60 protein-coding genes (2 of these 60 only partly in view) are annotated in these 55,587 nt (G+C 70.9%); 34 read left to right on the top strand and 26 right to left on the bottom strand.

Annotated elements, in window-relative coordinates; genetic code table 11:
- The 5 genes from BJY18_RS18235 to BJY18_RS18215 form a co-directional block, all read left to right on the top strand.
- A protein-coding gene (locus BJY18_RS18235) for an NAD(P)H-quinone dehydrogenase (RefSeq protein WP_184781119.1) crosses the window boundary here: on the top strand, nt 1–336 show its 3' end. Its footprint begins 1,068 nt before the window's first position; 336 of the gene's 1,404 nt are visible here — the last part of the coding sequence; the start codon falls outside the window, past its left edge; it ends in the stop codon at nt 334–336.
- A gap of 218 nt (nt 337–554) precedes the next feature.
- Nucleotides 555–908, top strand: coding sequence for a hypothetical protein (locus BJY18_RS18230; protein ID WP_376774686.1), 354 nt, complete (start codon nt 555–557; stop codon nt 906–908).
- A 210-nt stretch (nt 909–1,118) separates the two neighbouring features.
- Nucleotides 1,119–1,766, top strand: a complete 648-nt coding sequence (locus BJY18_RS18225) for a hypothetical protein (RefSeq protein WP_184781117.1) — start codon at nt 1,119–1,121, stop codon at nt 1,764–1,766.
- 106 nt (nt 1,767–1,872) lie between these two features.
- Nucleotides 1,873–2,427 (top strand): class F sortase, encoded by a 555-nt coding sequence (locus tag BJY18_RS18220; RefSeq protein WP_184784691.1) that lies wholly within the window; start codon nt 1,873–1,875, stop codon nt 2,425–2,427.
- An 84-nt stretch (nt 2,428–2,511) separates the two neighbouring features.
- On the top strand, nt 2,512–3,309 hold the full coding sequence (locus BJY18_RS18215; RefSeq protein WP_184781116.1) for a VOC family protein: 798 nt from the start codon (nt 2,512–2,514) through the stop codon (nt 3,307–3,309).
- 179 nt (nt 3,310–3,488) lie between these two features.
- Here the strand turns inward: BJY18_RS18215 and BJY18_RS18210 are convergent, their stop codons facing one another.
- The 3 genes from BJY18_RS18210 to BJY18_RS18200 form a co-directional block, all read right to left on the bottom strand.
- Nucleotides 3,489–4,265, bottom strand: a complete 777-nt coding sequence (locus tag BJY18_RS18210; protein WP_184781115.1) for a polysaccharide lyase family 7 protein — start codon at nt 4,263–4,265, stop codon at nt 3,489–3,491.
- A 616-nt stretch (nt 4,266–4,881) separates the two neighbouring features.
- On the bottom strand, nt 4,882–6,390 hold the full coding sequence (gene glpK / locus BJY18_RS18205) for a glycerol kinase GlpK (RefSeq protein WP_184781114.1): 1,509 nt from the start codon (nt 6,388–6,390) through the stop codon (nt 4,882–4,884).
- Nucleotides 6,391–6,420: 30 nt separating this feature from the next.
- The gene (locus BJY18_RS18200) at nt 6,421–7,170 is read right to left on the bottom strand and encodes an MIP/aquaporin family protein (RefSeq protein WP_184781113.1); all 750 of its coding nucleotides are present in this window, start codon (nt 7,168–7,170) and stop codon (nt 6,421–6,423) included.
- 232 nt (nt 7,171–7,402) lie between these two features.
- Between BJY18_RS18200 and BJY18_RS18195 the strand changes: the two genes are divergently transcribed.
- Nucleotides 7,403–9,157, top strand: a complete 1,755-nt coding sequence (locus tag BJY18_RS18195) for a glycerol-3-phosphate dehydrogenase/oxidase (RefSeq protein ID WP_446680345.1) — start codon at nt 7,403–7,405, stop codon at nt 9,155–9,157.
- Between the two features lie 45 nt (nt 9,158–9,202).
- Here the strand turns inward: BJY18_RS18195 and BJY18_RS18190 are convergent, their stop codons facing one another.
- The 6 genes from BJY18_RS18190 to BJY18_RS18165 form a co-directional block, all read right to left on the bottom strand.
- Nucleotides 9,203–9,733 carry a GNAT family N-acetyltransferase gene (locus BJY18_RS18190; RefSeq protein ID WP_312873881.1) on the bottom strand — a complete coding sequence of 177 codons (531 nt, stop codon included), beginning with the start codon at nt 9,731–9,733 and terminating at the stop codon, nt 9,203–9,205.
- A 226-nt stretch (nt 9,734–9,959) separates the two neighbouring features.
- Nucleotides 9,960–11,153: a sensor histidine kinase gene (locus BJY18_RS18185; protein WP_184781111.1), complete on the bottom strand. Its 1,194-nt coding sequence runs from the start codon at nt 11,151–11,153 to the stop codon at nt 9,960–9,962.
- Nucleotides 11,154–11,163: 10 nt separating this feature from the next.
- Complete coding sequence (locus BJY18_RS18180; RefSeq protein ID WP_221457817.1) at nt 11,164–11,541, bottom strand: DUF1707 SHOCT-like domain-containing protein; 378 nt, start codon at nt 11,539–11,541, stop codon at nt 11,164–11,166.
- A 17-nt stretch (nt 11,542–11,558) separates the two neighbouring features.
- A complete protein-coding gene (locus tag BJY18_RS18175; RefSeq protein WP_184781109.1) occupies nt 11,559–12,134 on the bottom strand; it encodes a DUF1707 SHOCT-like domain-containing protein in 576 nt (191 codons plus the stop codon).
- Between the two features lie 54 nt (nt 12,135–12,188).
- Complete coding sequence (locus BJY18_RS18170; protein WP_184781108.1) at nt 12,189–13,985, bottom strand: acetyl/propionyl/methylcrotonyl-CoA carboxylase subunit alpha; 1,797 nt, start codon at nt 13,983–13,985, stop codon at nt 12,189–12,191.
- A gap of 99 nt (nt 13,986–14,084) precedes the next feature.
- Nucleotides 14,085–14,375 carry an SAV_915 family protein gene (locus tag BJY18_RS18165; RefSeq protein ID WP_184781107.1) on the bottom strand — a complete coding sequence of 97 codons (291 nt, stop codon included), beginning with the start codon at nt 14,373–14,375 and terminating at the stop codon, nt 14,085–14,087.
- A 50-nt stretch (nt 14,376–14,425) separates the two neighbouring features.
- Between BJY18_RS18165 and BJY18_RS18160 the strand changes: the two genes are divergently transcribed.
- Complete coding sequence (locus tag BJY18_RS18160; protein ID WP_184781106.1) at nt 14,426–15,148, top strand: hypothetical protein; 723 nt, start codon at nt 14,426–14,428, stop codon at nt 15,146–15,148.
- Nucleotides 15,149–15,154: 6 nt separating this feature from the next.
- Here BJY18_RS18160 and BJY18_RS18155 read toward each other — a convergent pair whose 3' ends face one another.
- Both BJY18_RS18155 and BJY18_RS18150 read right to left on the bottom strand, forming a co-directional pair.
- Nucleotides 15,155–16,501 (bottom strand): dicarboxylate/amino acid:cation symporter, encoded by a 1,347-nt coding sequence (locus BJY18_RS18155; protein ID WP_184781105.1) that lies wholly within the window; start codon nt 16,499–16,501, stop codon nt 15,155–15,157.
- 85 nt (nt 16,502–16,586) lie between these two features.
- Complete coding sequence (locus tag BJY18_RS18150; RefSeq protein WP_184781104.1) at nt 16,587–17,216, bottom strand: Maf family protein; 630 nt, start codon at nt 17,214–17,216, stop codon at nt 16,587–16,589.
- 162 nt (nt 17,217–17,378) lie between these two features.
- Between BJY18_RS18150 and BJY18_RS18145 the strand changes: the two genes are divergently transcribed.
- The gene (locus BJY18_RS18145) at nt 17,379–17,522 is read left to right on the top strand and encodes a hypothetical protein (RefSeq protein ID WP_184781103.1); all 144 of its coding nucleotides are present in this window, start codon (nt 17,379–17,381) and stop codon (nt 17,520–17,522) included.
- Nucleotides 17,523–17,703: 181 nt separating this feature from the next.
- On the opposite strand, the gene BJY18_RS18140 is transcribed toward BJY18_RS18145, so the two are convergent.
- Entirely contained in the window at nt 17,704–18,519 is an 816-nt protein-coding gene (locus tag BJY18_RS18140) for an SDR family NAD(P)-dependent oxidoreductase (RefSeq protein ID WP_184784689.1), read from the bottom strand.
- Between the two features lie 82 nt (nt 18,520–18,601).
- On the opposite strand from BJY18_RS18140, the gene BJY18_RS18135 reads away from it, so the two are divergent.
- Both BJY18_RS18135 and BJY18_RS18130 read left to right on the top strand, forming a co-directional pair.
- Nucleotides 18,602–19,027 (top strand): MarR family winged helix-turn-helix transcriptional regulator, encoded by a 426-nt coding sequence (locus tag BJY18_RS18135; RefSeq protein ID WP_184781102.1) that lies wholly within the window; start codon nt 18,602–18,604, stop codon nt 19,025–19,027.
- Nucleotides 19,028–19,064: 37 nt separating this feature from the next.
- Entirely contained in the window at nt 19,065–19,256 is a 192-nt protein-coding gene (locus tag BJY18_RS18130) for a GNAT family N-acetyltransferase (RefSeq protein ID WP_184781101.1), read from the top strand.
- A 160-nt stretch (nt 19,257–19,416) separates the two neighbouring features.
- Here the strand turns inward: BJY18_RS18130 and BJY18_RS18125 are convergent, their stop codons facing one another.
- Entirely contained in the window at nt 19,417–20,742 is a 1,326-nt protein-coding gene (locus BJY18_RS18125; RefSeq protein ID WP_312873879.1) for an MFS transporter, read from the bottom strand.
- Nucleotides 20,743–20,839: 97 nt separating this feature from the next.
- Here BJY18_RS18125 and BJY18_RS18120 point away from each other — a divergent pair, with 97 nt between their 5' ends.
- The 5 genes from BJY18_RS18120 to BJY18_RS18100 all read left to right on the top strand — a co-directional run bounded on the left by BJY18_RS18120 (nt 20,840) and on the right by BJY18_RS18100 (nt 23,694).
- Nucleotides 20,840–21,451, top strand: coding sequence for a TetR/AcrR family transcriptional regulator (locus BJY18_RS18120; RefSeq protein WP_184781099.1), 612 nt, complete (start codon nt 20,840–20,842; stop codon nt 21,449–21,451).
- 12 nt (nt 21,452–21,463) lie between these two features.
- Entirely contained in the window at nt 21,464–21,868 is a 405-nt protein-coding gene (locus BJY18_RS18115; RefSeq protein WP_184781098.1) for a hypothetical protein, read from the top strand.
- Nucleotides 21,869–21,962: 94 nt separating this feature from the next.
- Entirely contained in the window at nt 21,963–22,508 is a 546-nt protein-coding gene (locus BJY18_RS18110; protein ID WP_184781097.1) for a YbaB/EbfC family nucleoid-associated protein, read from the top strand.
- An 11-nt stretch (nt 22,509–22,519) separates the two neighbouring features.
- Nucleotides 22,520–22,879, top strand: a complete 360-nt coding sequence (locus BJY18_RS18105) for a type VII secretion target (protein WP_184781096.1) — start codon at nt 22,520–22,522, stop codon at nt 22,877–22,879.
- 2 nt (nt 22,880–22,881) lie between these two features.
- Nucleotides 22,882–23,694 carry a hypothetical protein gene (locus tag BJY18_RS18100; RefSeq protein WP_184781095.1) on the top strand — a complete coding sequence of 271 codons (813 nt, stop codon included), beginning with the start codon at nt 22,882–22,884 and terminating at the stop codon, nt 23,692–23,694.
- 6 nt (nt 23,695–23,700) lie between these two features.
- Here BJY18_RS18100 and BJY18_RS18095 read toward each other — a convergent pair whose 3' ends face one another.
- Nucleotides 23,701–23,913 carry an acyl-CoA carboxylase epsilon subunit gene (locus BJY18_RS18095; RefSeq protein ID WP_184781094.1) on the bottom strand — a complete coding sequence of 71 codons (213 nt, stop codon included), beginning with the start codon at nt 23,911–23,913 and terminating at the stop codon, nt 23,701–23,703.
- A 7-nt stretch (nt 23,914–23,920) separates the two neighbouring features.
- Nucleotides 23,921–25,558, bottom strand: coding sequence for an acyl-CoA carboxylase subunit beta (locus BJY18_RS18090; RefSeq protein ID WP_184781093.1), 1,638 nt, complete (start codon nt 25,556–25,558; stop codon nt 23,921–23,923).
- Between the two features lie 70 nt (nt 25,559–25,628).
- Here BJY18_RS18090 and BJY18_RS18085 point away from each other — a divergent pair, with 70 nt between their 5' ends.
- A complete protein-coding gene (locus BJY18_RS18085) occupies nt 25,629–26,447 on the top strand; it encodes a GNAT family N-acetyltransferase (RefSeq protein ID WP_312873878.1) in 819 nt (272 codons plus the stop codon).
- A 15-nt stretch (nt 26,448–26,462) separates the two neighbouring features.
- Here BJY18_RS18085 and BJY18_RS18080 read toward each other — a convergent pair whose 3' ends face one another.
- Nucleotides 26,463–27,167, bottom strand: coding sequence for an NAD(P)H-dependent oxidoreductase (locus BJY18_RS18080; protein ID WP_184781092.1), 705 nt, complete (start codon nt 27,165–27,167; stop codon nt 26,463–26,465).
- Between the two features lie 70 nt (nt 27,168–27,237).
- On the opposite strand from BJY18_RS18080, the gene BJY18_RS18075 reads away from it, so the two are divergent.
- Nucleotides 27,238–28,218, top strand: coding sequence for a GlxA family transcriptional regulator (locus tag BJY18_RS18075; protein WP_246458909.1), 981 nt, complete (start codon nt 27,238–27,240; stop codon nt 28,216–28,218).
- 166 nt (nt 28,219–28,384) lie between these two features.
- Here the strand turns inward: BJY18_RS18075 and BJY18_RS18070 are convergent, their stop codons facing one another.
- Together BJY18_RS18070 and BJY18_RS18065 are read right to left on the bottom strand one after the other, a co-directional pair.
- A complete protein-coding gene (locus tag BJY18_RS18070) occupies nt 28,385–29,263 on the bottom strand; it encodes an NBR1-Ig-like domain-containing protein (RefSeq protein ID WP_246458908.1) in 879 nt (292 codons plus the stop codon).
- Between the two features lie 82 nt (nt 29,264–29,345).
- Nucleotides 29,346–30,209 carry an alpha/beta fold hydrolase gene (locus tag BJY18_RS18065; protein WP_184781090.1) on the bottom strand — a complete coding sequence of 288 codons (864 nt, stop codon included), beginning with the start codon at nt 30,207–30,209 and terminating at the stop codon, nt 29,346–29,348.
- Nucleotides 30,210–30,287: 78 nt separating this feature from the next.
- Between BJY18_RS18065 and BJY18_RS18060 the strand changes: the two genes are divergently transcribed.
- The gene (locus BJY18_RS18060) at nt 30,288–33,215 is read left to right on the top strand and encodes an ATP-binding protein (protein ID WP_184781089.1); all 2,928 of its coding nucleotides are present in this window, start codon (nt 30,288–30,290) and stop codon (nt 33,213–33,215) included.
- 246 nt (nt 33,216–33,461) lie between these two features.
- Here the strand turns inward: BJY18_RS18060 and BJY18_RS18055 are convergent, their stop codons facing one another.
- Complete coding sequence (locus BJY18_RS18055) at nt 33,462–33,836, bottom strand: VOC family protein (protein WP_184781088.1); 375 nt, start codon at nt 33,834–33,836, stop codon at nt 33,462–33,464.
- A gap of 418 nt (nt 33,837–34,254) precedes the next feature.
- On the opposite strand from BJY18_RS18055, the gene BJY18_RS37485 reads away from it, so the two are divergent.
- A complete protein-coding gene (locus BJY18_RS37485) occupies nt 34,255–34,380 on the top strand; it encodes a hypothetical protein (protein ID WP_281393679.1) in 126 nt (41 codons plus the stop codon).
- A 61-nt stretch (nt 34,381–34,441) separates the two neighbouring features.
- Here the strand turns inward: BJY18_RS37485 and BJY18_RS18050 are convergent, their stop codons facing one another.
- Complete coding sequence (locus BJY18_RS18050) at nt 34,442–35,461, bottom strand: C40 family peptidase (RefSeq protein WP_312873877.1); 1,020 nt, start codon at nt 35,459–35,461, stop codon at nt 34,442–34,444.
- A 176-nt stretch (nt 35,462–35,637) separates the two neighbouring features.
- On the opposite strand from BJY18_RS18050, the gene BJY18_RS18045 reads away from it, so the two are divergent.
- The 5 genes from BJY18_RS18045 to BJY18_RS18025 all read left to right on the top strand — a co-directional run bounded on the left by BJY18_RS18045 (nt 35,638) and on the right by BJY18_RS18025 (nt 39,468).
- Complete coding sequence (locus BJY18_RS18045) at nt 35,638–36,444, top strand: biotin--[acetyl-CoA-carboxylase] ligase (protein WP_184781086.1); 807 nt, start codon at nt 35,638–35,640, stop codon at nt 36,442–36,444.
- Nucleotides 36,445–36,568: 124 nt separating this feature from the next.
- Complete coding sequence (locus BJY18_RS18040) at nt 36,569–37,150, top strand: PH domain-containing protein (RefSeq protein WP_184781085.1); 582 nt, start codon at nt 36,569–36,571, stop codon at nt 37,148–37,150.
- Nucleotides 37,151–37,152: 2 nt separating this feature from the next.
- A complete protein-coding gene (locus BJY18_RS18035; RefSeq protein ID WP_184781084.1) occupies nt 37,153–38,094 on the top strand; it encodes a hydroxymethylglutaryl-CoA lyase in 942 nt (313 codons plus the stop codon).
- Nucleotides 38,095–38,380: 286 nt separating this feature from the next.
- Nucleotides 38,381–39,202 carry a TNT domain-containing protein gene (locus tag BJY18_RS18030; RefSeq protein ID WP_184781083.1) on the top strand — a complete coding sequence of 274 codons (822 nt, stop codon included), beginning with the start codon at nt 38,381–38,383 and terminating at the stop codon, nt 39,200–39,202.
- Nucleotides 39,202–39,468, top strand: a complete 267-nt coding sequence (locus BJY18_RS18025; protein ID WP_184781082.1) for a hypothetical protein — start codon at nt 39,202–39,204, stop codon at nt 39,466–39,468. The genes BJY18_RS18030 and BJY18_RS18025 overlap by 1 nt, the downstream gene beginning before the upstream one ends.
- Here BJY18_RS18025 and hisN read toward each other — a convergent pair.
- A complete protein-coding gene (gene hisN, locus BJY18_RS18020; RefSeq protein WP_184784686.1) occupies nt 39,462–40,253 on the bottom strand; it encodes a histidinol-phosphatase in 792 nt (263 codons plus the stop codon). The two genes, BJY18_RS18025 and hisN, sit on opposite strands and share 7 nt — an antisense overlap.
- Before the next feature lie 42 nt (nt 40,254–40,295).
- Here hisN and BJY18_RS18015 point away from each other — a divergent pair, with 42 nt between their 5' ends.
- Nucleotides 40,296–41,000, top strand: coding sequence for a response regulator transcription factor (locus tag BJY18_RS18015; protein ID WP_184784685.1), 705 nt, complete (start codon nt 40,296–40,298; stop codon nt 40,998–41,000).
- A 12-nt stretch (nt 41,001–41,012) separates the two neighbouring features.
- Nucleotides 41,013–42,296, top strand: coding sequence for a sensor histidine kinase (locus BJY18_RS18010; RefSeq protein ID WP_184784684.1), 1,284 nt, complete (start codon nt 41,013–41,015; stop codon nt 42,294–42,296).
- Nucleotides 42,297–42,300: 4 nt separating this feature from the next.
- Here BJY18_RS18010 and BJY18_RS18005 read toward each other — a convergent pair whose 3' ends face one another.
- Genes BJY18_RS18005 through BJY18_RS17995 form a run of 3 tightly spaced genes read right to left on the bottom strand, consistent with a single transcriptional unit; the run spans nt 42,301 to nt 45,655 of the window.
- Nucleotides 42,301–42,825: a GtrA family protein gene (locus BJY18_RS18005; RefSeq protein WP_184781081.1), complete on the bottom strand. Its 525-nt coding sequence runs from the start codon at nt 42,823–42,825 to the stop codon at nt 42,301–42,303.
- 36 nt (nt 42,826–42,861) lie between these two features.
- Complete coding sequence (locus BJY18_RS18000; protein WP_184781080.1) at nt 42,862–43,365, bottom strand: GtrA family protein; 504 nt, start codon at nt 43,363–43,365, stop codon at nt 42,862–42,864.
- A 10-nt stretch (nt 43,366–43,375) separates the two neighbouring features.
- A complete protein-coding gene (locus tag BJY18_RS17995) occupies nt 43,376–45,655 on the bottom strand; it encodes a sigma-70 family RNA polymerase sigma factor (RefSeq protein ID WP_184781079.1) in 2,280 nt (759 codons plus the stop codon).
- A gap of 253 nt (nt 45,656–45,908) precedes the next feature.
- On the opposite strand from BJY18_RS17995, the gene BJY18_RS17990 reads away from it, so the two are divergent.
- Genes BJY18_RS17990 through BJY18_RS17980 form a run of 3 tightly spaced genes read left to right on the top strand, consistent with a single transcriptional unit; the run spans nt 45,909 to nt 49,304 of the window.
- Nucleotides 45,909–46,748, top strand: a complete 840-nt coding sequence (locus BJY18_RS17990; protein WP_184781078.1) for a hypothetical protein — start codon at nt 45,909–45,911, stop codon at nt 46,746–46,748.
- A 53-nt stretch (nt 46,749–46,801) separates the two neighbouring features.
- Nucleotides 46,802–48,163, top strand: a complete 1,362-nt coding sequence (locus BJY18_RS17985; protein ID WP_184781077.1) for a glycosyltransferase 87 family protein — start codon at nt 46,802–46,804, stop codon at nt 48,161–48,163.
- Nucleotides 48,144–49,304: a glycosyltransferase 87 family protein gene (locus BJY18_RS17980; RefSeq protein WP_184781076.1), complete on the top strand. Its 1,161-nt coding sequence runs from the start codon at nt 48,144–48,146 to the stop codon at nt 49,302–49,304. The genes BJY18_RS17985 and BJY18_RS17980 overlap by 20 nt, the downstream gene beginning before the upstream one ends.
- A 218-nt stretch (nt 49,305–49,522) precedes the next feature.
- Here BJY18_RS17980 and BJY18_RS17975 read toward each other — a convergent pair whose 3' ends face one another.
- A complete protein-coding gene (locus BJY18_RS17975) occupies nt 49,523–49,819 on the bottom strand; it encodes a hypothetical protein (protein WP_184781075.1) in 297 nt (98 codons plus the stop codon).
- Between the two features lie 183 nt (nt 49,820–50,002).
- Here BJY18_RS17975 and BJY18_RS17970 point away from each other — a divergent pair, with 183 nt between their 5' ends.
- Entirely contained in the window at nt 50,003–51,187 is a 1,185-nt protein-coding gene (locus BJY18_RS17970; protein ID WP_184781074.1) for a 5-(carboxyamino)imidazole ribonucleotide synthase, read from the top strand.
- A gap of 11 nt (nt 51,188–51,198) precedes the next feature.
- A complete protein-coding gene (gene purE / locus BJY18_RS17965; RefSeq protein ID WP_184781073.1) occupies nt 51,199–51,696 on the top strand; it encodes a 5-(carboxyamino)imidazole ribonucleotide mutase in 498 nt (165 codons plus the stop codon).
- A gap of 14 nt (nt 51,697–51,710) precedes the next feature.
- Here the strand turns inward: purE and BJY18_RS17960 are convergent, their stop codons facing one another.
- Entirely contained in the window at nt 51,711–53,384 is a 1,674-nt protein-coding gene (locus BJY18_RS17960) for a class I adenylate-forming enzyme family protein (RefSeq protein ID WP_184781072.1), read from the bottom strand.
- Between the two features lie 108 nt (nt 53,385–53,492).
- Here BJY18_RS17960 and BJY18_RS17955 point away from each other — a divergent pair, with 108 nt between their 5' ends.
- The 3 genes from BJY18_RS17955 to BJY18_RS17945 all read left to right on the top strand — a co-directional run.
- A complete protein-coding gene (locus BJY18_RS17955; RefSeq protein ID WP_184781071.1) occupies nt 53,493–54,650 on the top strand; it encodes an acyl-CoA dehydrogenase family protein in 1,158 nt (385 codons plus the stop codon).
- 404 nt (nt 54,651–55,054) lie between these two features.
- Entirely contained in the window at nt 55,055–55,453 is a 399-nt protein-coding gene (locus BJY18_RS17950; protein ID WP_221457804.1) for a hypothetical protein, read from the top strand.
- 39 nt (nt 55,454–55,492) lie between these two features.
- Nucleotides 55,493–55,587: the 5' portion of a DUF3558 domain-containing protein gene (locus tag BJY18_RS17945; RefSeq protein WP_184781070.1), read on the top strand. The gene runs 487 nt beyond the window's last position; the window shows 95 of its 582 coding nt (coding positions 1–95); it begins with the start codon at nt 55,493–55,495; the stop codon falls past the right edge of the window.

Here is a 55,587-nt window from a genome sequence, read left to right as displayed (position 1 = left end):
GAAATCGCCACCGTCGGCATCAGCCAGCAGGCGATCGACTCCGGCGAGGTGCCCGCCCGCACGATCATGCTCCCGCTGGCCACCAACCCGCGGGCGAAGATGGAAGGCCTGCGCCGCGGTTTCGTGAAGTTGTTCTGCCGCCCGGCGACCGGGGTGGTGGTCGGTGGCGTCGTCGTGGCGCCGACGGCGAGCGAGCTGATCCTGCCGATCGCGCTCGCGGTGCAGAACCAGCTGACGGTGGACCACCTGGCGCTCACGTTCTCGGTCTACCCGTCGCTGTCCGGGTCGATCACCGAGGCGGGCCGCCAGTTGATGCGGCACGACGATCTGGACTGATTCACCGCGCGGGCGCAACCTGCTGCCGGCACCCGCGTCTTGCGGGGTGAGCAGTGGTTGCGGGAGAGAGGCCGAGGGTGCGCACGAGGGCGGTTTTCACGGTGACAGCGGCAATGGCCGCGGCGGCGCTGGCGGTGACTGCCGGAGCCGCGACTGCCGACAGCGGGTCGGACACACGGGCCGCGGTTCCGGGCGACACCTCCGGTGGACAGGCACCAGTGACCGTGCAGCTGAACCAGGACACCGCCGCTTTGCACGGCATGGTCGACCACTTCCAGCGAGCCGACGCGAACGTCGCCCTCGCCGACTGCCCCGGAGCCACCCCGGGATCGACCACGTTCAGCTCCCCGGTGCTGAGGTTCTCCGGCTACGACTTCGGCCCGTTCGTCGGGGTCAAGGCCACCGTGAGCGCCGACGCGGAGCTGCTCTCCGGTACTGCCGCCGGCAGTTATCCACTGACCGTCACCTGTGGCGGGAAGCCCTACACCACCACGTTTTCGGTGCCCGCCGCGCAGGTGAGCCAGGTGCCCTCCGGTGCGGCGAAAGCCGGAGACGGCAGCCTCGCCGAATAGCCGCGGCATTGCCGAAGCCGCCGGGAATTCGTTCCCGGCGGCTTTTTCGTGCCTCGAATATCGCGCCGCTCGGCAACCCCGGCCGGGAGCGAGACGTCTACCTGGTGTCGGAAGAAAACGCCCGGACGGCAGGGGAACCGCGTTCCGAGAGTGGACGATCCGCGATTCGGCACTGCGGAAATCCGGGGGGAAGGATTTTCAAGGGGACTGTTGAAGCGTACCGCCATTTTCTCGACCCTGGTCGCGGCCGGAATGCTGACCGCCGCGCCGGCCATCGCTGCGGCCCAGACGGACACCACGACCGCACCCACGGACACGACGACCGCACCCACGGACACCGCGGGTTCGCCGACCTCCGGCACACCAACGTCCACCACCGCGCCGCCGTCGACCACACCCACCGACGACGGGAGCGGAGTGGGCACCCCCAAGGCCTACCTCCGGCTGCTGCCCGCGACCGGACGGGCCGGGGACAACGTGACCGTGCGCGTCGGCTGCGAGGCGAAGTACATCTCGCAGCTGGCCTCGGCAGCGCTCGAGTTCGGGCCGCTGCACCAGGTCGGCCCCCAGAACGACCCGGACAAGGCGCCTGTTTCGGAGGGCGGCGCGACCGTGCGCAGGGACGTGCGACCGGGTACCTACCAGGCTTCGTTCGACTGCGGTGGCGCGCAGATCGCCACGGAATTCACCGTGCTTCCCGCAAAACAGGTCGCGCAGGTGCCCGCCGGTGCGCCGCAGACCGGTGGCACCGACGGTCCGGCCGGCGATTCGCCCGGCCTGCCGGCCGCCGCGGCGATGGGTGCGCTCGCGGTCGGCGGGACCGGGCTGGTCGTCGCGCGCCGGCGCGTGCGTGGCTGAACCGTCTTCCGGGCCTGTTTCGGAAGTGGCAGGCTGCCGGTAGTCGAGCGGAGGGAAAGCCGTGCTCAGAAGAACGCTCGGCGCCGCGGTCAGCGCCGTCGCGGTGATGGCCGCCGGGTGCTCGGCCGGACCGGCGGACCCAGCCCCGCCCGCCGCCGTGGCGGGTTCGAGCGCGCCTGCGCAGGACGCGCCCGCGTTGCCGAAGTCGACGCCGGTGTCGCTCGATGTGCCGAAGATCGCGGCGCATTCGAGCCTGGTGCCGCTGGGACTCAACGCGGACAGGACGGTGCAGGTGCCGCCGGTGACCACCCCGTTGCAGGCCGGGTGGTACCGGTACGGCCCCACCCCCGGCGAACTCGGGCCCGCGGTGCTGCTGGGCCACGTGGACGGCAACAAACAGAAGGGGATCTTCTACCGGCTCAAGGAAATGCGGCGCGGCGACGACGTGGCGGTGGCTCGCGAGGACGGCCGTACCGCGCATTTCGTGGTGACGAAGGTCGACCAGGTACCGAAAGATGTCTTCCCGAGCGACGCGGTCTACGGCGACACCGACGACGCCGAGCTGCGCCTCATCACCTGCGGTGGCGCGTTCGACCGGTCGGAACACAGCTACGTGGACAACATCATCGTCTACGCGAAGCTGGTCGCCGGCGGTCCGTGAGCGCACCGGGTGGGTGAACGGGACCGGCTTTTGTCGGTCCCGGGTGCCAGACTGTGCCGGCCGCATCCACCTGGGAGGTAGAAGATGATCACCAGAACCGAACCGTGGCCCGAGGGCACGCCGTGCTGGGTCGATCTCATGACGTCCGACCGCGAGCGTGCGGTCGCGTTCTACGGGGCGTTGCTGGGCTGGACCGTGCGGGACGGCGGCGCGGACACCGGGTTCTACGGGACGGCGCAGGTGGCCGGCCGCCCGGTGGCCGGGATCGGCGAAGCGCCGCAGGGGCAGCAGGGAATGCCCGCGCAGTGGACCACATACCTTGCGGTGTCCGATGTGGACAGTGCGGTGGCGGCCGTCGGAGCGGCGGGCGGCCGGGTGCTCGCCTCGCCGGTGAACGTGCTGGACGAAGGACGAATGGCGATCGCCGAGGATCCGGCCGGTGCGGTGTTCGGCCTGTGGCAGGCGGGGACGCACCTCGGCAGCGAGGTCACCCTGGCGCCCGGCGCGGTGGCGTGGAACGAGTGCATGGTCGGGGACTTCGCCGCGGCCAAGCAGTTCTACGGGGACGTTCTCGGTTATTCCTTCGGGGACATGTCCGGCGGGGGCTTCACCTACGCGACACTCGACGTGGCAGGCCGTCCGGTCGGTGGTCTCGGCGAGCTGTCCGAGGGCGCTGGCGAAGCGGGCTGGCGCACCTGCTTCTGGGTCGCGGATGCCGAAGCGGCCGCCGCCCGGATCCCGGAGCTGGGCGGTGCGGTGGTGCGGGGTCCGGCGGACACCCCGTTCGGTCGCCTGGTCGAGGCGAAGGACGACCAGGGGGTGTCGTTCACCGTGCTGGCGCCCAGCGAGCAGTCCGGTGCGCCGGAGGGCTGGGGTGTGTGACGGTGCCGCCGCGGGGTCGCCGGTTCGTGGGAGAAGCGGCAACCCCGCGGTTGGGTCGATCGTGCGGTGACGGGTGGTCGGCTGTGCAGTGGCGGTTGGGTCGGCCGTGCGGTGACGGGCGGTCGGCTGTGCGGTGGCGGTTGGGTCGGTCGTGCGGTCACAGGTGGTCGGCTGTGCGGTCAGCTGTGGGACACCGAGAGCGAGTAGAAGTGCACCCGGGCCCCCACTGTCGAGCTGCTGCCGCTGCTCTGGTCGTAGTTGCCGGCTTTGAAGTACATCGGGTAGTCGTCGAACGAGGAATCGAGCGGCCAGGTGGTCTTCTCGCCGTTCAGGTCGAGGTTGATGGTGTCGCCGCCGGTCAGGCTGATCTCGTAGGACCACTTCCGGCCGAGTGGCACGTTCCCGACCGGATGCTGGGTCTGGCCGCCGGACGGGGAGTCCTCGATGCCCATCTTGATGTCACCGTTGGCGTAGTAGTACAGCTCCAGCAACGGTTTCGTCGATCCACTGCCCTCGGCGAGGTGGATCTGGCCGACGCACACGTGGTCGGGCACCTCGGTCACCTTCACCGACGCGGCGAGCCGGTGGGTGCCGGAGACCGGCCAGCTCGCCGCCTCGCCCCCCGGCGTCATCTCTCGCAGCTCGGAACGGGGGTAGTGCGAATTCGGCGTGGTGACGCCGTTTTCCGGGTCCCAGAACGTCATCGAGCCGTCGCCGGAATCGGTGTAGAAGTACTTGTCCTGGAAGCCGTCCCGGAGCTTGGCCGGCGAGATGGTGGTCGGCTTGCCCGGCGAGCCGACCGGCTCCTGCAGCTCCCACACCGACAGATCGAAATTGCTGCCCGGCGGCGCCCCGGGGTCGAGCGCGACCGCGGCGGACGCGGGCTGCCCGGCAAGCGCACCGAGCACCACGACTCCGGAACAGACGAGAAAACGAACCGCACGTAGCGTGAACATGGTTCTCCTGGGGGAGGGGGAATGGCGGGCGGTTTCCGGATCACCGTGCCCGCCAGTGTGTGTGGTCTAAACCAGAATCGTCAAGACTTCGCCACCCATAGTCCACGAAGGAAATGGCCCGCGGTCACGTGCGTGAACGACGATTCGCAGTCCTGAAAGGACTCCCACTGGCCGGGACGAAATGCGCCGGCCCGTTCAGGAATGCGAACGAACGAGACTGAATTGCCGCGGCACGGCCAGCCGCTCGCGAAGTGGTGTGTGTGGGGAGAAGGAGGAGGGGGCGGGCCACCAGGCAGCTCTCCGGGCGCATCGTGTCCAGCCACCGCGTCGGGCGCAATGTGTCCAGTCGACGCGTCCATGGGCTGTGTCCAGTCGTCGCTCAGGCTTACCGCGTCCACCGCCGCATCCACCCGGCGTGCCCAGACAGGTGCTCAGCCACCGCATCCAGCTGCCTTGTCTCCCGCCGCGGCCAGCCGCGTTCCCCTCTGTGTCACCCAGCCGCCCGACTGCTCCATCCCCCACGCAGCGAAACGGGCCGGGCTCCGCACTGTGCGAAGTCCGGCCCGTTCCGCCGGGTCGGCTCCGGTGGCCGGGGCCGCCGGAAAACGGCCGAGGGTCAGTCCTCGACCCAGTCGAAGGTCTTCGTCACGGCCTTCTTCCAGTTGCGGTATTCCTTCTCGCGGCGGGATTCGTCCATGGCGGGGTCCCACTGCTTGTCCTTGGCCCAGTTCGTGCGGATGTCGGCTTCCGACTCCCAGAAGCCCACTGCCAGGCCGGCGGCGTAGGCGGCACCCAGCGCGGTCGTTTCGTTGACCACCGGGCGGATCACCGGCACGCCGAGGATGTCCGCCTGGAACTGCATCAGCAGTTCGTTGACCACCATGCCGCCGTCCACCTTCAGGGACTTCAGCGGCACGCCCGAGTCCGCGTTCATCGCGTCGATCACCTCGCGCGACTGGAACGCGGTCGCCTCCAGCACGGCCCTCGCCAGGTGTCCCTTGTTGACGAACCGGGTCAGGCCCACGATCGCGCCGCGGGCGTCCGAACGCCAGTACGGGGCGAACAGGCCGGAGAAGGCCGGGACGAAGTACGCGCCACCATTGTCCTCGACGGTGCCGGCGTGCTCTTCGATCTCCGCGGCGGTGCCGATCATGCCCAGGTTGTCGCGCAACCACTGCACCAGCGAGCCGGTGACGGCGATCGAGCCCTCCAGCGCGTACACCGTGTCGTTCGAACCGATCTTGTAGCAGACCGTGGTGAGCAGGCCGTTCTCCGACATCACCTTCTCGGTGCCGGTGTTGAGCAGCATGAAGTTGCCGGTTCCGTAGGTGTTCTTCGCCTCGCCGGGGGACAGGCAGGCCTGGCCGAAGGTGGCCGCCTGCTGGTCGCCGAGGATGCCCGCGATCGGCACCCCGGCCAGCGCGCCGCGCTCGCGCACCTTGCCGTACTCCTCCGACGACGACCGGATCTCCGGCAGCATCGACAGCGGAATCCCCATCTCCGCGGCAATGTCGGCGTCCCACTGCAGGGTGTCGAGGTCCATCAGCAGGGTGCGTGACGCGTTGGTCGGATCGGTCACGTGGATGCCGCCGTCGGTGCCGCCGGTCATGTTCCACAGCACCCAGGTGTCCATGTTGCCGAACAACAGGTCACCGGCCTCGGCGCGGGCACGCACGCCCTCAACGTTGTCGAGGATCCACTTCACCTTCGGGCCGGAGAAGTAGGTGGCGAGCGGCAGGCCGGTCTTCGAGCGGTAACGCTCCTGGCCACCACCGAGCGCACCCAGTTCACCGGCGATCTTGTCCGTGCGGGTGTCCTGCCACACGATCGCGTTGTACACCGGCTTCCCGGTGTTGCGGTCCCACACCAGTGCGGTCTCCCGCTGGTTGGTGATGCCGACCGCGGCGATGTCGGAGGTGTGCAGATCGGCCTTGGCCAGCGCGCCGCCGGCGACCGCGCGGGTGTTCTCCCAGATCTCGTCCGCGTTGTGCTCGACCCAGCCGGCCTGCGGGAAGATCTGCTCGTGCTCACGCTGGTCGGCCGCGACGACGCGGCCGGAATGATCGAAGATCATGCAGCGGGTCGACGTGGTGCCCTGGTCGATCGCGGCAACGTAGCTGGTCATCGGTTTCCTCCAGAAAGATCGGGGGCGGCGTCAGGTCAGGTTGTGCACGGCGAGGTAGACCAGCGCGGCGATCGCGCCGCCGGCCAGCGGCCCGGCCACCGGGACCCACGAGTAGCCCCAGTCCGCGTCGCGCTTGCCCTTGATCGGCAGCAGGAACGCGTAGGCGATGCGCGGACCGAGGTCGCGCGCCGGGTTGATGGCGTACCCGGTCGGCCCGCCGAGCGAGATCCCGATGACCAGCACCACGAACGACACCCCGGCGTAGCCCAGCCCGGAGTTGCCGAAGTTCGGCACGCCGTCCTCGCCGCTCTCGAAGACCGGGCTCAGCAGCACCCAGCCGACCAGGACGAAGGTGCCGATGATCTCGGTGACCAGGTTCCACGCCTTGTTCCGGATCTGCGGGGCGGTGGAGAAGATGCCCAGCGTGTCGGCCGGCTCCGGATGGTCGTCGAACTGCAGTTTGTAGGTCGCCCAGCACAGCACCGCGCCGAGGATCGCGCCGGCGAACTCCCCGATGAAGTAGAACGGCACGTCCGCCCACGCCGTCTTGCCCGCGATGGCGAGCCCGAGGGTCACCGCCGGGTTGAGGTGCGCGCCGGTCGGCGCGGCGATGCTGGCCCCGGCGAACACGCCGAACGCCCAGCCGAAAGTGATGAACAACGTGCCCGCGTTGTGGCCGTTGTTCTTGCGGAGTACGTGGTTGGCCACGACGCCGTTACCCAAGAGAATCAGGACTGCGGTCCCCAGCAGCTCCCAGACGATGATTGCTCCGGCACTCACGCTCTACCTCCACACTCCGACACTCTGCGCAGGATCGATCACGCCGTGCCACGGCCTCTTCGCCGACCCAGTCCGCGGCACGTTACCGGGGCGTACAAGATCGTTCCAGGCGCCGCCTGCAGCAATGTGATCACGGGTTCCGAGGGTTACGCCACACGTGTCACCTCGGGGTGAGCGCGTGGTCACCGACCCGTGCGATGCTGGAGGAGGTGAGTACGAGGAGGATCCAGTGGTGACGAGTTCTCAGCACGGTGCCGACCGCCCCGCGGCCGACCAGAACCCGGCCCGGCTGGGCCCGGACAACCGCGAGGAGTCGTGGCGCCGCTTCGGTGCGCAGACCTACGACCTCGTCGTGATCGGCGGCGGGGTGGTCGGCGCGGGCACCGCGCTCGACGCGGCGACGCGTGGTCTGCGGGTGGCCCTGGTCGAGGCGCGCGACCTGGCGTCCGGCACGTCCAGCCGGTCCAGCAAGCTCTTCCACGGCGGCCTGCGTTATCTGGAGCAGCTCGAGTTCGGGCTGGTGCGCGAGGCCCTGCACGAGCGCGAGCTGATGCTCACGAAGATCGCGCCCCATCTGGTGAAACCGGTGAGCTTCCTGTACCCGCTCACCCGCCGCGTCTGGGAACGGCCCTACACCGCGGCCGGGCTGCTGATGTACGACACGATGGGCGGCGCGCGCTCGGTGCCGGGGCAGAAGCACCTCACCCGGGCGGGTGCGTTGCGGATGGTGCCCGCGCTCAAGCGGTCCGCGCTGATCGGCGGGATCCGCTACTACGACGCGCAGTCCGACGACGCCCGGCACACCATGACGGTGGCCCGTACCGCCGCGCACTACGGCGCGGTGGTCCGCACGTCCACCCAGGTCGTCGGGTTCCTCCGGGAGGCGGACCGGATTTCCGGCGTGCGCGTGCGTGACGTCGAGGACGGCCGGGAAACCGAGATCCACGCCGGCGCGGTGATCAACTGCACCGGCGTGTGGACCGACGAACTGCAGCGGCTCTCCGGCGGTCGCGGCCGGTTCCGCGTGCGTGCCAGCAAGGGCGTGCACATCGTGGTGCCGCGCGACCGGATCGTCTCGGAATCGGGCATGATCCTGCGCACCGAGAAGTCGGTGCTGTTCGTGATCCCGTGGCGCAATCACTGGATCGTCGGCACCACCGACACCGACTGGAATCTCGATCTCGCGCATCCCGCGGCCACCAAGCACGACATCGACTACCTCCTCGAGCACGTCAACAAGGTGCTCGCCACCCCGCTCACCCACGACGACATCGAGGGCGTGTACGCGGGCCTGCGCCCGTTGCTGGCGGGGGAAAGCGAAGAGACGTCGAAGCTTTCGCGGGAGCACGCGGTCGCCAGGGTCGCGCCCGGTCTGGTCGCCATCGCGGGCGGGAAGTACACCACGTACCGCGTGATGGCCGCCGACGCCGTGGACGCGGCGGTGGTCGACCTGCCGGGCCGTCCGCCGTCCTCCATCACCGACAAGGTTCCGCTGCTCGGCGCGGACGGCTACCACGCGCTGGTCAACCAGGCCGATCACCTGGCCGCCCAGCACGGGCTGCACCCGTACCGCGTGCGGCACCTGCTCGACCGCTACGGCTCGATGGTGCACGAGGTGCTGGCGCTCGCCGACGGCCGGCCCGAGCTGCTCAAGCCGATCGAGTCCGCGCCGGACTACCTCGGCGTGGAGGTCGTGTACGCGGCGAGCCACGAGGGGGCACTGCATCTGGAGGACGTGCTCGCCCGGCGGACCCGGATCTCCATCGAGTACGCGCACCGCGGCGTCGACTGCGCGGAGCAGGTGGCGCAGCTCGTCGGCGAGGTGCTGGGCTGGTCCGCGGAGGCGGCGCAGCACGAGGTGGCCGTCTACCGGTCCCGGGTGGAGGCCGAACGCGATTCGCAGTCCCAGCCCACCGACGAGTCCGCGGACGCCCTGCGAGCGGCGGCCCCGGAGGCCCGCGCCGGCATCATCGAGCCGGTCAGCTGAGCACTCCTCGTGAGTGGCGAGGCCGGTGAGAACCGGCCTCGCCACTCACGAGGTGCGGACCCAGCGCACCAGGGGTTCGCCGGTGGGTGAAGGGCGATCTTCGAGGCCCACCCTGCTGAACCCGCACCGCTCGGCCACGATGGCCGACGCCGTGTTGCTTTCCAGGTGCCGGTAGGCGATCTCGTTGAGTTCCAGTGCGCCGAAGCCGAACCGGATGGCCGCGGACAGCGCGGTGACGGCGATGCCTCCGCCGCGCTCCGCCGGATGCGTCCACACCGAGGCCTCCGCCGTGCCGAACGTCGTGTCGAGGTCGCGGAGCCCGACCTCGCCGAGCAGCCGCCCGGTCGTCGGTTCGGCGACCGCCCACGAGCAGCGTTCGTCACAGGCCCACTGCGCGGCACGCAGCGTGATGTACTCGGTGGCTTCGTCGGTCGTCCGCAACCGGTAGTTCAGCACGTACCGGCGGTGTTCCGGATCCGCGAATGCCTCCATCAGCGCGGGCCGGTCGTCGAGGTGCCGGTCCGCACGCAACTGGCGCAGGTAGTACGCGCCCGCGTTGATCTCCACGGGTTCCACTCCCCGAGCGTAACCAGGATTCGCGGACTTCACCCGGGCCCGACGGGTGCGCCCGGCGACCGGGTGAACGTCAGTGCAGCGGCAGGCTTTCGAGGGTGAACACCGGGCTGGTCAGCGGAGTGCCGTACAGGTAGGTGTCCATCTGGGAGTTGGTCACCAGCAGTCGATCCCCGCGCACGGCGACGCACGCTGCGCGTCGTAGAACCCGACGCCGACCGGGTGAACGTCACCGGGCGGGCAGCTGCACGTGGACCACGGTGCCGTCCCCGGGCGCGGATTCGATGGTCAGCGTGCCGGCCGTTCGCCGGACGCGCTGCCGCATGGCTTCGAGCCCGAAGCCGGTGCCCTCGCCGCGATCTCCGGCGGTGAATCCCAGTCCATCGTCGCGGATGTCGAGCAGGACCGAACCGTCGGTGTAGGTCAGGGTGACGGCGATCCGGGTCGCCTCGGCGTGTTTTTCCGCGTTGGCCAGGGCTTCCTGGGTGACCCGGTACAGCGTCTCCTCGGCCTCGGGCGGTAACGGCCGCGTGGCACCGTCTGTCCGGGCCGTCACTTCGGTGCCCGTCCTTCCCGCCAGGCGTTCGGCCAGCCCGGCGAGGGCCTCGGGCAGGCGCGAATCGGCCAGCGGCTCCGGACGGAGTGCTTGCACCGCGCGGCGGGCCTCGCTCAGGCTGTCCTTCGCCAGTGCGTGCACGTGCCCGAGATGCCGTTGGCGGTCGTCTTCGCAGGCGGCTTGATCGGCGGCGTGCAGCTGCGTGACGATGCCGGTGAGGCCCTGCGCCACGGTGTCGTGGATTTCCCTCGCCATCCGCTGCCGTTCGTCGCGTACGCCCGATTCCCTGGCCTGGACGAGGAGTCTTTCCTGCAGCGCGGCGTTCTCCGCCAGCGCCGCGGTCAGCTTCTGGTTGGTGCGACGGCGTTCCTCGCTTTCCGCGCCGACGAACCACGCGGCGTACAGCACCGGCCCCACGACCGACACCACGGTCACCCACGGCGGTGTCTCGGCATGCCAGATTCCCTTGGCCAGCAACGGAACCAGCGCGGTCGCGGCCGCCGCGAAAATGCTCCAGCGCGCGGGGAACAACACGAAGGCGATCGGGTAGCCGACGGAGGCGAAGGCGGTGAACGTGTCCATCCGCGTGGCCAGGAACGTCGAGGCGATCAGCAGGACCGCGAAAAAGCCGACCGCACGCCACGGGTTCTCGGTGCGCCGGGGGACCAGCGGGATGAGCACCAGCAGCCACAGTGCGATCGCCGCGGCGAGGATCAGCGTGGTGCGCCACTGCGCCGGGCTGCCGTGGTCCTGCGTGCCCGCGATGATCGTGCACACCGTCAGCGCCGCGATTCCGATGGCGGTGACCGTGGGACCCGCCCGCCGTTCGGTACGTGGGTCGATCGCGCCCGGCCGGATCCCGATCATGATCGCGGCCTCAGCGCCGCCGCCACCCGGTGAGCAGCAGTACGGCGATCGGCAGCGCGAAAACGATGAACAGCCGGCCGCGCGAGAGCACCAGGATCACGATGCTCAGCACGACAGAAATCGGCACCGCGTACCTCGTCACGTACCGCGACAGCGTGCTGCCCCGGGACGCCGGCGGGGGAGCCGCGGTGGCGCGGGGCGCGGACAGCAGGGCACTCGGCCTGGGTGAGGGCAGGTCGTCGAACAACGGAACCAGCTCGCTGACCCGCTTCGCCGCGGCGACTCTCGCCGAACGAGTGCCGTACTCGTCGACGTCCAGCCGCCCGGTCCGCACGTGTTCGGAGAGGACGTCGAGCGCGTCCTGCCGCTCGGCATCGCTCAGCAGCATGTCGGGCACGGCAGGCCTCAGCGTTCCAACCGGCGGCGGCGCCGGTACTCGTCGCGCAGCTCGCGGCGGTGCTCGAGGTGGGCCAGCCGGTGCTCCCGGTGCCGCTCCAGCCGTTCCCGGTGCCGGTCGTGCCGGTCGCGGTGGTCGAAGTGCTTGCCCCACACCGACGCCCCGATACCGCTGAGCACGATCGGAACGAGGATGACGCCCCACGCGCCGGTGGTGGCGGTCAAGGCGATCGCCGCGATCCAGAGGATCGGCAGCAGTCCGGCCACCACCCGCTGCATGACCGGAGTGCTCTGCTCGGGCCTGGCCACTTCCCCGGCCGGCGGCTGGGCCGCGGGGTGCGGGACGGAGGCCGCGGGTGGCGTCGCCGCCGGCACATCGCCGCCGTACGCGGGATGCGGCGCCGGCAGGTCGGCGAACATCTCGGCCAGCTCACCGCGGGTCTTGGCCGCGGTGATCCGGGCCGAACGTTCGCCGTACTCCTCGATGTCGATCCGCCCCGCGCTCATGTGCTCACCGAGCGCGTTCAGCGCGGACTCCCGTTCCTGATCGCTGATCCGCAGTTGCGGAGACGGAACCTCAGTCACATCGACGATGGTATGCCGCCGCGCGCCCGGCCACCCACGAAATCCGGCACAACTTCAGTCCTTGAGCTCCAGCAGCTGGCTGCCCTGGGTCACCGCGGCACCGACCTCGACCGAAAGTCCGGTCACCGTGCCCGCTTTGTGCGCGGTGACCGGGTTTTCCATCTTCATCGCCTCGAGCACCAGGATCAGCTCGCCCGCCTCGACGTGCTGGCCTTCCTCGACCCCGATCTTCACGATGGTGCCCTGCATCGGCGCGGTGACCGCGTCGCCGCTCACCGCGGCCTTCGAACCACCGGCACGCTTGCGCGGCTTCGCCTTCGTCGCGGTCGCCGCGGCGCCGCCACCCTCCAGCGCGAAGCCGCCGGGCAGCGACACCTCCAGCCGGCGGCCGCCGACCTCGACCACCACGTTCTGCCGCGGTGCCTCTTGCTCGGCCTCCGCGTCCGGGGCGGTGAACGGTTCGATCTTGTTGTCGAACTCGGTCTCGATCCAGCGGGTGTGCACGGTGAAACCGTTCTCGTCGCCGACGAATGCCGGATCGTCGACGATCACCCGGTCGAACGGCAGCACCGTCGCCATGCCCTCGACCACGAATTCGGCCAGCGCGCGCCGGCTGCGCTCCAGGGCGTTCGCCCGGTCGGAGCCGGTGACGATCAGCTTCGCGAGCATCGAGTCGAACTGGCCACCGATGACGCTGCCGGACTCCACCCCGGAGTCCACGCGCACGCCCGGCCCGTTCGGCGAGACGAACTTCGTGACAGTCCCGGGGGCGGGCAGGAAGCCGCGTCCGGCGTCCTCGCCGTTGATCCGGAACTCGATCGAGTGGCCGCGCGGCTCCGGGTCCTCGAGAATGCGCAGCTTCTCGCCGCGAGCGATGCGGAACATCTCCCGCACCAGGTCGAGGCCGGTGGTCTCCTCGGACACCGGGTGCTCGACCTGCAGCCGGGTGTTCACCTCCAGGAAGGAGATGGTGCCGTCGGTGGCCACCAGGTACTCCACGGTGCCGGCGCCGTAGTAGCCGGCCTCCTTGCAGATCGCCTTGGCCGATTCGTGGATCCGGGCGCGCTGCTCGTCGGTGAGGTACGGCGCGGGCGCCTCCTCCACGAGCTTCTGGTGGCGGCGCTGCAGCGAGCAGTCGCGGGTACCGACCACGATCGCGTTGCCGTGCTGGTCGGCCAGCACCTGCGCCTCGACGTGTCGCGGCTTGTCCAGGTAGCGCTCCACGAAGCATTCGCCCCTGCCGAACGCGGCCACCGCCTCGCGGGTCGCGGATTCGAACAGCTCGGGGATCTCCTCGCGGGTCCGCGCGACCTTCAGGCCGCGGCCACCGCCGCCGAACGCGGCCTTGATGGCCACCGGCAGCCCGTGCTCGTCGGCGAAGGCGAGGATCTCGCCGGCGTCCTTGGCCGGTTCCTTGGTGCCGGGCACCAGCGGCGCGCCGGCCCGCGTCGCGATGTGCCGCGCGGTGACCTTGTCACCGAGGTCGCGGATGGACTGCGGGCTCGGTCCGATCCAGGTGAGGCCGGCGTCCAGCACGGCCTGCGCGAAATCGGAGTTCTCGGACAGGAACCCGTAGCCCGGATGCACCGAATCGGCGCCGGACCGCTTGGCCGCGTCGATGATCTTGTCGATCGAGAGGTAGCTTTCCGCCGCCGTGCTGCCACCGAGGGCGAATGCCTCGTCGGCCAGCCGCACGTGCGGGGCGTCGCGGTCGGGATCGGCGTAGACGGCCACGCTGGCCAGGCCGGCGTCCTTGGCCGCCCTGATCACCCGCACCGCGATCTCACCCCGGTTGGCGACCAGGACCTTGGTCACCGGCCCGCCTGTGCTCGCGATGTCCTGCTCGCTCACCCCGTACCTCCCGCGTTCTTCAGCGGCGCTGCTGGTCATCCGGGAGTCTACGGTCGCACTCGTGCTCTGGGTTGAGAGCTGGACCACCCGGCCGGTTCGTTATACCGGCGCGTGGTGGCGCAGCTCGACCGGGAGCTCGGTGTCGAGCACGATCACGTCGTAGGGGTTGACCTGGTGGATCTTCGGCAGGTGCTCGGTGTTGACCAGGATCCACGGCTGGTGCGCGCCACAGCAGTCCACCAGCCGGTCCAGCGCGGTGAACGCGACCAGCGCGATCCGGCCGTCGGGGGTGTGGCGCAGCTCGACGGCGGCACCGGTGCCGCCGTCGGTGGTCGGGCCCGCCGGGCCGGTGGGCAGGTACAGGGCCGGGGGAAGGTCGGGATTCGTCACCGGGACAACATAGTCGGCCACCGGCGGTGAGGTCGCTTACAGTCTCGGATATGCGGACTTCGGCGAAGCGGATCCCCCGGTCCGCGCTGCTCACCGCGGCGCTGGCCGCCGTGGTCACGGTCGCGGCGCTCGTCGTGATCGTGGTGCTGCGTCCGGAGCGGGAAGGGACCCCGGTGAGCGCCGGCGTCCCCGCGCCCGCGAGCGGGCAGGCGAACGAAACGTGCGGGGCGCAGCCGTGCCGGCAGCTGGCCGCGGTCACCGTGGGCGAAGTTCCGGTGGTGCTGTTCGCGGACGCTTCCGGTGGGCGCGGCCGGGTGCAGGTCGGCACCCGGCCGCCCACCGAGTTCGAGCTCGCGATCTCCGGGATGGGCGCGAAACTGACCGCCAGTTCGCTGCAGTGCGTCGACGGTTCCACCGCGGCCTGCCTGGTCCGCGGCCGGACCAGCGGCGGCGCGTTCGGCGAGCTGCTCACCGGAGCCGGCGGGGTGTGGCGTGACTTCGGGAAGCCGTACTTCGCCGACACGGGCACGCTTTCGCTGTCCGACGTGAGCCAGGACGGCCGCCCGGACGTGATCGTCGTCCGGCACGAATGCCCGCGGGCCACCCCCGGCACGGCCAGCTGCCAGGCCGCCCCGGTGCTGGCCGAGGTGTACGAGCTGGCCGGCGACCTGATGGGCTGCACGGCGACCGTCACCTCGCCGTCCGACCTGCGCGGCTGGCCCGACGTGCAACTCCGCCGTTCGCAACTGCGGCCCTGCCCGGACGCTTCCTGATCCGGCTCAGGCGGGAACCGGGCGGGCCGCGTCGCCGTCGTCGCTGTGCTGCGGACGGGCGGTGCTGGCGTTCAGGACCTCGTCGTCGAGCAGGCCCTCGCCGCGCGCCACGACCGTCGGCACCACGATCTGGCCGGCGACGTTCGTGGCCGTGCGCATCATGTCCATGATCGGGTTCACCGAGTAGATCAGCGCGAGGCCCAGCGCGACCTGCTTGGCGTCCAGGCCGATGAACGCGGTGGTCAGCGTCAGCGCGGTCAGCCAGCCGGTGGTGCCTGCGGTGGCCAACGCGCCGAGCACCGCGACCACCACGATGCCCACGTACTGGCCGAAGCTCAGCGAGACGCCGGACAGGTTGGCGATGAAGATCGCGCCGATCGCGGGGAACACCGCGGCGCAACCGTCCATTTTGGTCGCACTGCCGAGCGGGGCGGCGAACGCGGCGTAACCCGGATCGACGCCGAGGTTCACCGTGGACTGCCGGGTCAGCGGCAGTGTCGCGGAGCTCGACTGCGAGGCGAAGGCGAACTGGATCGCCGTACCGGCCTTGGCGAAGAAGGTCAGCGGGCTCACCTTGGCGACGAACTTCAGCAGCAGCGGGTACACGACGAACAGCACCACGAGGCAGCCCGCGTAGACCGCGATCGTCGTGGAGAGCAGCGGGCGGAACAGCGCGTCGCCGTAGTTGGACACCGCGGCGCCGATCAGGCCGATGATGCCGATCGGCGCGAGCCGCACGATCCAGCCGAGGTAGCGCTGGATGATTTCGAACGCGCTCGTGGTGAAATCGACGAACGGCTTCGCCTTGTCGCCGAGGCTGTAGGCGGCCGCGCCGATCAGCACGGCCAGGAACAGCACCTGCAGGGTGTTGCCCTCGGCGAAGGCGGAGAAGAAGTTCTCCGGCAGCAGGCCGTTGATGAAGGCGTCCCAGGAACCCCAGTCGCTCACGCTCTTCGCGGCCTTGTCGGCGTTCTTCGCGGTGGCCGCCACGCCCGCGCCGAGCCCGCCGGTGCCCGGGTCGAACAGCCGGCCGGCCGCGATGCCGATCAACGACGCGATGAACGACGTGATCGCAAACCACAGCAGGGTCTTGCTGCCCAGCCGCGCCGCTTTCCGGCCGCCGCCGAGCCGGCGCAGGCTGGTGATGCCGACCACGATCGCCGAGAAGACCAGCGGGATCACCGCGATCTGCAGCAGCGTGGTGAAGACCGTGCCGATCTGGTCCAGCACCTCGGTCAGGCCGTCCGCCCCGGCGGTACGGGCGAGCACACCGAGGCCGGCACCCACCACGAGCGAACCGAGAACCGCGGCGGCGAACACCCGTGGTCTGGTGTACGTCGAGACGAAAGACACGAAGCCACCCCAAGATCGAGAAGTTCCGGCCCGGTCCGGGCCCTCGACGAACTCTCCCCGCTCACCCGATCGAGTGGTAGTGCTCTCAGGATGTGGACGGTCGCCAGAGATCCACGACACTCACGCCGACCTCGGCCAGCAGTTGCCGGGCGAGCGGCAGGCTGAGCCCGATCACGCTCGACGGATCGCCTTCGACCCCCTCGACGAACCAGCCGCCGAGCGCGTCGAGGGTGAACGCGCCGGCCACCTGGAGTGGTTCACCGGTGGCGATGTAGGCGTCGATCTCGGCCGGACTGGGCTGTCCGAAGTGGACGGTCGTGCGCCGGGTGCCGGCGGCTTGCTTGGTGTGCTGCCCGCCGTCGAGGCGGAACACCGCGTGGCCGGTGAGCAGTTCGCCGGACTTCCCGGCCATGCCCTCCCAGCGTCGGCGGGCGATCTCGGGAGTGGCCGGTTTGCCGACCATTTCGCCGTGGATGGACAGCATCGAATCGCAGGCGATGACGGTCGCGTCCGGATGGGCGGCGGCCACCTGGTCGAGGACGGCGTGCCCCTTGGCGGCGGCCAGTGCCGCCACCAGTTCCTCGGGTGCCGGGTCGGTGAGCGCGGCGGCGACCGCGTCCTCGTCGACCCCGGACACGACCACGACCGGGTCGAGACCGGCGCTGCGCAGGAGGGCCAGGCGGGCGGGGGACTGGGAGGCGAGAACGAGGCGCACGAGGGGCAAGGTACCGCTGACGTGCTCGTTGTCGAATTGTGACCCACGTCGCCCGCGGGCGGAGTTAGTTTGTTGTAGCCCGCAACATTTGGTCCTGCCGGGGTCGGCGATCCCGGCTGTGACGGTGTCCGAGGGGGACGCCGGGAAGGGACAGGGTGCGCGATGACCGTACGAGTGACGGAGGCGACCCCGGCCTTCCGGTCCCGGTTGCCGTGGTGGGCGAAACCCCGCACGCGCAAGGACCGCGAAGCGGTGCGCCCGAGCCCGGCCGCCGGATCGAAGACCTCCCCGCCCTCGCGAAGCTGACTTCCGCCCGATTCTGGCAGCCGGGCAAAGCCTGCCGGTAGCCCTGTCCGTCATCCGGACCCGCGAAACCGCTTCGGCGTTCCCGGGTTCGGCCTCCGACCACCTCTCCCGCGGTGAAGGCGTGCCGGTTTTCCGCTCGGTTTCCGCGCCGGGCCGGGAAACCGGCACGCTCGGCGGGAGCTCAGCCGAGGTCGACGACCTCGTGCATGCGCAGCCGCCGGTTGAACGCGCCGGAGAGTCGCGCGACGGCGGCCCGCGGCAGCAGCCGTGGAGGCCAGGTCAGGGCCCGGTGCACCGCCTTGCCCGGGTAGGAGGCCGTGCGGCGGCGGGCGTAGTCGTCAAGGGTGCGGGTCGCGATGGTGGCGGGCGTGTCGGCCGCTTTGGTGTTGATCGTGGCCGAGATGCCGTCGAAGAAGCCGGTCGCGATCGGGCCGGGGTGCGCGGCCATGACGTGCACCCCGGTTCCGCGCAGTTCCTCGGCCAACGCCTCGGTGAAGGACAGGACGAACGCCTTGGTCGCGGCGTAGCTGGCCTGGTACGGCAGTGGCTGGAACCCCGCGGTGGACGAGACGTTGATGATGCCGCCGGAACCGCGGGCGACGAGGTCGGCCCCGATCGCGTGGGTCAGCTCGAGCAGGCCGCCGACGTTCAGCGCGACGGAACGCAGCTGCGGCCCGAGCGGGCGGCTGAGGAAGGGGCCGGCATCGCCCGCGCCCGCGTTGTTGACCAGCAGATCGACGGACAGGTCGCGACCGCGCAGCTCGCGGAGGATCTGCTGCGGCCCCTCCGGGGCGACGAGGTCCCCGACGAGCACCTCCGGCTCCGGTCCGCTGTGCCGCTCCCTGATCTCGGCCGCGAGCTTCTGCAGTTCGGGCTCCGAACGGGCCAGCAGGATCACCCGCGCTCCCCGTCGTGCCAGCTCCAACGCGTATTCGCGGCCCAAGCCCTTGGACGCGCCCGTGACGAGTGCGGTGATCCCGCGGTAGCCGTCCTTCATGGTCACCTCCGTTAGTTAAAGTCTCGAAGTACTCACGCTAGCACGGTACTTCGAGACTTGAAGGTTCACTTAGGATGGGGGCATGGCCACACCCGAACTCACCGCGGTGGTCGCCGCCACCCACGAGATCTGGATGCGGACCAACGACCGGATCAGCCAGGCGCTGGCGCGCCACCAGCTGACCCCGGCGACCTTCCAGGCGCTGTGGGCCATCGATCCCGCCGAGCCGCCGCCGTCGATGAAGGTGCTGGCCGAGCGCCTCTACTGCAACGCCCCGAACCTCACCTTCATCACCAAGCAGCTCCTTTCCCGCGGCCTGGTGGAGCGCGGCGTCGACCCGGCCGACCGCCGCTCCCGCGTACTGGCCCTCACCGCGAAGGGCCGCGAGGTCCGCGACGAGCTGGTCCGTACGGCAATGGAGAAGAGTCCGCTGGCAATGCTGTCGGAAAGCGAACTGCGGCAGCTGATGTCCTTGCTGGGCCGGGTTGTCCGGCCCGGCGGCACATGAGTTGCCTGCGCGGCCGACGGTCCCCAAGGTGGGCGCAGTGCAGGCACTGCAAGTCCGCCTCGCAACTTCGGATGACTGGCCGCGGATCTGGCCGATCATCCAGGACGTCGGGACCGAGCAGGAGACTTTTCCCTACGACCCCGCGATGACCGAGCCCGAGGCGCGAGGCCGTTTCCAGACCCAGTCACATGGTGCGCAGGCCGACCCTGCCCAGTACCGCGTGGCGTAAGGCCCGGCGCGCGACACCGAGGGTGGTGAAACCGAGGCTTTGGCAGAGCCGGATCGCGCTGGTGTTGGTTTCCACGACGGCGTTGAACTGGATCGCTGCGAACCGCTCCCGCCCCGCCCAGGCGATCAGGTCCTCGGCCAGGCACCGGGCCGCTGACCGGTCAGGCGCCGGTGTGGGTCGCCTGTCGCAGTTCTGCGCGGGCGGCGCGGGCTCGACGGCTCCACAGGGAGAACCAGCCCGCGATGCCGGTGCCGACCGTCAGCGCGGCGGCGCTCATGCCGAGGGACCAGTGCACGCCGACGGCGGAGCCGAGGATGCCGACGGTGAAGCCGCTGCCGGCGCGCAATCCGTTCGCAGAGACGTTGTACACGCCGATCACGCGGCCTCGTTCGGACGGCTTCGCCAGCAGCTGCACCACTGTCTGGCCGATCGACATCGACGCCAGGTTCGCCACCCCGCCGATCAGCAGCAGCACGACGGCCAGCGGATAGCTGGCGGTCATCGCGAAGAACAGGCTGGAAAGGCCGTACACCGCGGTGCTCACCACGGCGGCGGGCACGCTCGGTTTGATCCGGCCGGTCGCCTCCAGCAGGATCCCGCCGAGCACCCCGCCCACGCCGTTGGCGAACAGCAGCACGCCGTACGCGGTTCCGGCGCTGCCCGCGCCGAGGTCCTGGGCGAAGATCGGCATCGAGGTCTGCATCGAGGCACCCACGAAGAACGCGCCCAGCCCGCCGAGCACGATCATGCCCACCATGGTCGGGTTCGCGCCCACCTCGCGCAGCACCCGGACCGAGTCCAGCAGGGACACGCGCTGCCGCGGCACACCGCCGTCGCGCGTGTGGCCGGTGAACTTCGTGCGGAACAGGAACAACGTGAGCGGCAGGTAGAACGCGACGTTCACGAACAGCCCCGCGACCGGGCCGAGCCCGAGCAGCAGCGCCGAGCCGACGACCGGTCCGAACAGGATGCCGAGACTGCGGAAGGTGGCGTTGAGCCGGATCGCGCTGGGCAACTCCGCCGGACCGACGAAATCGTGCAGCATCAGCTGTTCGCCCGCCGCCCAGACGGATCCGGCGAACCCGTGCAGCACCAGTAGCACGCAGGCCATCCACACCTGCAGCGTGTCGGTCAGGATCAGCACCGCCCATGCCGCCGACACGAGCATGAACAGCCCCTGCCCCGCCTGGATGATCCGGCGGCAGTCGTAGCGGTCGGCCAGTCCGCCGAAGTACACCGAGAACAGCAGGAACGGCACCCAGTGGCTGATCACCTCGAACCCGCTGAGCGCGGGCGAGTGGAACTTCTCCCACAGCACCCAGTAGGTGATGACGTGCTCGATGTTGTCGGCCATCATCGCCAGCGCCGCGCCGAACAGGTACGGGCGGCAGTCCTTGTTGTACAGCGCGGCGAACTTGCGTGGCGCGGTGGCCGTCGCGACCGGCTCGGCGGCCGGTTCGGTGATCTCGGGGACGTGCGTCGGCACGCCGCAGGCGGAACACATGGTCGGGGACCCCCTTACGTCGACCTCACCGTAGACGCAACGTTGCGTATTGTCTACGAGTCCGGTTAGGCTCCCCGGCGTGAGTGAGGTCACCGTGCCGGCCGGCCGCCGGCACCACGGAAACCGGTACGGCCGCAGTGAACAGGCCCGGCACGCGGTACTCGCCGCGGCCGACGACGTACTGGTCGAGTTCGGGTTCGGCGGGCTCACCATCGAGCGGATCGCGGCCAGAGCCGGGGTGGCCAAGCAGACCATCTACCGCTGGTGGTCGTCCAAAGTGGACATCCTGCTGGACGCGCTCGGCGACGACCTCGCCGAGGACCTCGTCCCGCCCGACCACGGCGAGCTGCGCCGCGACCTGAGCGAGCACCTCGCGGCGGTGGCCGCCTTCCTGACCGTGGCCGACGCCGGTGCGATGTTCCGCGTACTGCTCGGCCAAGCGCAGCACGATCCGGACCTCGCCGCGCGGCTGCGTGCCGAGCACCTGAGCGGCCAGCGTGCCCGCGACCGCCTGCCGCTCGAACGCGCCGTCGCCCGCGGCGAACTGTCCGCGGACACGGACGTCGAGCGCGCGGTGGAAGCGCTGATGGCGCCGATCCACTACCGCGTACTCGTCACCGGCGAACCGGTGCCCGTCGAGTTCACCGAGGACCTGGTCGATCGGTTCCTCGCCGACCACGCCGGTGCGTAGGGTGGCGCAATCATGGAAGTGGTTCTCTGGCTGACCGGCATGGCCGTGCTCGGCGCGCTCGCTGCCGTGCTGGTCTGGGTGTTCCGGGACCGGGCAGGCCGGCTGGACCGCCGGTTCGACGCCGCCGACCAGGCCGCCCGGTGGCGGTTCCTGCAGCAGCGGTGGCAGGCGGAGCCGATGGCCCGGCTCGCGACCGTCCAGCAGGTGCACGCGTTCACCCCCCGCGGCGGGGCCCAGGTGCGGATCGTCTGGACGGACAGCCATACCGTGCAGGACGTCGAGATCGAACAGGGTCAGGTGGCACGAGGCGACTTCCTGCTGGTGCGCGGAGTCGGTCCGTACGGGGTGATCACCCCGGGTGACCTGCTCGCCCACGCCGCGGCGGACGCGCCCGGCCGGGCCCAGCCGGGGCGCTGAACCCGGCGAAAAACGGCCTGGTGAAAATCGGATGGAACGGGCACGGTGGGCCACGAGTCCGACCCATGACGACGACATCGAGCCAGGAGTGAATGTGACTGGGGCGAATCCCGGCTTCGAGGGAATGGATCCGGCGCAGGCCGGACAGGAAATGGCCCGGTGGGCCGAACAGCTGCAGCGGAAGGCACAGACGTTCCAGCAGCTGCAGCAACGAATGACGCACCTGACCGCGACCGCGACCTCGCCGGATGGCGCGGTCCGGGTCACCGTGGACTCACAGGGGGTGCCGACCGAGCTGACCGTGACCGAACGCGGCCGCGGCGGCGATCCGGCGGCGCTGTCGGCTCAGCTGATGGCGTGCCTGACCTCGGCGCAGACCCAGCTCAGCGGGCAGGTCCAGGAGCTGGTGCAGGACACCGTCCCGGAGGACGACCCGAGTGCGGAACGGATCGTCGGGAGTTACCGCGACCGGTTCCCGGACCAGGCCGAAACGGAGCCCGAGGCCGGCGGGACGGGGGTGCTGGACGTCGGCCGGATCGAGGACGAGGAGCCGCCGTCCGCACCGCCACCACGGCGACCCGCCCGCACGGACACCGATGACGACGAGGACGGCTGGGGCGACCAGTCGATCCTCCGCTGAGGGGAGCCACCATGCCCGAGGGATACATCGTCGATCCGGGCCAGCTGCGCAAGCACGCCGCGGGCACCGAGCAGATCGGCGGGCGCGCGGACGTCGCGGCGGACGCCGGCAACCAGGTCACCGACATGGACCAGGCCTACGGGCTGATCTGCCGTCCGATCGCGTGGCTGCTCAAGGGGCCGCAGGAGAAGGCCTCCGAGGCGATCGGTGAGTCGGCCAAGGCCCTGCACAAGACGGGGGAGCACCTCGGCAAGGCCGCCGATCAGTACGAGGCCGAGGAGCAGCGCATCGTCGCTCAGCTCGAGCAGATTCTCAAGAAGCTGGACTCGATGCGCCCGCCGGCGGTCGGCGCGAGCGGAGGGGGGAACTGAGCATGAGCAATCCGTTGATCGATTCCAAGTCGGACATCAACAACGCCTATGAGAACCCGGACTCGCTCGGCGGCGGCTTCGTCGAGGGCGATGGCTGGGAAAAGGGCATCACCGCCATCGAGGCGGGCGAGGAGATCGGCACCGGCATCAAGAGCGGCGACTGGGTCGAGACCGGTCTCGGGGTCGCGGCGGCCGGGCTCGACGTCGTCAGTGCGGCTTTCGACCCGATCGGCTACGTCGCGGGTCAGCTCGCGTCGTGGATGATGGAGCACCTCGAACCGCTGCGGAAGGCGCTGCACGGCCTGACCGGCGAGCCGAACATGGTCAAGGGCTACGCCGCGAGCTGGGAGAACATCTCCACCGAGATGGGCAAGGTGAGCCAGGAGTACCTCAAGCAGGCCGAACAGGACACCTCGTCCTGGACCGGCGGGGCCGCGGCCAAGTACCGGTCGCACGCGCACCACGTCGCCAACCTCGCCCAGGCCACCGCGGGTGCCGCCGACTCGATCAAGACCGCCGCCGAAATGGCGAGCGAATTGGTGGCGGGCGTCCGCACGATGGTCCGCGACGTGATCTCGTCCCTGGTCGGCTACTTGGTGAGCCTCGTCGCCGAGGAAGCGTGCTCGCTCGGCCTCGCGACCCCGGTCGTGGTCGCCCAGGGCGTGTCGGAGATCGGCCGTGCTGCCGCCAAGGTCGCGAACTTCCTGATCAAGCTCGGCCGGTCGATCTCGAAGCTGGCTCCGCTGCTCATCGCGCTGCGCGACGTGCTGGACGGCGTCTACAAGGAGTTCCGGGTGCTCGCCCAGAGCGGCTGAGCGTGCTCAGCGCGGTAACGCGGAAGCGCGCCAGGCTCCTTCGCCTGGTCTCGGTGCCGCGTGGACCGCGGCAGCGCGGTCGTTCCACCACCGCTTGCGCGGCCGGTTCGCCGGTGGCGCGGCGGTGGTGGCGGCCGCGGCGACGACGGCGGTGAGGGCGGCCAGTTCGGCGTCGTCGGGATTGCCGCGTACCACGCGGAGCAGGGGAGTTTCGCTCATCGCAGCCTCACAGGGGGATGTTGCCGTGCTTCTTGGGCGGCAGTGACTCGCGCTTCGTGCGGAGCAGGCCGAGTGCCTTCGCGATGTGGCCACGGGTGTGCGCGGGCACGATCACCGAGTCGACATAGCCACGCTCCGCGGCCGCGTACGGGTTCAGCAGCGTGTCCTCGTACTCCTGGATGAGGTCGGCGCGCAGCGCTTCGACGTCGCGGCCTTCCTCGGCGGCCTTCGCCAGCGTCTTGCGGTGCACGATGTTCGCCGCGCCCTGCGCGCCCATCACCGCGACCTGCGCGGTGGGCCAGGCCAGGTTCACGTCCGCGCCGAGATGCTTCGAGCCCATCACGTCGTACGCGCCGCCGTACGCCTTGCGCGTGATCACGGTGATCAGCGGGACAGTGGCTTCGGCGTAGGCGTAGATCAGCTTCGCGCCGCGCCGGATGATGCCGTTCCACTCCTGGTCGGTGCCCGGCAGGAAGCCCGGCACGTCGACGAAGGTGAGCACCGGGATGTTGAACGCGTCGCAGGTCCGCACGAACCGCGCGGCCTTCTCCGAAGCCTCGATGTCGAGACAGCCGGCGAACTGCGTCGGCTGGTTCGCCACCACGCCCACGCTCTGGCCGTCCACCCGGCCGAAGCCGACCAGGATGTTGGGCGCGAACAGCTCGTGCACCTCGAGGAACTCGCCGTCGTCGAGCACCCTGGTGACGACCTCGTGCATGTCGTACGGCGTGTTCGGCGAGTCAGGGATGAGGGTGTCCAGCTCGCGGTCGGTGTCGGTGACGTCGTCGAAGAACCCGGCCGGCGGCTGCTCGGCGTCGAACTCCGGCGGCTCGGACAGGTTGTTCTGCGGCAGGTAGGAGAGCAGTTCCTTGACGTAGGCGATCGCGTCGTCGTCATCGGAACCGAGGTAGTGCGCGACGCCCGACTTGGTGTTGTGCGTGCGCCCGCCGCCGAGTTCCTCGAAGGTGACGTCCTCGCCGGTCACCGTCTTCACCACGTCCGGACCGGTGATGAACATCTGTGAGGTCTCGTCGACCATCACCACGAAGTCGGTGAGCGCGGGGGAGTACACGTGCCCGCCCGCGTTCGCGCCCATGATCAGCGAGATCTGCGGGATCACGCCGGAGGCCAGCGTGTTGCGCCGGAAGATCTCGCCGTACAGGCCGAGCGAGACCACGCCCTCCTGGATGCGCGCGCCGCCGCCCTCGTTGATGCCGATGATCGGGCGGCCGGTCTTGATCGCCAGGTCCATCACCTTGACGATCTTCTCGCCGTACACCTCGCCGAGCGCACCGCCGAACACGGTGACGTCCTGGCTGAACACGCACACCGGCCGGCCGTCGACCGTGCCGTGGCCGGTGACGACGCCGTCGCCGTACGGGCGGTTCTTCTCCAGCCCGAAGTTCGTGGAGCGGTGCCGCGCCAGCTCGTCGAGCTCGACGAAGGAGCCCTCGTCGAGCAGCAGGTCGATCCGCTCACGCGCGGTCTTCTTGCCCTTCGCGTGCTGCTTCTCGATGGCGCGCGCCGAACCGGCGTGCACGGCCTCGTCGTAGCGGCGATAGAGATCCGCGAGCTTGCCGGCCGTGGTGTGGATGTCCGGTTCTTCCTCGGGCGGAGTCCCGAGCGGCTGCGTCGCACTGCTCATGGAGCGGAGCTTAACTACTGCGCGGTCGCTGCGCGTGTGGCGTAGGCCTCCTCCGGCCTAGGCTGGCGTCGTGCCGATCGCCGACCTGCCCGTCCGCCCGCTCGGGCCCGCCGACCTGTCCGCCTGCCTCGAGCTGGCCGCCGGCCGGGGCTGGCCGCGCGAACGGCGGAAGTGGGCGATCCTGCTCGAGACCGGCCGTGGGTTCGGGGTGGACGCGCCGGACGGCGGGCTGGCCGCCACCGCGATCCTGACCACGACCGGCCCGGTCGCGACGGTGTCGATGGTCGTCGTGGCGCAGCGGTACGGCAGGCAGGGCCTCGGCGGCCGGGTCATGCGCCACGTGCTCGCGGCGGCCGGGGACGCGGTGGTGTCGTTGCACGCCACCGAGACCGGCCGCCCGCTGTACGAGTCGATGGGTTTCGTGCTCGATGGCGGCTGCACCGATCACCGTGGCCGGTTCGACGGCGACGGCGGTCCGGTTTCCCGGCCGATCGGTCCGGCGGACGTCGCGCGGGTGTACGAGCTGGATGCCGAGGCGAAGGGCTTCGCCCGCCCGCAGCTGCTGGACCGGCTGTTGTTCGAGGCCGAGCACGTGCACGTGACCGGCCACGGCTACGCCCTCGGCACGGTGCACGACGGGATCACGATGATCGGCCCGGTCGTCGCCGCGGACGAGGAGCAGGCGCGTGCCCTCGTCCGCGGAGTCGCTCTGGCCGCGGACGGAAACCTGCGGCTGGCTGTGGACGACCGTGCGCCGGCGTTGTCGGCGTGGTGCCGGGACCGGGGCCTGGCTGTGCACGGGCCCGCGCCGCGGCTCGTGCTGGGTGGGAAACCGTTGCCGGGCAAGGCGGGAATGCGCTTCTCGCCGTACAGTCAGGCGCTCGGCTGACGTCGGCTCCGGGCGTCACCCGGCCCGCAGGTGCACGTCGTAGCCGCTGCGGCCGGGGTCGATTTCCGGGCGTAGTACGAGGCTGCGGTCGTAGTCCCCGCCGTTCTGGCTGCGGAACGGGAGTGGTTCGGTCGTTTCGAGCGAGTGCAAGCGTTTGCGCAGCTGTTCGACGGCGAGTTCGTAGTCCTCCTGCGTCATTCGAACCGTGTCGAACACGGTGACCGGTGGCAGGACCGACATGCCGGTGTAGAAGAACGTGCCGTGGTGGAGATTGAACAGCAGGTCGTCCAGCGGACCGGCGATGCCTCGCGCGCTGAAGGCCGCTTCGCTGCCACCTGTGGTCACCACGGTCAGCGCGCGTTTCCCGGCCAGAGTGCCTTCGCCGTAGCGCCGCACACGGCCGTCCTCGCCGCGTACGTCGTAGCCGTAACCACGTACGAGGACGCGGTCGATCCAGCCCTTGAGGATCGCGGGCGTGCCGAACCACCACAGCGGGAACTGGACGACGACAGTGTCCGCCCAAGCGAGCTTTTCGTGCTCCGCGCGGACGTCGTCCGGCACAGTGCCGATTTTGTCGACCACTGGGTTCCACTGCATCGCGTACAGGTCGGACTCGCGCACCTCGTGGCCGAGGGAACGCAGCGTGGCGATGCCTTCGTCGCGAAGGGCGCCGTTCAGCGACTGCGGTTCGGGGTGGGCGAGGATCCACAAGACGTTCATGAATCCAGCTTGCCGACGGCAGTACACCGGAAACAGTGGCCTGATGGACACCATGTGCAAGAATCGGGCCATGTCCGTTTTCCGTCATCCCGGCCGGCACAAGGTCGCCGTGCTCGTGCGCCACGGCATGCTCGTGATGGAGCTCGGCATCGTGCAACGGCTCTTCGGACAGGCCCGTTCGGCCGAGGGCGAGCGGCTGTACGAGGTGGTCACCTGCACGCCGGAACCCGGGCCGGTGCGTACCGACGCGGACTTCGTCATCCCGATCGCGCAAGGTCCGGAAGCGGTCGCCGAGGCCGACACGGTCGTCGTCACGGCGTCGTCGGCGGAGTACGAGCCCACCCGGTCGCTCAGCCCGCCGGTCGCCCGGTCGATGGAGCTGGTCCGGCCGGGGACGCGGATCGCGTCGATCTGCACCGGCGCGTTCGTGCTCGCCGCGGTCGGGCTGCTCGACGGCCGCCGGGCGACCACGCACTGGCGTTCCACCGACGAACTCCAGCGGGCGTACCCGCGGGTGCGGATCGACCCGGACGTGCTCTACACCGAGGACGGCGACGTGTTCACCTCGGCGGGGGTCGCCTCCGGCATCGACCTGTGCCTGCACCTGATCCGGCGGGATTTCGGCGCGGCGGTGGCCAACGAGGTCGCGCGCGGGACCGTCGTGTCCCCGCACCGCGAGGGTGGGCAGGCCCAGTTCATCCGCCGTCCGGTGCCGGAGCCGCGTTCGTCGTCGACCTCGGCCGCGCGGGCGTGGGCGCTGGAGCACCTGCACCGGCCGCTGACGTTGCGCGAACTCGCGGCGAAGGAATCGATGAGCACCCGCACGTTCACCCGGCGCTTCCGCGACGAGGTGGGCATGTCGGCGGTGCAGTGGCTGACCCAGCAGCGAGTGGAACGGGCCCGCCAGCTGCTGGAGGAGTCGGAGCTGCCGATCGACCGGATCGCCACCGAGGCCGGGTTCGGCACCGCGGCCTCGCTGCGCCAGCACCTGCAGAGCGCACTCGGGGTTTCGCCGAGCGCCTACCGCAGCACGTTCCGCCGCAGCGCCTGAGTTCGGCGGTCCGTGGCAACGGGGGTGACGTTGCCACGGACCGACCCCCAGCGGAGGCCGAAGGCGGCGGGAGGGCGCCTTCGGTGTGCCTCCATCCTGGCCGTGGGGGCCGGTGTCCGGTACTCGACGGACTGGGTCTTACACAATCTGACAGTGTCCGGACGGCTCAGGGCACCACGGTGACCAGCACGTACACCGGACGTCGGGTGGCGAAGAACTCGACACCCGCGGCGTCGACCATCTTCCACCCGATCCAGCAGCGCCCCGGCTTGTCCGCCGCGGTGACCGCAACGTTGACCATCGCGTGCTCACCGGGAGCGGTGTCGCCGATCGGCACCCGGTCCGGGGTACGGCAGCTGCCCGGCGCCGGCGGTGAGTCCATCCGCTGCAGGTACCGCTGGTGCCAGCTCACCGAACCCGCGTTCTCCAGCTCCCACACCTTCTGCACGGTCTCGCCGGCGTGCACCTCGGTGCCGTCGGGCACGGTCACGTCGGCGACGAACCTGGTGTTGTCGCCGCGGATGCGGGCGCCGACGTCCACACCGCCGATTCCGAGCTTCGGCGCCACGAACGCGGCCACCGCGCCGAGCACCACGACCACCGCGGCGGCCACCGCCAGCGCGTACTTCCGCCGGGAAAGCCGGTGTGACCTGGGCCGGGCGGTCGCGTCCGGCACGGACGGCGGTTCGGCCGCGGTGATCTGCGCTTCGGCGCCGCTCACCTGCGGTTCAGCGCTGCCCGCGGGTGGTTCGACGCTCGCCGGTATGCCCGGCGGCGGATCGGTGAGGACCACCGGAAGGCCCTTCAGCTCCTCCCAGCGCAGCCGCCACGGGAGTTCCTCCGCACCGCACACGCGGACGAACTCCCGGGTGGTGTCCCAGGACGGGAAGCGGATTCCGCCGACGGCTTCGTGCAGGGTGGTGTGCGAGATCCGGCCCGAGCGTTCGGCCATCTTCCGGAACGACGGGTTCCCGGCCCGCTCCCGCAGAGCGGCCAGTTCCGCGGCAAGCACCTCGGCGGGTGGGCGGCCCGTGCCGTCAGACATCGCTCTCCCGGTTGTCAGATCCGCAGGTCGCGAACCATTCTGACAGCCGAGTCCAGTGCCGCGGGCGCACCCCGGTGCGGAATCAGCGGGCCAGCAGGTCCCGCAGCGCACCCGTCACGCGAGCCGGCTCCTCCTCTGCCATGAAGTGCCCGCAGTCCACGGTCTCGTGCACGCAGTCCGGGGCCCAGGCCCGCCACAGCGCGGTGCCGTCGTAGCCGAGTGCGGCGCCCCAGTCCTGCTGCAGCACGGTGACCGGCATGCGCAGCTGGCTGCCCGCGGCCCGGTCGGCGCGGTCGTGTTCGACGTCGACAGTCGCGGACGCCCGGTAGTCCGCGACGATCGACGGGACGGCTTGTCGCGACGCGGAGAGGTATTCCGCGCGGACCTCGGCCGGGATGGCCTTCGGATCGCGGGCCCACAGGTCGAGGAAGTAGCCGAAGAACGCGTCCGGTGCCGCGCTGATCAGGTGCTCGGGCAGGCCGGGTGGCTGTGCCATCAGGTACAGGTGGAAGGCCACCGCCGCGTCGGCGCCGTGCAGGACGTCCCACATGTCGAGGGTGGGCAGCACGTCGAGCACCGCCAGATGCGTGATCGCGTCCGGATGGTCGAGCCCGGCGCGGATCGCCACGAGCGCACCGCGGTCGTGCCCGGCGAGTGCGAACCGCTCGTGGCCGAACGCCCGGGCGAGAGCGACGACGTCGGCGGCCATGACGCGTTTCGCGTAGGCCTGCCCGTCCGGGTCGGCGGGCTTGTCGCTGGCGCCGTATCCGCGCAGGTCCGGGCACAGCACGGTGTGGTCGGCGGCCAGGTCCGCGGCGACGTGCCGCCACATCAGGTGGGTCTGCGGAAACCCGTGCAGGAGGACGACGGGTGGCCCGGACCCCGCGACGGCCACGGAGAGTGAGACGTCGTCGGCGACCGGGACTCGCTGGTAATCGAAGTTCATGCGGGTCAGCGTGCTCGGGGCCGATCAGCAACCGATCAGCAACCGCGGGGCGGCCGGCCCGATTACAGTGCGGAGCCGATGGACCTGTCGTTCTCGGTGCTCGGCCCGCTGGCCGCCCACGACCCGCGCGGGCCGGTGGCCCTGCCCGGGCCGCGGCACCGCGCGGTGCTCGCGCGGCTGCTCGTCGCGCGTGGTCAGGTCGTTTCGGTGGACGCGCTGGTCGAGGCACTGTGGGGCGAGCCGCGTGCGGGCGCGGTCGGTGCGGTGCAGACGTTCGTCGGTGCGCTACGGCGGGCACTCGAACCGGACCGGCCACCGCGGACTCCATCGGCGCTGCTCGTCACCGAGGCGCCCGGTTACGCCCTGCGAGCGGCAGCGGACCAGGTCGACGCGTGGCGGTTCGAGGCGGTGCTGCGGGAGGACCCGTTCGTCGAGCGGCTGGACGAAGCGCTCGGCTGGTGGCGAGGTGAGCCGTACGCGGAATTCGCCGGAGAGTCGTGGGTCCGCGGCGAGATCTCGCGGCTGACCGAACTGCGATTGCTCGCGCTGGAACGGCGGGCGGCCGGGCTGCTGGAACTCGGCCGGGCCGCGGAGGTGGTGCCGGATCTGGAATCCCATGTGGACGCTCAACCGCTGCGGGAGGAGGCCTGGCGGCTGTTCGTCCTCGCGTTGTACCGCGCCGGCCGGCAGGGTGCCGCGCTGGCGGCGCTGCGACGCGCCCGTGCGGTGCTGGCCGAGGAACTCGGCGTGGATCCCGGTCCGGCGTTGCGGCAGCTGGAACGGGACGTGCTGGCGCAAGCGCCCGGACTGACACCACCGTCTCCCCTCCGGGCACGGCTCGCCGGGCGGGCCCAAGAGCTGGCCGCGCTCGCCGAGGCCGCCGGGCACGCGCGGCTGATCCTGGTGTCCGGCGAGGCCGGCGTGGGCAAATCCGCTCTGGTGACGGACTTCGCCGCCCGGCTGGGCCGGACCACGGCGTGCGGGACGAACCCGGACGACGCCGGGGTGCCGCCGGCCTGGCCGTGGACGCGGATTCTGCACACTCTGGGCCAGCCGGTTCCGCCACGGGAACGGGCCACCGACCCAGCGGTGGCGCGATTCCACTGGCAGCAGGCGGTGGTGGCGCGGCTCGCGGACGTCGCGCGACGCGGTCCGCTGCTCCTGGTGCTCGAGGATCTGCACTGGGCAGGCGAGGAGACGCTGTCATTGCTCACCGCCGTGGTCGCCGAACCGATGCCGGTACTGGTTGTCGCGACTTACCGGACCACGGACGTGTCCGCGGCACTTTCCGCTGCCCTCGGCCGGCTCGCGCGTGCCGACCCGGTGCGGCTGTACCTGAATGGGCTTTCCGTGGCCGCAGTCGCAGAGCTCGCCGGCAAGGACGGCGCGCAGGTGATTCACCGTCGTACCGGGGGAAATCCTTTCTTCGTCAAGGAACTCATGCGAGTACGTGACGTCCGGGGCGATCTGCCGGACGGAGTCCGCGACGTCGTGCGGCACCGGCTCGACGGGGTGTCCGACGACGTTCGGGCTGTGTTGCGCAAGGCGGCCGTGGTGGGAGCCGACCTCGATCCCGGGCTGCTCGGCGACGTGACAGCGGAGTTGGAGATCGCGGTGAACGCCGGATTCCTGGTGACGAACGGTCCTCGGCGGTTCCGCTTCGCGCACGCGCTGGTCCGGGACGCGGTGTACGAGAACATCCCGATGACCCAACGGCGGCAGCTGCATCTTTCGGTGGGTGAGGCGCTGGTGCGTCGACGTCCTGGCGATGTTTCCCTGCTGGCACACCACTTTCTCCGTGCGGGCGACGACCGTGGCGTCGGCTACGCACGAGTGGCCGCAGAACGTGCCGAACGGGACTTCGCGCCGCACGAAGCAGTCCGGCTCGGGGAGGCGGCACTGGCGCAGGGACCGCGTACCGCCGAAGTGCTGATGGGGCTGGCGCGGACCACCGCGATCACGGGCTCGCTCGCCGCGGCACGCCGGTACCGCGGCGAAGCCCTCGACCTCGCCGGCGCCGACCTCGCGTCGACCAGACGGGTGCTGACCGCGTTCGACGTGCCGGGGGTCTGGACCGACAACGACGACCCCGCGTTGGCCCGGCGGATCGCCGACGCGGCCGGACGGGTGCTGGAAGCCGAGACGGACCCGTCGGTGCGTGCCCGGCTGCTGGCGACGATCGCGCTGGAGCTGCGCAGTGCCGGCGGTGCCCACGCGCACGCCGCGGCGGCGGAGGCGGAAGAACTGGCGCGGGCGTCCGGGGATCCGGCGTTGCTGGCGCTGGCGTTGAACGCGCGCTGGACGCAGTCGTTCACCCGTGCCGGGCTGGCGCCCGAGCGCGGGCGGATCGGCGCGGAACTGGTCGAATCGGCCGGGCGGCACCGGTTGGTGACCTTCGAGGTGCTCGGCCACCTGGTGCTCGTGCAGGCACGCTCGGCGCTGGCGGACTTCGCCGCGGCCGACGAGCACGCGGCCGCCGCCGACCGGCTGGGCGAGCAGTACCGGTTGCCGCTGGTCGCGGTGTTCACCGAGTGGTACCGCGCGCTGCGGCTGGCCGTGACCGGCCCGCTCGCCGCCGCGGAGGCCGCCTACCGCAGCGCCGCGGTGCGGCTGGCCGGCAGCGAGATGCCCGGCCTGACACCGGGTATGCCGGAACTGGCCCGGCAATGCCTGTACCGCCAGCACGGCCGTCCGTCCACAGTGGATCCGATAGCGGAACGTCCGGACCTGTTCCTGGAACTCAGTGCGTGTTCGACCATTCCGGACACCCGCGCCGAAGCAGCGCGACGGTACGCACTGCTCACCCCGGCCGCTGACGAACTCGCCGGCGCCGGTTCGGGTTTCGTCACGCTGGGACCGGTCGCGCACTTCCTGGGCGACCTGGCGACGATGCTGGACCGCCCGGCCACCGCGCACTACCGGCAAGCCGCCGAAGTGGCCCGCCGCGCCGGCGCGAAGCACTGGGTCGCCTCGGCGGAGCGAGCAGCGACAAACGCCGCCCGGTAACGGCGGCTCGGTGCCGCGGCGAGCGTGGACGCCTGGGAATCTGCGTTCTGAAGCATCGCAGGGTGGCCTGCGAAACCGGGCCGGGGGTGTGGACGCCGCGGGAATAGCCCGCGAACCGCCCCGACGACTGGCGGCCGTGGGGCAGCCCGCGAACCGCCCCGGCGACTGGACGCCGTGAGGCAGCCCGCGAAGCCGTGGCCCGACGTGACGGGTTCGCGGGCTGCACCCGACCGGCGGCTCCGGCGGCTACAGATAGGGCCGCGTGATCATCTCGAACGCGTGCCCGGCCGGGTCCTTGAAGTACACGCCGCGGCCACCGTGCCCGGTGTTGGTTTCGCCGGGGCGCGTCATCTGCGGGTCGGCCCAGTGTTCGACGCCGGTGTCGCACAGCCGGCGGTACGCGCGGTCGAACAGTTCGTCGTCGACCAGGAAGGCGTAGTGCTGCATCTGGATCTCCACCGGCGGTTCGGCGAACTGCAGCAGCACCCCGTCGGGGAGCTGCACGTTGGTGAACGGTCCCCAGGACGGCGCTTCCGGCACTTCGAACAGCGTGCGGAAGAACTTCGCCGACTCGGCGCGGTCCTTGGCGGCGATGATGGTGTGGTTGAAGCTGATGCTCATCCGGCGGTACTCGCTTTCGGGTTGCGTGGCGGAGAAGTGCGGATACTCACGCGCTTCCCGGCGGGCCACGAGCCCGTACCGCGATCAGCCCTCCACCGGGTCGCCTTCCCGTGCAAGGCGTCCAGCCGTCCCGGTGATCATGGCCCGAGGCTACGCCGCGGCCGGATCACGAGGCAACGGAATTTGTCGCGGGTTCGCCATGGCGAAAGCGTTCACTGGGGATCACCGGGCGAACGGCCATCGCCGCCGGCGGCAGCGACACCGGGAACACCGGCCGTGCTGGGCGCCTGCCCGGACACCGGCAACGAGGTCACCGTGCCCGGTGGCTACGCCGAATGGGACGTCACCTGTGGAAGCGGCAAGGTGCACGTCCGGGGCGACGTCAAGGACACGCGGGCGGACGGCAAGTGCGCCCCGGGTGACGGCCACCAACCCGGACGGCACGGGCGCGACACGGTCGGCCTGCGGCCGGCGCACGGCCAACAGCTTCGACTGGAACCTCGGCAAGGGCCACCTGGCGAAGGTGTACCTCTCCACGCACTGAGGCAGCTGCGGCAGACCCCGGCGCGAAACGGCTTCCGCCGGCGGGTTCGCCATGGCCCGCGTCAGCCCGGGTGCCCGGCTCCGGCGTAATCGTCGCCGGGGGTGTGGAAGGTGTGGATCTGGATGGCCTGGCCCTCGGTCGGTGCGTTGATCATCAGGCCGTTGCCGAGGTAGAGGCCCACGTGGTGGATGCGGGTACCCGGACTGCCGTAGAACACCAGGTCGCCCAGCTGTGGTTCGGCGCCCCCCGCGACCGGTGGCAGCGCACGGAACTGGCTGTCCGCGGTCCGCGGCAGGGTGACGCCCGCGCTTTCGTAGGACGCCTTGGTGAGGCCGGAACAGTCGAAGCCTGCGGCGCCGGCGTCCGGGCCGTTGCCGCCCCACACGTAGGGCAGGCCCAGCTGGCCCAGCGCGAACCGGGTGGCACCGACCGCGGGGCTGCCGGACTTCTCCGGGTCGAGGGAGAGCGTGGCGTACAGCTGCGCGTAGCCGAGGACCCGCTGCCGGAACAGCTCCATGTCGCCGCCGTGCTGGTAGCCGGCCATCGCCTTCCACCAGCCGTTGCCCGCGGTGAGGTCGCCGGCACCCGCACACAGCGCACGGCCCGCGGCGACCGCGGCGGAGGACGGATCGGTCAGCGCGGGCTCGGCGATGCCGCTGATCTTCCCGCCGTACTTCTTCCACTGTGCCGTGGACAGCCCCATCAGCGTGCCTTCGCGGCGGCCGTGGTCGGTGCCCGCCTCCCCGACCCCGGCCAGCGTGACCCAGGACAGGTGACAGCCGGGATCCTCGGCCCGCAACGCCAGCTCGCCGTTCGCGTAACCCAGCAGCGCCGGAGCCGGGATGCCCAGCGGTCCGGCGAGCGAGTCCGCCCACTGTTGCAGCGGCGACTCACCACCGCTGCCCGCCGCGCCCTGCGCCGGCTCCTGCGCGCGCACGGGGGCGCTGGCCTGGAGCACGGACGGCCCGCTCGGGACCGGTTCGACGGCAGTGTCCGCGGCCGGTGCCGGAGTGGCCGGCGCACCGCGGTCGGCCACGATCCAGCCGGCCGCGACCAGCCCGGCCACCAGAGGCAACGCCACCAGGCCACGGTGCAGCGCGCCCCGGGCCCATGACGGCCTGGGCTTGCTTTCGGGCGTGGTCTCGGGCGTGCTGGAGTCAGCCGGCGGCGGGGTCACGGCGTCCAATCTAGAAGAGCGCACCTCTCTCCAACGAGTGAGTGGCTTGCACGTTAGGGGGACTCTCATATGGTGGGCGCATGGCTGAACTGGACGCGGCACGGCTGCGCGCGGGTCTCACCGGCCGGTACGCCCGGGTGGACGTCGTCGAAACGACCGGATCCACCAACGCCGACCTGCGGGCAGCCCTGGAGAACGGTGCCGCGGACCGGACCGTGCTGCTCGCCGAGCAGCAGACGGCCGGCGTCGGCCGCCGGGCCCGGAGCTGGAGTTCGCCGAAGGGCGCCGGGCTGTACCTGAGCGTCGCGCTGCGCCCGGCCGGCGTGGCGTTCGCCGCGCTCGGCTCCCTTTCGGTGGTCGCCGGGCTCGCGGCGCACGCGGTCGCCACCGAGGTCGGGGTGGACGCCGTGCTCAAGTGGCCCAACGACATGCTCGCCGGGCCGGAACGGGCGAAGTGCGCCGGAATCCTGGCCGAGGCGGTCGGCGGGGACGGGGCCGGCGTGGTACTGGGCATCGGGCTCAACGTGCTGCCGCTCGGCGACGTGCCGGCCGGACCGGGCGGCCTGCCCGCGACCTCGCTGGCCGAACAGGGCGCGACGACGACCGACCGCACCGAGATCGCGCTCGCCCTGCTCACCCGGTTCGACGAACTGGAGCGACGCTGGCGCCAGGCAGGCGGTGACCTGACGGCGGCCGGGCTGCTCGCCGACTACCGGGCGCGCTGTTCGACACTCGGGCTCGACGTGCGGGTGCAGCTGCCGGACGGCTCCGAGCTCACCGGCCGGGCCGCCGACCTCGACGGTGCCGGCCAGCTCCAGGTGGACGTGCCGGACGGACGGCGGCTCACCGTGTTCGCCGGTGACGTGGTCCACGTGCGCCCGCTCTAGACGCTGCGCCTCCGCCACCTCGCCGCGGTGCCCGGCCCGAACCGGTGTCCGCGGCGTCCGTCCGGTGCCCGCGCCGGTACGGTGGTTCCACCAGCACCGGCACACACCAGGGGAGCGTCACGCGGTGGCCTATCCGGACGATCTGCTCAGCCAGAACGAGCACGTGGTGGTGCACAGCCACCCGCACTTCAAGATGCTGATCTTCCCGTTCGTGGCGTTCGTGATCACCGTGGCCGCGGCGATCTGGCTGCTCACCCTGGCGCCGGACGCGCCGGCGCCGTGGAACAACGTGGCCATGATCGCCATCGGGGTGGTGGCGCTGGTGCTCGTGGTGTGGCTGTTCCTCGCGCCGCTGGTCCGCTGGCGCACCACGCACTTCATCGTGACCACCGACCGGCTGATCGCCCGCGAAGGCGTGCTGAAGCGCACCGGGATCGACATCCCGATGTCGCGGATCAACAGCGTGCAGTTCGAGCACGGTCTGCTGGACCGGGTCTTCGGCTGCGGCACGCTGATCGTCGAGTCGGCCTCGGACGAGCCGCTGAAGTTCGACGACATCCCGCGCGTCGAGCACGTGCACACGGTGATCTACCGCGAGGTCAACGACAACCCGTACGACGACTACCAGTCCGAGTCCGGGTACGGACCCCAGCAGACCGAGCCGTTGCCGCCACAGCGGCGGGCTCCGCGCGGACGGAGGCGTTGACAATGGGTGCCAGGGAAGCAGGACTGCCCGAGCGGGTGCCGGTGGACGGACTGCCGCCGCGCGTCACGATCTGGGAGGTCGGTCCGCGCGACGGGCTGCAGAACGAGAGCGCGGTCGTGCCGGTGGAGGTGAAGCTCGAGTTCCTCGACCGGCTCGCCGGTGCCGGGCTGACCACGCTGGAGGCGACCAGTTTCGTGCACCCGAAATGGGTGCCGCAGCTCGCCGACGCCGAGCAGCTGCTCGCCGGGCTCGACCGCCGCGAGGGCGTGCGGTACCCGGTGCTGGTGCCGAACGAACGCGGCCTCGACCGGGCGCTGAACGCCGGGGTCGGCCACATCGCGATCTTCGCCAGCGCCACGGAGACCTTCGCCCAGCGGAACCTCAACTCGACGCTGGACGAGCAGTTCGCCATGTTCGAGCCGGTGGTCACGCGGGCCCGTGCCGAGGGGCTGGAAGTCCGCGGCTACCTGTCGATGTGCTTCGGCGACCCGTGGGAAGGCGTGGTGCCCGCCGAGCAGGTGGTGCGGGCCGGGAAGCGGCTGCTCGACTTCGGCTGTTCCCAGCTTTCCCTCGGCGACACCATCGGCGTCGCCACCACCGGCCAGGTCGCCAAGCTGATCGAGACGTTCGGGAAGTCCGAGGTCGACGTCTCGGCGCTGGCCGTGCACTTCCACGACACCTACGGGCAGGCGCTGGCCAACACCGAGGCGGCGCTGCGAGCCGGAGTGTCCACTGTGGATGCCTCGGCGGGCGGTCTCGGCGGTTGCCCGTACGCCGAGTCGGCCACCGGCAACCTGGCCACCGAGGACCTGGTGTGGCTGCTGGAAGGCCTCGGCATCGACCACGGCGTCGACCTCGGCGCACTGGTCGAGACGAGCGTGTGGATGGCCGGGCAGCTGGGCCGCCCCTCGCCGTCGCGCGTGGTGAACGCGCTGGCCGGGTAGGCACCTCGGTTCGCCTCCCCGTACACGGGCGGCCGCGGTTCGGACGGCTTCCCGGTCCTTCCGGCGCCCGCGCTGGGCACCGCTGAGCCGGGTAGATGCCCACGTCCGTCTCAACGGACGCGCGAGGGCAGGGCACCGCCGGACCGGGTGGTCCCGCGGTTCCGCCCGCGCGTTGGTGCGGCGAGAGATCACCTTCGCCCGATAAAGTGGGATCTCCCGCTCGGGGCGGAACCACGCGGCGGGACGAACGTCTTACCGGTGCCGGTGCGACCGAGAAGAGGGTGCCGTGTCCGATCAGCCAGAACCGGCGAACACCGACCTGGCCACCGGTCCCGTACGGGTGCCAGCCCAGTACGGCGGGCTCCTCGACGGGGGCTTCGACGACGCGCCCACCCCGCCGTCCGGCCTCGGGGTGCCGACTCCGCCGTCCGGTACCGGCGCGGTGCGCAGCCCGGCGCCCCGGCCGCCGGTCGGCTCGCCGCGGACCGACCGGGAGAGCGTGCTGGCGTTGTTTCTGGTGCACATGTTCCCGCTCGGGCACCTGCCGGTCGCCGCGGACCGTCCGGAACGGCAGCTGCCGGCCCGTGCCCACCGGTACCCGCCCGCCGACCACCCGGAGTCCGTGCTGCTCGACGACACCGCCGTGCTCGGATATGTCGGGCAAGGGTTCCGGCGCTCGCCCACGCCACCGGCCGATCCGGAACCGCCGTCCGCCGTGCTCGAGGGCTACCGGCCGCCCGGGGGCGCGGAGTGGGAGAGCCGGTTCGTCGCCGGTGCCGAATACGTGTGGCCGTCCGCGGCGGATTCCTCCGACGGTGAGCCGGAAGCGGTGGTGCTGCCGGAAGGCACGCTGCTGGACCGGTTCGGCGGCGAGCACGGCCGCGTCTTCGCGCCGGAGGGCACGCCGTTCACGCAGCGCTCACTGCCGCCCGCCGCGCTGCGCTCCGGTTACCGGCGCTACCGGGTGGAGAAGCCGGTGCCGATGTGGCTTTCGCGCAGTGCGGAGTGGTTCGGGCAGCCCGGCGGAGGCCTGCGCTACCGCGCGGTGCTGGCCGCCGACGAACTGGTCACCCTGGGTTTCCTGGCCGACATCACGCGGGAGGCTTGATGAACACGCAGTCGATCCGGCGGTGGCTGGACGTGGTCGGGGTGCCGGCCGAGGTCGTTTCGATCGGTGCCGAGGCGGACAACACCTGGTGCCTGATGCCGGCTTCGGACGGCGCGGGCTGGGAGGTGTTCTGGCGCGAGCAGGGCAGCCGCTACGACTGGGCCGCGTTCACCTCGGAACAGGTCGCCTGCCACTACCTGTTCGGCAGGCTCACCTGGTCGCAGGTCGCCCGCGGCGCGGTCGGCGTGCTGCCCGAGACTCACTGACGGCGCAGCACCGCCAGCGCCTCGTCGTGCAGCAGGCCGTTGGTCGACAGTGCCGAGCCGCCCTGGTAGGTCGGCGCCCCGGACAGGTCGGTGAACCGCCCGCCGGCCTCGGTCACGATGACCTGGGTGGCGGCGACGTCCCACGGGTTCACCACGCATTCCGCGGCGATGTCCAGCGCGCCCTCCGCGACGAGACAGTGGTGCCAGAAGTCGCCGAACGCGCGGGTTTCCCAGCACGCCTCGGTGAGCGCGAGGTAGCTCTCCCGCGAGTGGTACTCGGGCCAGGTGTTCAGGTCCGTCGTGGACAGATACGCGTCCGAGAGCGTGGAAACCCCGGACACCGACAGCTTCCGTTCGCCCGCGGCGTCGCGCAGGTACGCCCCGGCGCCGCGGGAGGCCCACCACCGGCGGCCCAGCAGCGGCGCGCTGATCACGCCGACCACCGGCGTGCCGTCCTCGACCAGCGCGATCAGCGTGGCCCACACCGGGACCCCGCGCAGGAAGTTCTTCGTTCCGTCGATCGGGTCGAGCACCCACGCCCGGGCGCGGGAGTCCGCGCTGCCGCCGCGTTCCTCGCCCAGCACCGCGTCGCCGGGCCGCTCGGTGGCGAGGACCGCGCGGATCGCGTCCTCCACCGCGGTGTCCGCGTCGGTCACCGGCGTCCGGTCCGGTTTGGCCGAAACCGTCAGGTCGAGTGCCCGGAAGCGGGCCGTGGTCACCGCGTCGGCGGCGTCAGCCAGCCGGGTGGCGAGAGTCAGGTCATCGTCGTAGCCGGGCACGGTCACGATGGTTTCACGCCGGTTCACCGTAAGGTTGGCCAGGTGAGCATGGTCCTACTTGCCGAAGACGATCCGGCCATCGCCGAGCCGCTGTCGCGGGCACTGCACCGCGAGGGATACGAGATCGAGGTCGTCACCGACGGTCCGGCGGTGCTGACCGCGACCGGCGAACACCGGGTCGACCTGCTCGTGCTCGATCTGGGACTGCCGGGGATGGACGGTCTCGAGGTGTGCCGCAGGCTGCGCGCGAGCGGTACCGAACTGCCGGTGCTGATGCTCACCGCGCGCACCGACGAGGTGGACTTCGTGGTCGGCCTCGACGCGGGTGCCGACGACTACGTGGCCAAGCCGTTCCGGCTCGCCGAGCTGCTGGCCCGCATCCGCGCGCTGCTGCGCCGCCGGGTGCCGGAGGTGCTGGAGGCCGGCGGGGTCCGGATGGACCTCGGCGCCCGGCTGGTCACCGTGGACGCGCAGGAGGTGCAGCTGGCGAACAAGGAGTTCGAACTGCTGCGCGTGCTGATGAGCCGCGCCGGCCAGGTGGTCAGCCGGGACGAGATCCTGTCCGAGGTGTGGAACGACCTGGAATCGAAGACGTCGAAGACGCTCGACATGCACATGTCGTGGCTGCGCCGCAAGCTCGCGGTCGCCGCGGACGAGGCCGCCGGCGGGCGGGGGACCAAGTCCGCGCACTCCGACGCGGAGCGGCGCATCGCGACCGTGCGCGGCGTCGGCTTCCGGTTCAACGTCGAGTAGCCGCCGATGAGCATGCGCCGCCGGATCCTGCTGGCGATCCTGCTCGCCGTACTGGTCACAGCGGCGGTGCTCGGCATCCCGCTGGGCGTCACCGCGTGGCGGCTGGTGGAGAACCTGAACCGGGAGAGCCTGGCCGAGCGGGCCCGCAACATCGCCGCGACGGTGGACACCCAGGTGGCCAACGGCCAGGACGTGGACATCGGCCAGTTCCGCGTCGGCGTTCCCCGCGGTGGCCTGCTCACCGTGCGCGGGGAGGGCATGCCCGAGAAGCACCTCGGCCTGAATCCGGGCCCGGACCCGGTCGTCGAATCGGCACCGACCGCTCGGCGGGGCACGGTGGTCCTCGCGATCCCGAGCGGACCGGTCCGCTCGAAGCAGACCCAGGTGACTTTGCTGGTCGTGCTGCTGGTGGTGCTGTCGGTCGGCACCGGCACAGTGGTCGCCACGGTCACCGCGCGGCGACTGGCGAAACCGCTGCGGCACGTCGCGGACCGCGCGTCCCGGCTCGGCGGCGGTGATTTCCGGCCCGATCCGAGCCGGTATCGGGTCGCCGAGCTGGACATGGTCGCCGAGGCGCTCGACACCTCCGGTTCCGCGCTGGCCCAGCTCGTGCAGCGGGAACGGCAGCTGGTCGGCGACGTTTCGCACCAGCTGCGCAGCCGGCTCACCGCGCTGCAGCTGCGGCTGGAGCCGCTGACCCTGCACGAGGACGCGGACGTGGCCGAGGAGTCCCGGGCCGCACAGGAACAGGCGGACCGGCTCGCGCAGGCGCTGGAGGACCTGCTGGCCGCCGCCCGTGCCGCACGGGAGGTCGACGCCGAACCGGTGGACCTGCCGGTCACGCTGCCCGCGATCGCCGAGGAATGGCGGCAGCTGCTGCGTGCCGAGGGCCGGAACCTGCGGATGAAGATCGCGGACGGCCTGATGGTCCGCGCGACCCCGGCGAGGCTGCGCGAGGTGGTCGGGGTGCTGCTGGACAACGCGTTGCGGCACGGCGCCGGCGCGGTCACGCTGGCCGCCCGCCGCGGCGACGCGGAAGGAACCGTGGTGATCGAGATCGGCGACACCGGCTCCGGCGTTCCGGACGAGATCGTCCCGCACATCTTCGAACGCGGCTTCTCCGGCGCCGGCTCCACCGGCGTCGGGCTGGCACTGGCCCGGGCCCTCGTCGAGGCCGACGGCGGACGGCTGGAGCTGTCGAACAAGCGTCCGGCGATTTTCAGCCTGTTCCTGAAGGTGCCGCGCCCGGACGACGTGGGTGAAGTGCGCTGGCCCGCCACACCGGTGCCGCGCTGAGCGGTCAGCGGGGCAGCCGGGTGACCTGTTCGCGGCGGCGCTGGCCCAGCTCGTCCGGGAAAACCCACTTCTTGAAGGCCCAGAAGCGGAAGAACATGGCCAGCAGCATGCCGACGATCGAGCCGCTGGCGAAGTCCGCGACCTCCTGCACGAGCCTCGACACGTGCGGCACCTCGAGGTGCAGCGCGTAGCGCGACAGGTACAGCGGGATCAGGTTCACCACCACCGCGACGCCGCTGACCAGGAAGAACAGTGCGGCCTCATGGCTGCGTTCGCGGCCGCCGCGGGTGCGGAAGGACCATTCCCGGTTCAGCACGTAGGAGACGATGGCGGCCACGATGATCGCGATCGCCTTCGCCGTGGTCGGCTTGGACTCCAGGACGCTCAGCTTCAGCAGGTACCAGACGCCGTTGTCGACCACGAACGTCGTGCCGCCGACGATCGCGAACTTCAGCAGCTCCCGGTGCTTGATGAGCACCGCGCGCAGCGGCTCGGGCGTGCGGGCCAGCACGGTTTCCACGACGGTCACCCGTCCAGTCTAAAGAAGCCGAGGTCATCCTCGGTCTCAGGCGGCCTTCCGGCCGGTTTCGCCCGGTTCGCCCGCCGGCTCGACCGCACGCAGCCGCGCTCCCTCGGTCGGGAACACCCACTTCTTGAACGCCCACCAGCGAAACAGCGTGCCCAGCACGGTGCCCAGGATCATCCCGCTCACGAAGTCGGCCACTTCCTGGCCGAACAGGCTCACCTGCGGCACCTGCAGGTCCAGTACGTAGCGCGAGATCCACTGCGGCAACGCGTTCAGTCCCAGAGCGACGCCGCTGATCAGGAAGAACAACGCGGCCTCGTGCGAACGTTCGTGCCCGCCGCGGGTGCGGAACGCCCATTCGCGGTTGGCGACGTAGGAGAAGATCGTGGCGACCAGCACGCCGATGATCAGCGCGGTGACCGGGTTCGCGCGCAGCACGGTGAACTTCAGCACGTAGGTGATCACCGTGGTGATGGCGAAGCTGGTGCCGCCCACCACGGCGAAGCGAAGCAGCTCACGGTGCTTCGTCAGGAACTCACGCACCGCATCGACGCTACTCCGTCAGCCAGCCGAAGAAGCTCCTGGGCTCGACCGACGGCGGCCGCTCGCCGGGTTTGCCGGACTTGCCGGTCCCCGGATTCGGTGGCGCGCTCGTGGTGGTCGTGGCCGGAGTGCTCGAGGTGCTTTCCGGGGTGTCGCTCGGCAGTGACGACGGCGTCTTCGGCGGGCTCGGCCACGGACGGTGCGGCCGGGAGCTCGAGGTGCCAGGCGTCGACGACGGAGAGGACGACGACGGCGACGAGGTCGACGGGGACGTGGTCGGGGCCGGCTTCGGGCCGGTGGGGTAGGGGACCTCGCAGATGCCGATCCAGCAGCCGAACCGCACCGGCTCGCTCTTGGTCGCTTTGCCGAGCTTCGCGGTCACGGTCACCGGGGCGTCGTGCGCCGGACGGCCCTTCACCCGTACCCAGAGCTTCGCCTGCTCGGTGGGGGCGAGCGAGGTGCGCGTGGTGCAGGAGGCGCCGGCTCCGTCGCGCGTGCACTCGAACCCGCTCAGGCTCCACGCCTGGTACAGCGCGTGGTCGAAGGACACCGTGACCGGCTTCGTGCTCTCGCCGGTGTTGCGCACCCGCACGGAGATGAGCGGGTTGCGGGTCCACGGGAACGACGAGAGCCGGTCCGGGTCCGCCTGCAGCAGCACGTCGTCCGCCGGGCTCTGCACCCGGACCGCGACGCGCACCTGGACCTTGACCGAGACACCGGCGGAGACCGAACCGGTCACCGTGCCCCCCTGCGCGTCCTCCGCGGCCTGCAGCCGGAAGGTGAGCACGGCGGACTGCCCGGGCCGCAGACCGGAACCGGTCTTGCAGGTGACCGTGCCGGTGCCGCCGGGACAGGCGACGGTGGCCGGATCGGCTTTCGGCGCGGCTTCGGCGGAGAACGCGCCGATCGCGCCACCGCCGCCACCCGCGGGCACCGCGGAGACCCCGGGCGGCAGGTTGAGTGCGGCTTCGACCGGCTCCGACTCACCGGCACCGTCGTTGCGCACGGTGATCGGCAGGGACACCGGCTCTCCGCCGGGCTTCAGCTCGATCCCGCTCGCCGGTGACGTCGCGGACAGCTTCGGCGGAGCCGGCGCGGCGGGCGGCTGCGCCGGGGGAGCCGCGGGCGGCTGCACCGGCTGTGCCGGCGGCTGGGCGGGCGGCGGCGCGGGTGGTGCCGGAGGCGCGGCGGGCGGCGGCGCGGGCTGGGGCTGCGGGGCCGGCGCCGGGGCGGGGGCGGGTGCCACCGGCGGCGGCTGCGGAACCTGTTGCGCGGCCGGAATGCTCTGCTGTCCGCCGCCTGCGGCCAGCGCGACGGCGACCGCGGCCACCATCGCGGCACCGGAAGCGGCGACGCCGGCGAACTGCCGTGGCCCGGACGCGGCGGCCGCCGCACCCGCCTTCGCGCCACTCGCCGCGGCCGCACCGGCGCCGGCCGCACCGGCCGCGGCGGCACCCGCGGTGGCCGCGCTCGCCTTGGCCGCACCGATCGTGGCCAGGTACCCGAGTGCGGCGCCACCGAGGACGATCGGCGCGATGATCGCGCGCAGCCCGCCGTTGACGTCGGCCAGTTCGGCCGCCAGCGCCCGGCAGCTCTCGCATTCGTCGAGGTGGTTTTCCACCTGCGAACGCTCGCGTTTGGACAGTCCGTCGCGGGTCCAGGCACCGAGCCGGTCGGCGGTCGCCCGGCAGCGCTCGGCGCCGTTCTCCTGCAGGTGGACCTGGAGGTAGGACTGGCGCAGACCTTCGCGGGCGCGGTAGGCGAGCGCGGACACGCCGTTGGCGGTGAGTCCCAGCAACGGCGCGACTTCGGCCGGGCTCTGCTGCTCGATCTCGGTGTGCCAGAGCACGGCCTGCCAGCGCTCGGGCAGCCGCGCGAACGCCTTCGCGGCCATGGTCCGCTCGAGACCCGCCACCGCGGTGTCGGAGAACTGCACCGTGAGCGCTTCGCCGGCGGCGCCGCCGACGTCGCTCATGTCCTCGTTGAGGTCGACGCGGCGATCGCGGCGGGTCTTGTCGTAGGCGGTGTGCCGCAGCGCGGTCAGCAGGTACGCGCGAAAGGCGGTGTCCGGGCCCTTGCCGCCACGCAGCGTGTCCAGCACCTTGGAGAACGCCTCGGACACCAGGTCGTCGGCCTCGGAGCTGGACCGCGCCAGCTGCCGCGCGAGGTTGTGCGCGGCGGCGCTGTGCCGTTCGTAGAGCGGACCGTAGGACGCGATCTCCCCGGCACGCACCTCAGCGATCAGCTCGGCGTCGCTCTTACCGGAGAGATCGGCGGGAACGGTGGACACGGGGCTCCTTCGTCGGTGGGCGCGGCCGGTGCTGAGCCGCGTGCACTCCTACAACGCGTACCAAGTGTGACGGATGCGCTGACACACGTCACGCTGTGGTCAGCCGGTTGACACCGTCGGCGCAACGAGTTCACCCCACGTGCGAGGTCGACCCGGAAAAAGGTCGGCGAACGCGCGTCACGCCGGACTCCCCGTCACGTCCCTCCCCCGGATGGGGCCAAGATCGTCTCGACCGGAAGGAGCTGGGGGTTCGGTGGACGTACCGGCGACCGGAGCGTGGTCCGGTTCCGCGGACGGGCAGGCGCGCGCCCGCTTCGACCGGGACCGGCATCTGCGGGCACTGCGCGCTCGCTGGCGTACCGCCAGTCTGGCCGCCGGCTGGCGATTCCCGAGCGACTGGGCACTGCCCGAGGTCGACGCCGTGTGCGCGGCCGTCGTCCGGCACGGAGCGACCGGCGCGGAGACCGCGCTGGCCGGTCTGGGCCGGGCCAGGGCCGCGGCCGGGGCGGGGCTGTCCGAGACGCTGTCGGATCTGGCCGCCCTGCACGCGGTGCTCGCCGATCCGGACGCGGTCGACGGTTTCGTGTCCCCGGACGTCGACGCCACCCCCGCCCGGTTGCTGCGGGTGACCGCGCTGGCGTGGGCCGACGTGGCCACCGATCAGCTCGTGCACACCGAGGTCACCGATCCGCTCACCGGCCTGCCCTCGGCCGCGTACCTGCGTACCCGCCTCGGCGAGGTCTACCGCAGGGAAAGCGGCGACGACCACGTGCTGCTGACCGTTTCCGCGGATCTCTCGGAGGTGTCCGGCTGGTCGCGGCTGACCACGATGATCCTGATCGCGGACGCCGTCCGTGCCATCTTCGACACCGGCGAAAGCTACGCCACGATCGGCCCGTCCGCTGTCGCCGTCCTGGCCTGGCGCGACGAACGCCTGGCCTCGCGCGGCGTCAGCCTGCGAAGGTCCCTCAACGAGCGCCTTTCGGCGGACGCCCAGCTACGCGACGTCGTCCGGCCGAAGGTGTCGGCCGTCCGGCTGCCCGCGACCCACGAGGCCGCCTGCGCGCTGCTCACCGAACTCGCGCACAGCTGAGCGCCGGTCACCCTTCTCGGTCAACGCCGGGGGCAGCATGCTTTCCTGGTGAGGTGACCAGGACCGTCTCCTCCGCCGATCCCGGCGAAGCCTCCGCGGCCGGTGCCGGGCAGCCGCGCCTGGCCCTGCGCAGATCGCTGGCCCGGCTTTCCGTGCGCCCGCGGTCGATCCTGATTCTCTCGCTCATTCCGCTGATCGCGATCGTGGCCGGCATCTGGGGCTGGGCGCACGACTGGAACCTCGGCGTCGACAGCGCGGTGTACCGCGGTGGCGCGTTGCAGCTGCTGCATGGCGACAGCCTTTACGACGCCAACACGCTGCCGACAGAGCCGGGCTGGGCGCTGCTGCCGTTCACCTACCCGCCTACGGCGGCGCTGCTGTTCGTGCCGCTCGCTCTCGTGCCGGCGCAGGTGGCCTGGGGCTTCCTCACCGTGGTTTCGCTGGGCGCGCTCGTGCTCTCGGTCCGGATCGCGATCGGCGCGCTGCCCCGGCCGGCGGCCGACGGACCGCGCTGGTGGGCCTCGCCCGCCCGGTCGACGATCGTGTTCTTCCTGGTGTTTCTCCTCCTCGAACCGGTGTGGCGGACGATTTTCCTCGGCCAGATCAACCTGATCCTGATGGCCATGGTGCTGCTGGACATGCTCGTGATCGGCGCGCGCGGCAGCCGCTGGGGCGGGGTGCTGGTGGGCGTCGCCGCGGCGATCAAGCTGACCCCGATCGTGTTCCTCGGCCACCTTTTCATCACCGGACGGCGGCGGGACGCGATCCGCGGGCTGGCGACCTTCGTGGGCATGCAGGCGTTGCTGTTCGTGGTCAAGCCGCACGACGCATGGCAGTACTGGACCAAGACGCTGCCCGACACCGGCCGCATCGGCCCGGTGCACTGGGCGGGCAACCAGTCGTTGAACGCGTTGCTGAGCCGGGTCACCGATCTGGCGCCGTGGGCGTCGAAGGCGGCCATCGGCATCGGCCTGCTGCTGGCGATTCCCGCGCTGTGGCTGGTGCTGCGGTTCCACCGGCGTGGCCAGGCGCTGGCCTCGCTGCTCGTCACCGCGTTCTGGATCCTGTTGATCTCCCCGATCTCCTGGTCGCACCACTGGGTGTGGGTGGCGCCGCTGGTGGTGCTGCTGGTGTCGCGGCTGCCGAAGACCACCCCGGCCACCGCCTGGAAACGGTGGCTCGGCACGGGTCTGGTGGCGTTCGTGTTCGTCAGCTGCGTGCTGCTGATCCTGCCCAACGGGCGCGACGTGGAGCTGCACTGGAAGGTGTGGCAGAACGTGCTGGGTGCCGCCTACATCCTGATGCCGGTGGTGCTCGCCGCCGCGCTGATCCTGCGCTGGGGCCTGCAGCGCCGGGCCCGTGAACGAGCTCACACGGAGACCGTGGACGGTGCCGGTGCCGATTCCACGCGGTAATCGGTGGCCGGCGGTCCTGCCGGTACTCGCGCTGGCGGTGGGGCTCGTCGGATGGCTGCGCGGCTGGCACCTGGGCGCGGACAGCGCGGTCTACCGGGCGGGCGCGCTGACTCTGCTCAAGGGCGAGCCGTTGTACTCGGTGGACCTCACGACCCTGCCGGACTGGGTGCGCCTGCCCTTCACCTACACCCCGGCCGCGGCGCTGGCCTTCGTCCCGCTCGCGGTCGTTCCGGCCGGGCTGGTGTGGGGCGTTCTCGCGGTTTTGTCGGTGGTCGCCGTTACTGTCGTGCTCGCGGTGGTTTCGCGGCCGTCGGGAGCCTGGCTCACGGCGGGCACGGCCCTCGTTCTGGTCCTGGAACCGGTGTGGAAGACGCTGGTACTGGGCCAGATCAACCTCATACTGATGGCGCTCGTGGTGCTCGACGCGCTGGTGCTGTCCGCGCGCGGCTCGCGGGCGGGCGGGGTGCTGATCGGCGTGGCGTCGGCGGTCAAGCTGACCCCGCTGATCTTCGTGCCGTACCTGTTCTTCACCGGACGCTGGAAGGACGGGTTGCGTGCGCTCGGCACGTTCGCCGGCCTGGAGGCGGTGATGTTCGCGGTCGCGCCGGGCGATTCGGTGCAGTACTGGACGAAGGCGGCGTTCGACCCGGACCGGGTGGGCTCGGTGCACTGGATCTTCAACCAGTCGCTGAACGGCCTGGTCAACCGCGCGTCCGCGCTCGCGCCCTGGTCCACCGACGTGGCGATCGCGGTGGGCGCGGTGCTGGCCGTGCCCGCGGTGTGGCTGGTGGTGCGTTACCACCGGCGTGGTGAGCCGGTGGAAGCGCTGCTGGTCACGGCGTTCTACGGGTTGCTGCTGTCGCCGGTCTCGTGGTCGCACCACTGGGTGTGGGCGATCCCGCTGGTGGCGTTGCTGCTCCGCACCGGCCGGCGTTGGTGGGCGGCCGCGGCGGTGGCGCTCTTCGCGTCCCAGATCGTGATGCTCGTCCCGAACGGCGGAAACCAGGAGTTCAGCTGGGGCCTGGGCTGGGACGTGCTGGGCAACGCCTACGTACTGGCCGCCGCGGCAGGCATCGTGGGCCTGGCGGCGAGGGAGCGGCGGATGCTCGCCTCGGTGGAGCGGCCAGGCCTGGCGAAGTGAACTCGTCTCGGTAGGTCTCGGTAGGTCACCGCCTTGTCTGCTGGTCGCTTGGCGTGCTGGTCGGCTTGTCTGCTGGTCGCTTGGCGTGCTGGTCGGCTTGTCTGCTGGTCGCCTGGCTTGCCGGCCGACTCGCTTGCCGGCCGCTTGGCTTGCGGTGCGCGGTTTGTCCGTGAACGGAATCTTCGGGAGACCGAGGAGCAGCGCGGTGGGTGACTGGTTCAGTCCGGGGCACCGCCGTACCAATCGCCGAGGCTGGTGCGTACGTGGCGGATGAGCAGGTCGCCCTGGTCGAAGTCGGCGGGCAGTGCCGCGCGGGCGGCGGCGAGTACCTCGTCGAACCGCAGCGGTTGCTCCACCGTGCGGGCCAGCGGATGCCGTTCGCGCAGGTGTTTCATCAGCTCGGCGAGGTAGAGCACGGCCGCGTTGGCGTCGCTGTGCCAGAGCCAGGCGAGCACCGCGCCGAATCCGTCCGGCATGCGCACCGGGCGGCCCTCGGTGAGCAACCGGGTGGCCACGCCGGGAAGGCTGGCCTCGCGCAGGGCGAGGAAGACCGGGCGGGGCAGGGAGACGAAGTCTATCGCCCCATCCTGCTCGGGCCCGGCTGCACTGGCGGGGAACTGCGGGGCGGGTGTCGTGGACGGCCGTCCACGCAGGTCGCCGCCGGTGCGGGAGACGCCGTTCAGTAACCTGGTGGCGTTATGGACAAACGTACTGGGCTCCCTGTCGTGGGCATGGTCGGCGGGGGACAGCTCGCCCGCATGACGCATCAGGCGGCGATCTCGCTCGGGCAGTCGCTCAAGGTGCTGGCGGCCGACGAGGCGGAGGCGGCGCCGCTCGTGGCGAGCGACGTCGTCATCGGGCACCACACCGATCTCGACGCGCTGATGGCGTTCGCCCGGCAGGTCGACGTCGTCACCTTCGACCACGAGCACGTGCCCGGCGAGCATCTGCTGAGCCTCGTCACCGAAGGTTTCGTGGTGCGGCCCGCGCCGACCGCGCTCGGGTTCGCGCAGAACAAGCTCGTCATGCGCGAGATGATGGCCGGTCTCGGCGTGCCCGGTCCCGCGTTCGCCGAGGTGTCCACAACAGACGATGTGCTGGCGTTCGGCGGCGAGCACGGCTGGCCGGTGGTGCTCAAGGCGTCCCGCGGTGGTTACGACGGCCGCGGCGTCTGGATGCTCGACACCGCTCAGCAGGCCCGCGAGACCGTGCCGGAGCTACTCGCCGCGGGTACCGAGCTGCTGGTCGAGGAGAAGGTGGTGATGAAGCGCGAGCTGTCCGCGCTCGTCGCGCGTTCGCCGTTCGGCCAGGGGGCGGCCTACCCGGTGGTGGAGACGGTGCAGACCGGCGGGATCAACACCGAGGTCCTCGCGCCCGCGCCCGGGCTGTCCGAAGCCCGCGTGCACGAGGCGCAGGAGCTGGCGCTGCGCGTCGCGTCCACGCTCGACGTCACCGGGCTGCTCGCGGTCGAGCTGTTCGAGACCGACACCGGCCTGCTGGTCAACGAGCTGGCCATGCGCCCGCACAACTCCGGGCACTGGACCATGGACGGATCCCGCACCTCGCAGTTCGAGCAGCACTTGCGTGGCGTGCTCGACTACCCGCTCGGGCGCACGGATCTCCTCGCGCCCGCGTGCGTGATGGCGAACGTGCTCGGCGCCGACGTCTCCCCGCAGATGGGCCCGGACGAACGCGTCCACCACCTGTTCGCGCGGTTCCCCGAGGCGAGGATCCACCTCTACGGCAAGCAGGAGCGCCCGGGCCGCAAGCTGGGGCACGTGAACTTCGTCGGCGAGCGGATGGAGGAGCTGCGCGAGAAGGCGCTGCTGTCCGCGCACTGGCTCTCGCACGCCGTCTGGCTCGACGGCCACGAAATCCACTGAAGGGGAACACAATGGCGCCGCAGGTGGGCGTGATCATGGGCAGCGACTCGGACTGGCCGGTGCTGGAGGCGGCCGGCCAGGCGCTGGACGAGTTCGGCGTGGAGTACGAGGTCGGCGTCTACTCCGCACACCGCACCCCGCAGCGGATGCTCGACTACGCCACGACCGCGGCCGAACGCGGGCTGCGCGTGATCATCGCCGGTGCCGGTGGTGCCGCGCACCTGCCGGGCATGGTCGCCTCGGCCACCGTGCTGCCGGTGATCGGCGTCCCGGTGCCGCTGAAGTACCTCGACGGGCTCGATTCGCTGCTGTCGATCGTCCAGATGCCGGCCGGGATCCCGGTCGCCACGGTGTCGGTCGGCGGCGCCCGCAACGCCGGCCTCCTGGCAGTGCGCATCCTGGCCGCCGCCGAACCGGCGCTGCAGGCGAAGGTGACCCAGTTCCGGTCCGACCTGGAACAGCTGGTGCTCGACAAGGACGCGAAGCTGCGCGAGAAGGCCGGCAAGTAGCTGCTTTCCCCGCCTCAGGCTGGTTCGGGAAGCTGTTTGCGCAGTTCGCGTTTCAGCACCTTCCCGGCCGCCGACACCGGGATCTCGTCCACGAAGTGCAGCTCGCGCAAGCGTTTGTACGGCAGTACCTGTTCGTTCACCGCGGCGATGAGCTGGGCGGCGTCCACCTCCACGCCGGGGCGGCGCACCACGAACGCCACCGGCAGTTCGCCCACTTCGTCGTTCGGTCGTCCCACCACGGCCGCGCTCAGCACGCCGGGCAGCGCGCTCAGCAGCTCCTCCAGCTCGCGCGGGAACACGTTGTAACCCTTGTACAGCAACATGTCCTTCTTGCGATCCACAATGGACAGATAGCCGTCCGGGTCGAGCACCCCGATGTCGCCGGTGTGCAGCCAGCCGTCCACGAGCGTGGCCGCGGTCTCCTCCGGGCGGTCGTGGTAGCCGCGCATCATCTGCGGCCCGCGCAGGCACACCTCGCCCTCCTGCCCGGGCGGCAGCGGCTCCTCGCTGCCCTCGGCGACGAGCTTCAGCTCGGTGTCGAAGATCGGCCTGCCGACCGAACCGACCTTGCGTACGCCGGAGCGGTGCGCGGGCGAGACGACCGCGCCCATCGTCATCTCGGTGAGCCCGTAGCCCTCCACGACCACCACGCCGGGGAACCGTTCGCGCAGGGCCCGGATCATCTCGTGGCTCATCGGCGCAGCGCCCGAACCGATGCCGTGCACCGACGACAGGTCGGCGGTGTGGAACGACGGCGTGGCCAGCAGGGCCGCGAACAGCGCGGGCGCGCCGCCGAGAGAGGTCACCTTCAGGCGTTCGGCGTCGGCGACGTAGGCCTCCGGGTCGAACCGGGAGTGCAGGACGACCGTGGTTCCGCCCAGCAGCGCGGCGTTCAGCCCCGCGATCACGCCCATCGCGTGGAACCACGGCGTGAGGTTGATCGTCACGCCGGTGCCGAGCCTTCCGGGCCACTCGTCCTCGCCGCCGATCTGGTCGAGCACGACGTCACCATTCGCGTCGAACGCCGGGAGCGCGCCGCTCTGCGCGCAGCCGTGCTGCACCGTGTTGGCCACGACGTTGTGGTGCGTGAGCTCGACGCCCTTCGACCGGCCGGTCGTCCCTCCGGTGTAGGCGAGGTGGGCGAGATCGCGGTGCACGTCGATCTCGACGTCCGGGCGGGTCGCGGGCTGCCCCGCGGAGAACTCGCCGAACTCGACACTGCCGGGATCCGGTTCGCCCTGCGGGGAGACGACGATCCGCAGGCGTGCCGGGATGCGGTCGGCGATCGCGGCCACGGCCGCGGCCACCGGACCGTAGGTGACCACGGCGGTGGCCGCGCAGTCGGCGAGCTGGAAGGCCAGATCGTTCGGCGGCAGCAGCGGATTGGCCGGGCTGAAGGTGGCGCCGGCCAACAGGACGCCGTGGTAGGCGACCGGGTAGTCGAGGCAGTTGGGCAGGTGCAGGGCGACCACGTCGCCGCGTCCGATGCCGTGCGCGCGCAACGCGTTCGCGAACCGGCAAGCGGCGGCGTACGTCTCGGCGAAGGTGCGGCTCTCGTCGCCCAGCGCGAACGCCGTGCGGTCGCCGTAGCGGGCGGCGGCGCCGGCGAGTATCGAACCCACCGGAACCTCGGGATAGTCGAGGGAACGGGGCAATCCGGGCGGCGGCGTCGACGCGGTGATGGCCATCACCCGACCTTACGAACGGTGCGGGCAACGACACAAGGACGACCGCCGTGAACGGGCGCTAACATCGACCAGATCAGTCGAGGTTCGCTGCGGAAGAGGTGACGGAACGTGGCCGATGGCCTGTACCAGCTGGCCGAGGAGCACGAGGAGCTGCGGGCCGCCGTCCGCGCGCTCGCGGAGAAGGAGATCGCGCCGTACGCGACCGAGGTCGACGAGCAGGAACGCTACCCGGTCGAGGCGAACCAGGCGCTGGTCAAGTCCGGTTTCAACGCGGTGCACATCGGCGAGGAGTACGACGGCCAGGGCGCGGACGCGGTCGGCGCCTGCATTGTGATCGAAGAGGTCGCGCGGGTCGACGCGTCCGCGTCGCTCATCCCGGCGGTGAACAAGCTCGGCACGCAGCCGATCATCCTGTCCGCCTCCGAGGAGTTGAAGAAGCAGGTGCTGCCGTCGATCGCCTCGGGCGAGGCTTCGGCGTCGTACGCGCTGTCGGAGCGCGAAGCGGGTTCGGACACCGCGTCGATGCGCACGCGCGCCCGTCTCGACGGTGATCACTGGGTGCTCAACGGCACCAAGTGCTGGATCACCAACGCGGGTGAATCCTCGTGGTACACGGTGATGGCGGTGACCGATCCGGACGCGGAGAAGAAGGCCAACGGCATCTCGGCGTTCGTCGTGCACAAGGACGACCCGGGCTTCTCGGTGGGCCCGAAGGAACGGAAACTGGGCATCAAGGGCTCCCCGACGCGCGAGATCTACTTCGAGGACTGCACCATCCCCGCCGACCGGATCATCGGGGAACCGGGCTCCGGCCTGAAGACCGCGCTGCGCACGCTGGATCACACGCGCCCGACCATCGGCGCCCAGGCGCTGGGCATCGCGCAGGGAGCGCTGGACGCGGCCGTCGCCTACGTCAAGGAGCGCAAGCAGTTCGGCAAGGCGATCGCGGAGTTCCAGGGCGTGCAGTTCATGCTGGCCGACATGGGCACGAAGATCGAAGCCGCCCGCCACCTCGTCTACGCCTCCGCAGCCGCCTCCGAACGCGGCGACAAGCGTGCCGGCTTCATGGCCTCGGCCGCGAAGGCATACGCCTCAGACGTGGCGATGTCCGTGACCACAGACGCGGTCCAACTCTTCGGCGGCGCCGGCTACACCCGCGACTTCCCGGTGGAACGCATGATGCGCGACGCGAAGATCACCCAGATCTACGAGGGCACGAACCAGATCCAGAAGGTCGTGATGGCCCGTTCCCTGTTGAAGGGCTGAGCGCATGCCTCCTCTTTGTGGCGGCGTGGTTGATCGTTAACGGGTCGTCTTCCGTCCGTGATTCGTCAGCCGACGGCGCGTGGACGTAACAGACGGCGGTCGATGGCTTGCCGCGTCCGGTCGTACGAGTCGGGCAGCGGTGCTGATACAGACGGAGTGTGAACGCCGGGCGGGCACTGGCCGAGGTACTCGGCCAGTGCCGAAGCTCGCATGTGCCTCCCTTGAGAGTGGTCGTTTACCGCCTCGACCGAGGTGATCCACTCGCCTCCGCACTCCCCGGCCTCTTCACGAGGCGGGGGATTCTGCGTTTCTGCAATGAACCGGCTCCGTTGCGTTAGCATCCGGGCAGTTGATCTCGCCGCCATCGGGGCGGCGAGGCGATGCACTGAGGGGGCTTACGAGCTGTGGCCGGAGAACAACCACAGCCGCAACAACCCAAGATCGAGGTGCCGCCGGTGCCGCCGATTCAGGTTGACGGGTACGGCCCGGGCGGGGGTTACAAGTTCGACGCGGACCAGATCGACGGGGTCATCAAGCAGTGGGAAGACATGCTGACTGACTTGCAAGACGATCTCGGGCGTGCCATCACCATCCGCGACGTGAAGCCGCCCGGTGACGAGATCGCGAGCCATTCGTTCGTGAAGAACGGCGCCTACCCGTCGGGAGCCTCGCTGGTGGCGCAGCACAAGGCGATGGTTGACTACACGACGAACTTCATCACGGCCCTGAGGGCCGCGAAAAACAAGATCACCGTGGCGGAGCAAGAAGCCGCCGACTCCGCCAAGAAGTCTGGAGATGTCTGAGTGCGTGCACCCTGTTTTCGCCCCCGTCGCACCGGTGCTATGTCGGCCCTGGCGGCTGCCACCGTGGCATCGCTTGTCGCCTGTAGCGGCGGTGGCGCGGCCGACAACAACTCCTCCCCGTCATCCTCGGCGCC

The organism is Amycolatopsis jiangsuensis, assembly GCF_014204865.1.
GTDB lineage: Bacteria > Actinomycetota > Actinomycetes > Mycobacteriales > Pseudonocardiaceae > Amycolatopsis > Amycolatopsis jiangsuensis.
The sequence above is the reverse complement of the archived record's forward strand: the minus strand, read 5'-3'. Positions and strand labels throughout refer to the sequence as shown.

Coding starts and splice junctions, on each gene's coding strand:
- BJY18_RS18160 (WP_184781106.1), top strand. CDS start 14,426: ATGCGGACTTCGGCGAAGCGGATCCCCCGGTCCGCGCTGCTCACCGCG.
- BJY18_RS18070 (WP_246458908.1), bottom strand. CDS start 29,263: ATGTCTGACGGCACGGGCCGCCCACCCGCCGAGGTGCTTGCCGCGGAA.
- BJY18_RS18135 (WP_184781102.1), top strand. CDS start 18,602: ATGGCCACACCCGAACTCACCGCGGTGGTCGCCGCCACCCACGAGATC.
- BJY18_RS18210 (WP_184781115.1), bottom strand. CDS start 4,265: ATGTTCACGCTACGTGCGGTTCGTTTTCTCGTCTGTTCCGGAGTCGTG.
- BJY18_RS18095 (WP_184781094.1), bottom strand. CDS start 23,913: ATGAGCGAAACTCCCCTGCTCCGCGTGGTACGCGGCAATCCCGACGAC.
- BJY18_RS18115 (WP_184781098.1), top strand. CDS start 21,464: ATGGAAGTGGTTCTCTGGCTGACCGGCATGGCCGTGCTCGGCGCGCTC.
- glpK (WP_184781114.1), bottom strand. CDS start 6,390: ATGACCAGCTACGTTGCCGCGATCGACCAGGGCACCACGTCGACCCGC.
- BJY18_RS18065 (WP_184781090.1), bottom strand. CDS start 30,209: ATGAACTTCGATTACCAGCGAGTCCCGGTCGCCGACGACGTCTCACTC.
- BJY18_RS18215 (WP_184781116.1), top strand. CDS start 2,512: ATGATCACCAGAACCGAACCGTGGCCCGAGGGCACGCCGTGCTGGGTC.
- BJY18_RS18185 (WP_184781111.1), bottom strand. CDS start 11,153: ATGATCGGGATCCGGCCGGGCGCGATCGACCCACGTACCGAACGGCGG.
- purE (WP_184781073.1), top strand. CDS start 51,199: ATGGCGCCGCAGGTGGGCGTGATCATGGGCAGCGACTCGGACTGGCCG.
- BJY18_RS18100 (WP_184781095.1), top strand. CDS start 22,882: ATGAGCAATCCGTTGATCGATTCCAAGTCGGACATCAACAACGCCTAT.
- BJY18_RS18180 (WP_221457817.1), bottom strand. CDS start 11,541: ATGCTGCTGAGCGATGCCGAGCGGCAGGACGCGCTCGACGTCCTCTCC.
- BJY18_RS17960 (WP_184781072.1), bottom strand. CDS start 53,384: ATGGCCATCACCGCGTCGACGCCGCCGCCCGGATTGCCCCGTTCCCTC.
- BJY18_RS18015 (WP_184784685.1), top strand. CDS start 40,296: ATGGTCCTACTTGCCGAAGACGATCCGGCCATCGCCGAGCCGCTGTCG.
- BJY18_RS18075 (WP_246458909.1), top strand. CDS start 27,238: ATGTCCGTTTTCCGTCATCCCGGCCGGCACAAGGTCGCCGTGCTCGTG.
- BJY18_RS18140 (WP_184784689.1), bottom strand. CDS start 18,519: ATGAAGGACGGCTACCGCGGGATCACCGCACTCGTCACGGGCGCGTCC.
- BJY18_RS18045 (WP_184781086.1), top strand. CDS start 35,638: ATGGCTGAACTGGACGCGGCACGGCTGCGCGCGGGTCTCACCGGCCGG.
- BJY18_RS18025 (WP_184781082.1), top strand. CDS start 39,202: ATGAACACGCAGTCGATCCGGCGGTGGCTGGACGTGGTCGGGGTGCCG.
- BJY18_RS18145 (WP_184781103.1), top strand. CDS start 17,379: ATGACCGTACGAGTGACGGAGGCGACCCCGGCCTTCCGGTCCCGGTTG.
- BJY18_RS18060 (WP_184781089.1), top strand. CDS start 30,288: ATGGACCTGTCGTTCTCGGTGCTCGGCCCGCTGGCCGCCCACGACCCG.
- BJY18_RS18055 (WP_184781088.1), bottom strand. CDS start 33,836: ATGAGCATCAGCTTCAACCACACCATCATCGCCGCCAAGGACCGCGCC.
- BJY18_RS18080 (WP_184781092.1), bottom strand. CDS start 27,167: ATGAACGTCTTGTGGATCCTCGCCCACCCCGAACCGCAGTCGCTGAAC.
- BJY18_RS17970 (WP_184781074.1), top strand. CDS start 50,003: ATGGACAAACGTACTGGGCTCCCTGTCGTGGGCATGGTCGGCGGGGGA.
- BJY18_RS18105 (WP_184781096.1), top strand. CDS start 22,520: ATGCCCGAGGGATACATCGTCGATCCGGGCCAGCTGCGCAAGCACGCC.
- BJY18_RS18010 (WP_184784684.1), top strand. CDS start 41,013: ATGCGCCGCCGGATCCTGCTGGCGATCCTGCTCGCCGTACTGGTCACA.
- BJY18_RS18035 (WP_184781084.1), top strand. CDS start 37,153: ATGGGTGCCAGGGAAGCAGGACTGCCCGAGCGGGTGCCGGTGGACGGA.
- BJY18_RS18220 (WP_184784691.1), top strand. CDS start 1,873: ATGGCCGCCGGGTGCTCGGCCGGACCGGCGGACCCAGCCCCGCCCGCC.
- BJY18_RS18090 (WP_184781093.1), bottom strand. CDS start 25,558: ATGAGCAGTGCGACGCAGCCGCTCGGGACTCCGCCCGAGGAAGAACCG.